The 55,664-nt window shown below is 55.5% G+C and carries 55 protein-coding genes, 6 tRNA genes and 2 pseudogenes (2 of these 63 cut by a window edge); 33 read left to right on the top strand and 30 right to left on the bottom strand.

Going from position 1 to position 55,664, the window contains the following annotated elements; genetic code table 11:
• The 5 genes from parC to ACSMDR_RS08880 all read left to right on the top strand — a co-directional run.
• Positions 1-1,562, top strand: the 3' portion of a protein-coding gene (parC, locus tag ACSMDR_RS08900; RefSeq protein ID WP_436467962.1) for a DNA topoisomerase IV subunit A. Its footprint begins 730 nt before the window's first position; only the last 1,562 of its 2,292 coding nucleotides appear in the window; its start codon lies off the left edge, out of view; the stop codon is at positions 1,560-1,562.
• Between the two features lie 172 nt (positions 1,563-1,734).
• Positions 1,735-2,466, top strand: a complete 732-nt coding sequence (locus ACSMDR_RS08895; RefSeq protein WP_436467961.1) for a ferritin-like domain-containing protein — start codon at positions 1,735-1,737, stop codon at positions 2,464-2,466.
• Between the two features lie 99 nt (positions 2,467-2,565).
• Positions 2,566-2,787, top strand: a complete 222-nt coding sequence (locus ACSMDR_RS08890) for a hypothetical protein (protein WP_436467960.1) — start codon at positions 2,566-2,568, stop codon at positions 2,785-2,787.
• Positions 2,784-3,509: an MFS transporter gene (locus tag ACSMDR_RS08885; protein ID WP_436467959.1), complete on the top strand. Its 726-nt coding sequence runs from the start codon at positions 2,784-2,786 to the stop codon at positions 3,507-3,509. The genes ACSMDR_RS08890 and ACSMDR_RS08885 overlap by 4 nt, the downstream gene beginning before the upstream one ends.
• A gap of 92 nt (positions 3,510-3,601) precedes the next feature.
• Positions 3,602-4,552: a transposase gene (locus tag ACSMDR_RS08880; RefSeq protein ID WP_436467958.1), complete on the top strand. Its 951-nt coding sequence runs from the start codon at positions 3,602-3,604 to the stop codon at positions 4,550-4,552.
• Between the two features lie 205 nt (positions 4,553-4,757).
• Here ACSMDR_RS08880 and ACSMDR_RS08875 read toward each other — a convergent pair whose 3' ends face one another.
• The 8 genes from ACSMDR_RS08875 to atcJ all read right to left on the bottom strand — a co-directional run bounded on the left by ACSMDR_RS08875 (position 4,758) and on the right by atcJ (position 9,909).
• On the bottom strand, positions 4,758-5,558 hold the full coding sequence (locus ACSMDR_RS08875; protein WP_436467957.1) for a CPBP family intramembrane glutamic endopeptidase: 801 nt from the start codon (positions 5,556-5,558) through the stop codon (positions 4,758-4,760).
• 239 nt (positions 5,559-5,797) lie between these two features.
• On the bottom strand, positions 5,798-6,172 hold the full coding sequence (locus ACSMDR_RS08870) for a hypothetical protein (RefSeq protein WP_436467956.1): 375 nt from the start codon (positions 6,170-6,172) through the stop codon (positions 5,798-5,800).
• A gap of 184 nt (positions 6,173-6,356) precedes the next feature.
• Entirely contained in the window at positions 6,357-6,608 is a 252-nt protein-coding gene (locus tag ACSMDR_RS08865) for a hypothetical protein (protein ID WP_436468234.1), read from the bottom strand.
• A 210-nt stretch (positions 6,609-6,818) separates the two neighbouring features.
• A complete protein-coding gene (locus tag ACSMDR_RS08860) occupies positions 6,819-7,034 on the bottom strand; it encodes a YMGG-like glycine zipper-containing protein (RefSeq protein WP_436467955.1) in 216 nt (71 codons plus the stop codon).
• Positions 7,035-7,376: 342 nt separating this feature from the next.
• Entirely contained in the window at positions 7,377-8,294 is a 918-nt protein-coding gene (atcC, locus tag ACSMDR_RS08855) for a cold adaptation protein AtcC (protein ID WP_005894234.1), read from the bottom strand.
• Between the two features lie 11 nt (positions 8,295-8,305).
• Entirely contained in the window at positions 8,306-9,067 is a 762-nt protein-coding gene (gene atcB / locus ACSMDR_RS08850) for a cold adaptation protein AtcB (RefSeq protein ID WP_436467954.1), read from the bottom strand.
• 23 nt (positions 9,068-9,090) lie between these two features.
• On the bottom strand, positions 9,091-9,618 hold the full coding sequence (gene atcA / locus ACSMDR_RS08845; RefSeq protein ID WP_436467953.1) for a cold adaptation protein AtcA: 528 nt from the start codon (positions 9,616-9,618) through the stop codon (positions 9,091-9,093).
• A 6-nt stretch (positions 9,619-9,624) separates the two neighbouring features.
• A complete protein-coding gene (gene atcJ / locus ACSMDR_RS08840) occupies positions 9,625-9,909 on the bottom strand; it encodes a cold adaptation protein ActJcold adaptation protein ActJ (protein ID WP_005894231.1) in 285 nt (94 codons plus the stop codon).
• A 367-nt stretch (positions 9,910-10,276) separates the two neighbouring features.
• On the opposite strand from atcJ, the gene ACSMDR_RS08835 reads away from it, so the two are divergent.
• Positions 10,277-10,696 (top strand): EF-hand domain-containing protein, encoded by a 420-nt coding sequence (locus tag ACSMDR_RS08835; protein WP_436467952.1) that lies wholly within the window; start codon positions 10,277-10,279, stop codon positions 10,694-10,696.
• 64 nt (positions 10,697-10,760) lie between these two features.
• On the opposite strand, the gene ACSMDR_RS08830 is transcribed toward ACSMDR_RS08835, so the two are convergent.
• From ACSMDR_RS08830 to ACSMDR_RS08815, 4 genes are all read right to left on the bottom strand, one after another.
• Complete coding sequence (locus ACSMDR_RS08830) at positions 10,761-11,282, bottom strand: protein disulfide oxidoreductase (protein ID WP_436467951.1); 522 nt, start codon at positions 11,280-11,282, stop codon at positions 10,761-10,763.
• A 158-nt stretch (positions 11,283-11,440) separates the two neighbouring features.
• Positions 11,441-12,175, bottom strand: a complete 735-nt coding sequence (locus tag ACSMDR_RS08825; protein ID WP_436467950.1) for a DsbA family protein — start codon at positions 12,173-12,175, stop codon at positions 11,441-11,443.
• 10 nt (positions 12,176-12,185) lie between these two features.
• Positions 12,186-14,243 (bottom strand): protein-disulfide reductase DsbD family protein, encoded by a 2,058-nt coding sequence (locus ACSMDR_RS08820; protein ID WP_436467949.1) that lies wholly within the window; start codon positions 14,241-14,243, stop codon positions 12,186-12,188.
• 51 nt (positions 14,244-14,294) lie between these two features.
• Entirely contained in the window at positions 14,295-14,660 is a 366-nt protein-coding gene (locus tag ACSMDR_RS08815) for a hypothetical protein (RefSeq protein ID WP_436467948.1), read from the bottom strand.
• A 237-nt stretch (positions 14,661-14,897) separates the two neighbouring features.
• On the opposite strand from ACSMDR_RS08815, the gene ACSMDR_RS08810 reads away from it, so the two are divergent.
• From ACSMDR_RS08810 to pspG, 4 genes are all read left to right on the top strand, one after another.
• Positions 14,898-15,626, top strand: a complete 729-nt coding sequence (locus tag ACSMDR_RS08810; RefSeq protein WP_436467947.1) for a 1-acylglycerol-3-phosphate O-acyltransferase — start codon at positions 14,898-14,900, stop codon at positions 15,624-15,626.
• A gap of 225 nt (positions 15,627-15,851) precedes the next feature.
• Positions 15,852-16,514 (top strand): phage shock protein PspA, encoded by a 663-nt coding sequence (gene pspA / locus ACSMDR_RS08805; RefSeq protein WP_005894222.1) that lies wholly within the window; start codon positions 15,852-15,854, stop codon positions 16,512-16,514.
• 2 nt (positions 16,515-16,516) lie between these two features.
• Positions 16,517-16,723, top strand: a complete 207-nt coding sequence (locus tag ACSMDR_RS08800; RefSeq protein WP_005894220.1) for a PspC domain-containing protein — start codon at positions 16,517-16,519, stop codon at positions 16,721-16,723.
• Between the two features lie 90 nt (positions 16,724-16,813).
• On the top strand, positions 16,814-17,038 hold the full coding sequence (gene pspG / locus ACSMDR_RS08795) for an envelope stress response protein PspG (protein ID WP_005894219.1): 225 nt from the start codon (positions 16,814-16,816) through the stop codon (positions 17,036-17,038).
• 223 nt (positions 17,039-17,261) lie between these two features.
• On the opposite strand, the gene ACSMDR_RS08790 is transcribed toward pspG, so the two are convergent.
• Both ACSMDR_RS08790 and rarD read right to left on the bottom strand, forming a co-directional pair.
• Positions 17,262-17,558 carry a GIY-YIG nuclease family protein gene (locus tag ACSMDR_RS08790; protein WP_436468233.1) on the bottom strand — a complete coding sequence of 99 codons (297 nt, stop codon included), beginning with the start codon at positions 17,556-17,558 and terminating at the stop codon, positions 17,262-17,264.
• Positions 17,559-17,759: 201 nt separating this feature from the next.
• The gene (gene rarD, locus ACSMDR_RS08785; protein ID WP_436467946.1) at positions 17,760-18,650 is read right to left on the bottom strand and encodes an EamA family transporter RarD; all 891 of its coding nucleotides are present in this window, start codon (positions 18,648-18,650) and stop codon (positions 17,760-17,762) included.
• A gap of 150 nt (positions 18,651-18,800) precedes the next feature.
• Here rarD and ACSMDR_RS08780 point away from each other — a divergent pair, with 150 nt between their 5' ends.
• On the top strand, positions 18,801-19,382 hold the full coding sequence (locus tag ACSMDR_RS08780; RefSeq protein WP_436468232.1) for a uracil-DNA glycosylase family protein: 582 nt from the start codon (positions 18,801-18,803) through the stop codon (positions 19,380-19,382).
• An 88-nt stretch (positions 19,383-19,470) separates the two neighbouring features.
• Here the strand turns inward: ACSMDR_RS08780 and ACSMDR_RS08775 are convergent, their stop codons facing one another.
• Positions 19,471-20,334 carry a DMT family transporter gene (locus ACSMDR_RS08775; protein WP_005894212.1) on the bottom strand — a complete coding sequence of 288 codons (864 nt, stop codon included), beginning with the start codon at positions 20,332-20,334 and terminating at the stop codon, positions 19,471-19,473.
• Positions 20,335-20,424: 90 nt separating this feature from the next.
• Here ACSMDR_RS08775 and ACSMDR_RS08770 point away from each other — a divergent pair, with 90 nt between their 5' ends.
• Complete coding sequence (locus ACSMDR_RS08770; protein WP_005894210.1) at positions 20,425-21,318, top strand: LysR substrate-binding domain-containing protein; 894 nt, start codon at positions 20,425-20,427, stop codon at positions 21,316-21,318.
• Positions 21,319-21,354: 36 nt separating this feature from the next.
• Here ACSMDR_RS08770 and znuB read toward each other — a convergent pair whose 3' ends face one another.
• Complete coding sequence (znuB, locus tag ACSMDR_RS08765) at positions 21,355-22,134, bottom strand: zinc ABC transporter permease subunit ZnuB (protein WP_436467945.1); 780 nt, start codon at positions 22,132-22,134, stop codon at positions 21,355-21,357.
• Positions 22,135-22,223: 89 nt separating this feature from the next.
• Positions 22,224-22,989, bottom strand: a pseudogene (gene znuC / locus ACSMDR_RS08760) (zinc ABC transporter ATP-binding protein ZnuC).
• A 93-nt stretch (positions 22,990-23,082) separates the two neighbouring features.
• Between znuC and znuA the strand changes: the two are divergent.
• Together znuA and ACSMDR_RS08750 are read left to right on the top strand one after the other, a co-directional pair.
• Positions 23,083-23,994 carry a zinc ABC transporter substrate-binding protein ZnuA gene (gene znuA, locus ACSMDR_RS08755; protein WP_436467944.1) on the top strand — a complete coding sequence of 304 codons (912 nt, stop codon included), beginning with the start codon at positions 23,083-23,085 and terminating at the stop codon, positions 23,992-23,994.
• A 48-nt stretch (positions 23,995-24,042) separates the two neighbouring features.
• Positions 24,043-24,717 (top strand): transglutaminase-like cysteine peptidase, encoded by a 675-nt coding sequence (locus tag ACSMDR_RS08750; protein ID WP_005908187.1) that lies wholly within the window; start codon positions 24,043-24,045, stop codon positions 24,715-24,717.
• On the opposite strand, the gene ACSMDR_RS08745 is transcribed toward ACSMDR_RS08750, so the two are convergent.
• On the bottom strand, positions 24,712-25,653 hold the full coding sequence (locus tag ACSMDR_RS08745) for a TAXI family TRAP transporter solute-binding subunit (RefSeq protein ID WP_436467943.1): 942 nt from the start codon (positions 25,651-25,653) through the stop codon (positions 24,712-24,714). The two genes, ACSMDR_RS08750 and ACSMDR_RS08745, sit on opposite strands and share 6 nt — an antisense overlap.
• The gene (locus ACSMDR_RS08740) at positions 25,650-26,951 is read right to left on the bottom strand and encodes a LapD/MoxY N-terminal periplasmic domain-containing protein (protein ID WP_436467942.1); all 1,302 of its coding nucleotides are present in this window, start codon (positions 26,949-26,951) and stop codon (positions 25,650-25,652) included. The genes ACSMDR_RS08745 and ACSMDR_RS08740 overlap by 4 nt, the downstream gene beginning before the upstream one ends.
• A gap of 259 nt (positions 26,952-27,210) precedes the next feature.
• Between ACSMDR_RS08740 and mepM the strand changes: the two genes are divergently transcribed.
• Positions 27,211-28,548 carry a murein DD-endopeptidase MepM gene (gene mepM / locus ACSMDR_RS08735; protein ID WP_436467941.1) on the top strand — a complete coding sequence of 446 codons (1,338 nt, stop codon included), beginning with the start codon at positions 27,211-27,213 and terminating at the stop codon, positions 28,546-28,548.
• 118 nt (positions 28,549-28,666) lie between these two features.
• On the opposite strand, the gene ACSMDR_RS08730 is transcribed toward mepM, so the two are convergent.
• Positions 28,667-29,611 carry a D-2-hydroxyacid dehydrogenase gene (locus ACSMDR_RS08730; RefSeq protein ID WP_436467940.1) on the bottom strand — a complete coding sequence of 315 codons (945 nt, stop codon included), beginning with the start codon at positions 29,609-29,611 and terminating at the stop codon, positions 28,667-28,669.
• 161 nt (positions 29,612-29,772) lie between these two features.
• Between ACSMDR_RS08730 and ACSMDR_RS08725 the strand changes: the two genes are divergently transcribed.
• Positions 29,773-30,354, top strand: coding sequence for a YjaG family protein (locus ACSMDR_RS08725; protein ID WP_005898583.1), 582 nt, complete (start codon positions 29,773-29,775; stop codon positions 30,352-30,354).
• A gap of 60 nt (positions 30,355-30,414) precedes the next feature.
• On the opposite strand, the gene ACSMDR_RS08720 is transcribed toward ACSMDR_RS08725, so the two are convergent.
• Complete coding sequence (locus ACSMDR_RS08720) at positions 30,415-30,885, bottom strand: MarR family winged helix-turn-helix transcriptional regulator (protein ID WP_005898585.1); 471 nt, start codon at positions 30,883-30,885, stop codon at positions 30,415-30,417.
• Positions 30,886-31,046: 161 nt separating this feature from the next.
• Here ACSMDR_RS08720 and ACSMDR_RS08715 point away from each other — a divergent pair, with 161 nt between their 5' ends.
• Positions 31,047-31,574, top strand: a complete 528-nt coding sequence (locus ACSMDR_RS08715) for a hypothetical protein (RefSeq protein ID WP_005898586.1) — start codon at positions 31,047-31,049, stop codon at positions 31,572-31,574.
• A gap of 9 nt (positions 31,575-31,583) precedes the next feature.
• Complete coding sequence (locus ACSMDR_RS08710; RefSeq protein ID WP_436467939.1) at positions 31,584-33,185, top strand: BCCT family transporter; 1,602 nt, start codon at positions 31,584-31,586, stop codon at positions 33,183-33,185.
• A gap of 102 nt (positions 33,186-33,287) precedes the next feature.
• Here the strand turns inward: ACSMDR_RS08710 and mutS are convergent, their stop codons facing one another.
• Positions 33,288-35,849, bottom strand: a complete 2,562-nt coding sequence (gene mutS / locus ACSMDR_RS08705; protein ID WP_436467938.1) for a DNA mismatch repair protein MutS — start codon at positions 35,847-35,849, stop codon at positions 33,288-33,290.
• A gap of 211 nt (positions 35,850-36,060) precedes the next feature.
• Here mutS and ACSMDR_RS08700 point away from each other — a divergent pair, with 211 nt between their 5' ends.
• On the top strand, positions 36,061-37,329 hold the full coding sequence (locus ACSMDR_RS08700; RefSeq protein WP_436467937.1) for a tyrosine-type recombinase/integrase: 1,269 nt from the start codon (positions 36,061-36,063) through the stop codon (positions 37,327-37,329).
• 53 nt (positions 37,330-37,382) lie between these two features.
• On the opposite strand, the gene ACSMDR_RS08695 is transcribed toward ACSMDR_RS08700, so the two are convergent.
• Positions 37,383-38,150 carry a hypothetical protein gene (locus ACSMDR_RS08695; protein WP_436467936.1) on the bottom strand — a complete coding sequence of 256 codons (768 nt, stop codon included), beginning with the start codon at positions 38,148-38,150 and terminating at the stop codon, positions 37,383-37,385.
• Between the two features lie 14 nt (positions 38,151-38,164).
• Positions 38,165-38,335 carry a helix-turn-helix transcriptional regulator gene (locus tag ACSMDR_RS08690; protein ID WP_436468231.1) on the bottom strand — a complete coding sequence of 57 codons (171 nt, stop codon included), beginning with the start codon at positions 38,333-38,335 and terminating at the stop codon, positions 38,165-38,167.
• Between the two features lie 422 nt (positions 38,336-38,757).
• Here ACSMDR_RS08690 and ACSMDR_RS08685 point away from each other — a divergent pair, with 422 nt between their 5' ends.
• Together ACSMDR_RS08685 and ACSMDR_RS08680 are read left to right on the top strand one after the other, a co-directional pair.
• A complete protein-coding gene (locus ACSMDR_RS08685) occupies positions 38,758-39,378 on the top strand; it encodes a hypothetical protein (RefSeq protein ID WP_436467935.1) in 621 nt (206 codons plus the stop codon).
• A gap of 164 nt (positions 39,379-39,542) precedes the next feature.
• Entirely contained in the window at positions 39,543-41,228 is a 1,686-nt protein-coding gene (locus tag ACSMDR_RS08680; protein WP_436467934.1) for an Eco57I restriction-modification methylase domain-containing protein, read from the top strand.
• Here the strand turns inward: ACSMDR_RS08680 and ACSMDR_RS08675 are convergent.
• Both ACSMDR_RS08675 and ACSMDR_RS08670 read right to left on the bottom strand, forming a co-directional pair.
• A complete protein-coding gene (locus ACSMDR_RS08675; protein ID WP_436467933.1) occupies positions 41,225-42,262 on the bottom strand; it encodes a hypothetical protein in 1,038 nt (345 codons plus the stop codon). The two genes, ACSMDR_RS08680 and ACSMDR_RS08675, sit on opposite strands and share 4 nt — an antisense overlap.
• Positions 42,204-42,788 (bottom strand): annotated as a pseudogene (locus ACSMDR_RS08670) (IS5 family transposase); the annotation flags it as partial. The gene ACSMDR_RS08675 and the pseudogene ACSMDR_RS08670, both read right to left, overlap by 59 nt.
• Positions 42,789-43,013: 225 nt before the next feature.
• Here ACSMDR_RS08670 and ACSMDR_RS08665 point away from each other — a divergent pair.
• The 12 genes from ACSMDR_RS08665 to ACSMDR_RS08610 all read left to right on the top strand — a co-directional run bounded on the left by ACSMDR_RS08665 (position 43,014) and on the right by ACSMDR_RS08610 (position 50,725).
• Entirely contained in the window at positions 43,014-43,505 is a 492-nt protein-coding gene (locus ACSMDR_RS08665) for a CinA family protein (RefSeq protein WP_436467932.1), read from the top strand.
• Positions 43,506-43,581: 76 nt separating this feature from the next.
• On the top strand, positions 43,582-44,646 hold the full coding sequence (gene recA, locus ACSMDR_RS08660; protein ID WP_005903214.1) for a recombinase RecA: 1,065 nt from the start codon (positions 43,582-43,584) through the stop codon (positions 44,644-44,646).
• A 49-nt stretch (positions 44,647-44,695) separates the two neighbouring features.
• On the top strand, positions 44,696-45,193 hold the full coding sequence (locus ACSMDR_RS08655) for a regulatory protein RecX (protein WP_436467931.1): 498 nt from the start codon (positions 44,696-44,698) through the stop codon (positions 45,191-45,193).
• Between the two features lie 481 nt (positions 45,194-45,674).
• The gene (alaS, locus tag ACSMDR_RS08650; protein ID WP_436467930.1) at positions 45,675-48,299 is read left to right on the top strand and encodes an alanine--tRNA ligase; all 2,625 of its coding nucleotides are present in this window, start codon (positions 45,675-45,677) and stop codon (positions 48,297-48,299) included.
• Between the two features lie 16 nt (positions 48,300-48,315).
• Positions 48,316-49,572, top strand: a complete 1,257-nt coding sequence (locus ACSMDR_RS08645) for an aspartate kinase (RefSeq protein ID WP_005903222.1) — start codon at positions 48,316-48,318, stop codon at positions 49,570-49,572.
• Positions 49,573-49,656: 84 nt separating this feature from the next.
• Positions 49,657-49,845, top strand: coding sequence for a carbon storage regulator CsrA (gene csrA / locus ACSMDR_RS08640; RefSeq protein WP_005315760.1), 189 nt, complete (start codon positions 49,657-49,659; stop codon positions 49,843-49,845).
• Positions 49,846-50,059: 214 nt separating this feature from the next.
• Positions 50,060-50,152 (top strand) — tRNA-Ser (locus ACSMDR_RS08635).
• 3 nt (positions 50,153-50,155) lie between these two features.
• A tRNA-Arg gene (locus ACSMDR_RS08630) sits at positions 50,156-50,232 on the top strand.
• 101 nt (positions 50,233-50,333) lie between these two features.
• A tRNA-Arg gene (locus tag ACSMDR_RS08625) sits at positions 50,334-50,410 on the top strand.
• Positions 50,411-50,436: 26 nt separating this feature from the next.
• Positions 50,437-50,513 (top strand) — tRNA-Arg (locus tag ACSMDR_RS08620).
• Positions 50,514-50,542: 29 nt separating this feature from the next.
• Positions 50,543-50,619, top strand: a tRNA-Arg gene (locus ACSMDR_RS08615).
• A 29-nt stretch (positions 50,620-50,648) separates the two neighbouring features.
• Positions 50,649-50,725, top strand: a tRNA-Arg gene (locus ACSMDR_RS08610).
• Positions 50,726-51,219: 494 nt separating this feature from the next.
• Here ACSMDR_RS08610 and pbpG read toward each other — a convergent pair.
• The 4 genes from pbpG to ACSMDR_RS08590 all read right to left on the bottom strand — a co-directional run.
• Positions 51,220-52,035, bottom strand: coding sequence for a D-alanyl-D-alanine endopeptidase (gene pbpG, locus ACSMDR_RS08605; protein ID WP_407919106.1), 816 nt, complete (start codon positions 52,033-52,035; stop codon positions 51,220-51,222).
• Between the two features lie 143 nt (positions 52,036-52,178).
• Complete coding sequence (locus tag ACSMDR_RS08600) at positions 52,179-52,850, bottom strand: DedA family protein (protein ID WP_436468230.1); 672 nt, start codon at positions 52,848-52,850, stop codon at positions 52,179-52,181.
• An 8-nt stretch (positions 52,851-52,858) separates the two neighbouring features.
• The gene (locus ACSMDR_RS08595) at positions 52,859-54,160 is read right to left on the bottom strand and encodes a hemolysin family protein (RefSeq protein WP_040319300.1); all 1,302 of its coding nucleotides are present in this window, start codon (positions 54,158-54,160) and stop codon (positions 52,859-52,861) included.
• 161 nt (positions 54,161-54,321) lie between these two features.
• Positions 54,322-55,664, bottom strand: partial view of a valine--tRNA ligase gene (locus ACSMDR_RS08590; RefSeq protein WP_436467929.1) — the 3' portion only. 1,522 nt of this gene lie beyond the right edge of the window; only the last 1,343 of its 2,865 coding nucleotides appear in the window; the start codon falls outside the window, past its right edge; its stop codon occupies positions 54,322-54,324.

Here is a 55,664-nt window from a genome sequence, read left to right as displayed (position 1 = left end):
GCTCCATCAAGCAGCGGGCGGTGTGGAACGAGGAGGATGGCGACATCGTCATCACGGCGCTGCCCCATCAGGCCTCCGGCGCCAAGATCATGGAGCAGATCGCCGCCCAGATGGTGGCCAAGAAGCTGCCCATGGTCACCGACCTGCGGGACGAATCGGACCATGAGAATCCGACCCGTCTAGTGATCATTCCCCGCTCCAACCGGGTGGACATGGAGGCGCTGATGGCCCACCTGTTCGCCACCACGGATCTGGAGAAGAACTATCGCGTCAACCTCAACATCCTGGGGCTGGACAACCGCCCCCAGGTGAAGACCCTCAAGATGATCCTCTCCGAGTGGATCATTTTCCGCCGCGAGACTGTGCGCCGTCGCCTGCAGTATCGCCTCGACAAGGTGCTGGCCCGCCTGCACATCCTCGAAGGCTTGCTGGTGGCCTACCTCAACATCGACGAGGTGATCGAGATCATCCGCACCGAGGATGAGCCGGGCAAGGTGATGGTGGAGCGCTTCAACATCAGCGAGACCCAGGCCGAGGCGATCCTCGAGCTGAAACTGCGCCATCTGGCCAAGCTGGAAGAGTTCAAGCTGCGCGCCGAGCAGGACGAACTGGCCATAGAGCGTGACAAGCTCGAACTGCTGCTGGGCTCGGAGCGTCGCCTCAACACCCTGCTCAAGAAAGAGCTGCTGGCGGATGCCGAGAAGTACGGCGACGATCGTCGCACCCCGCTGGTGGAGCGGGCCACCGCGGTGGCGCTGACCGAGAAAGAGCTGGTGCCTAGCGAACCGGTCACCGTCATCCTCTCCGACAAGGGGTGGGTGCGCGCCGCCAAGGGCCACGATGTCGATGTGGCGGGGCTCTCCTACAAGGCGGGGGACAGCTATCTGGCCCACGCCTGTGGCCGCAGCAACCAGCAGGCGGTGTTCCTCTCCACCCTGGGGAGAACCTACGCCCTCGAATCCCACACCCTGCCATCCGCGCGCAGTCAGGGCGAGCCGCTCACCGGTCGCTTTGCGCTGGGGGCAGGGGAAGAGGTGCGCCATCTGGTGATGGGCAACGAGGGGGAACCCTACCTCATCTGTTCCGATGCTGGTTACGGCTTTGTCTGTACCTATGACGACCTCATCGGCAAGAACAAGAACGGCAAGGCACTGCTCACCGTGCCGGAAGGGGGTCAGGTGATGGCGCCCCAGAAGATTGGCTCGCCGGAGACCGATCTCTGCATGGCTATCTCCAACGAAGGGCGCATGCTGCTGTTCCCGCTCAACACCCTGCCGGTACTCGGCAAGGGCAAGGGCAACAAGCTGATCAGCATTCCGTCGGCTCGCGTGAAGGCGCGGGAGGAGTTTGTTGTCATGGCCGCCGTCATCCCGCAGGGTCAGTCGGTCACCCTGTTTGCTGGCAAGCGCAAGCTCACTCTTAAGCCATCTGACCTTGACTACTACCGCGGCGAGCGCGGCCGCCGCGGCGCCAAGCTGCCCCGCGGTTTGCAGCGGGTGGATAGAATAGAGATAGAACCCGCCGCCGGCGAGACGGTAGTGGGGGACAATCAGGAAGGGTAATGGTAAAGAAGAGAGAATAAAGTGCTGAGTGCTATCTCTATCACCATCAAGGGTATTTCTTCTTTTAATCCTCCGCGTTTGGTTCGTGCTAACTCTGCCTTCCAAAAAAATTAATTTTGGTGTCATTTAAGTGGGCGGATTATACCGCCCATTTTTCAACGAGGAAACACATGTGATCAAATTAGCAGAGGATTTATTCTCTCTGTATGAGAGAAATGAAATTACTATTTGTGAAAAATATAGGGGGATTGTCCTAGATAATCTTATTGCAGATTTATCTTACACATCTCCAATCATGGAAGGGATTGTTAGAACCGTCTTCAATAGCAAAAAAATGATGGCTTTCAATCTTATTCAAAATGCGATAGATGAAGCTAAAGGTGCTGCGCGAGTAAGGATAATTGCAGAACGATATGCCGATAAAGAACTTCGTGATAAAATGCTAAAGCATGTCAATGATGAAATGAATCATTCGTCCATGTTTGCAGAGTTAGTGCAATACACAGGGTATGAAGTAGAAACAGAGGACTTTTCTGAACATGCTGAAGAAATAAATTCTGTTTTTGACTTTGATGATGATCTCAAACAGTTTATTTGTCGAGTGCATTCAATAGAGGTGCGTTCGTGGACTATGTTACGACACTATTTGAATGTTCTTAATGAACTTCAAGATGAAAAATTGTTAAAAATGAAGCCTGCAATTGAAAAAATAATGCGTGATGAAATCAATCATGTTTGCTATACCGGCCAGACTGTAAGTAATTGGCTTGAGGAAGATGAGTCCCTCTGTCAGATATTTGTAGAGTGCATTAATCACACGAATAAAGAGACTTGGCAGGATCTAACTAATATGAGTCAATTTATGTATGACAATATTGCTGAAATCATGAAAGAGGCAGCATAAATGTTATGGCTCAATGATGTTTTCAGGAAGTCCAATACGGGCTTCCTTATCTGGATCGGTGCTGCTGTAGCCATATCTAATACAGGATGGCGAGTGGTCATGAACAACTTTGCGGTTGATGTTGTTGGAATGGATGGAGATACACTTGGGGTCTTACAAAGCCTTAGGGAAATTCCTGGATTGCTTGCATTTACAGTTTTATTTTGGTTGATGTTTATTAAAGAGCAGAGAATGGCAATTATATCATTGGCCATTCTTGGTATTGGCGTATCTATAACTGGCATGTTTCCGAGTATTTACGGATTTTATTTTACGAAATGAATCATGTTTGCTATACCGGCCAGATAGGATTCCATTATCTAGAGTCATTGAGCTCTTCATTAACTACGCAGTTCTATACTCAATCAGAGTTTAATGAAAGAATGGGCCAGCTAAGGTCAGCTGATTCATTTTTTGGAATCATTGGTTTTGTTTTGATATTATCAATGCTGAACATATTTAATGTTACATTAAATATTGTATTTCTTGCCAGTGGAGTAAGTGCCGTATTAATAGCTCTGTATTTATCCACATTTCAACAAATAAAGACGACAACGCCACCTCAAAAAAACAAACCTGTGTTGAGAAAAAAATATAAGCTTTACTATCTACTTACTTTCCTCGCTGGTGCAAGGCGGCAAATATTTGTCGTGTTTGCAGGATTCCTGTTGGTTGAGAAATTTAATTTCAGTGCTTCAAATATGGCTGTGTTATTTTTCATCGCTCACATAGTAACTGTTTTTTTTGCACCAAAGATCGGTGTGTTGGTAACTAGGTTGGGTCCAAAAAGAACCCTCTCTTTAGAGTATATAATCATTACACTTATCTTCATTTTATACTCACAAGTAGAAAGCCAAGCAAGTGCGTCTATATTATATATACTGGATGCTTTGGCATTTTCATTGTCAATAGCATTGAGAAGTTATTTCAAGTCAATAGCGACGCCCGATGATATATCCGCTACGACAAGTGTATCTTTTACAATAAACCACATTGCTGATTAGCCCGTAGGTTAACAAAAAACTGGGACATCCACCTTTTTGACAAAGGTGTAGAGCTGTACTTGGCTTGAGGAGTCACTGTCGAGGGATGCGCCATGACCATTGCTCGTTCACGTCAAATCAGTTTGCAGGATACGCCTTACTACCACGTGGTCAGTCGCTGTGTGCGGCGGGCTTTTTTGTGTGGGGAAGACACCCATTCAGGTCAGAGCTACGAACATCGGCGCCAGTGGGTGGTCGACAAGCTGGGCCAGCTGTCGAGGCTGTTTGCCATCGGCATCTGCGCCTATGCAGTGATGAGCAATCATTACCACCTGGTGCTCAAGGTTGAGCCCGATACCGCCGCCAACTGGAGTGAGCGGGAGGTGGTCGAGCGTTGGGCTGCGTTGTTCCAATGGCCGCTGCTGGTGCGGCGCTGGTATCAGGGGGAATCCCTGATTGAACCTGAGATTGCAGTGGTTAAACAACTGATAGGGCAGTGGCGCGAACGGCTTTACTCCATCAGTTGGTTTGTGCGGCTGCTCAATGAAACTCTGGCTCGCCAGGCCAATCTGGAAGATGGCTGCAAGGGCCATTTCTGGGAAGGTCGCTTTAAAAGTCAGGCGCTGCTCACCGAATCAGCTTTGCTGGCTTGCATGACTTATGTAGATCTCAATCCGGTGCGGGCAGCCCTTGCCGACCGACCAGAGCAGAGCGACTACACAAGTATCAAGCAACGCCTTGATAATACGCCCCCAGCTGAAGCCTTGCCCCCGCTGTTGCTACCGTTTGCCGATAAGGAGAGGTCCGGCTGCTTGCCCTATGCCTTTATCGATTATCTGATGCTGGTCGATTGGACAGGGCGCGCCATCAGGGCAGACAAGCGCGGCCACATTCCGGTTCACCTTGCTGTCATTATGGAACGACTAGGACTTGATAAATCCGTCTGGCTTCGACAGGTGACCCTGTTCCGGCGGCGGGGTATCAGAGCGATAGGCGACCATCAGCATCGCCAACAGTTTGCACTGCATTGTGGTCAGCTGCGTTGTTACCAGCCTAGCGACTAGACAGCCTGATGCACCTCACCTTCCCCAACTGTTCTTGCTTCTCATAGCGTCGCTGAGCCTGTTTTTTACTCGTACTGCCTGAACCGGAGGCGGAGCAGAGATATTGTTGCTGCAGCCACGTCCACGAAGTGTCGAGTCATTGACCTAGTGATGCCTGTCCAAAAAGGTGGGTGTCCCAGTTGTCCTCCAATTGTCATGGCTTGCATTATATCCCTGCATGGCCGCCACCATGAAGGAGCACCATGAGAGTAAATAGCAGCCAATCATTGATGATGTGTGCGCCGGTTGATACCCAGATATTTTTGGTGATGATGTAGCCACTCAACAGAATAATGCGGGCCGTCCCGATCACCAGAAAACATTGCAGAAAATTCCAGTCATAAGTGGGCAGGTGCAATGCCCCAAAGATGAGAGCGGTGCAGAGCCAGGCGCTGATCAGTGCTTGTTTGCGAGTCATGGTGAGTTTTTCGTGACAAAACCAGAGGATGGCCAGAAAAGGCAAGATGGAGACCACTTCCTCGCCGAAGAGTTGAGGTAGCGTCTTTAAATAAAAGAGGATCCGGGCCGTATTGGAAGCCTCTACCAGCACGCTGTTGACAGGGTTTTCATTCATCTTGAACACATGCTGCAGGATTAATGCAACGGTCACGGACACCAGAATATTTGTGCCGGCAATCGTCACCATCAAGAGGAAATCCCGCCGTGTCGGCGTTCGAAACAGCGCTCGCCACCCTTTTCCCGCCACCATGGCGAGCACGGCCAGGGGGATGAGAGGAAACAGGATGGCGGGTACGAAGCCACCCGCCGTGGTTGTATAAAACCCAATGGGCGCCGTCATTACGGCGAAACCCAGCGCCACACCCAGCAGGATCAGCCCCCAGCTGCGGCCAGACAAGGCATGAGGATCTTGGCGATAGAAGGGGAAATCCCCGGCACTTTTGCGCTCTAAACCATAGTAATCACTGTCATTCAATCCCGGCATTGCTGGAAATTGGTGTTCACGCATGGTGACCCTCGATATTTCAATTTGTTGTCCTGGAAACAACCGCATACCAGATGACTAGGTTAATTAGCGGCTCTTGCATCTGTATTTAAATACCACCCATCAAGGTGTAAATCCCTTCTTGCGGGAGCACACGCCTTCCTGACTGGCGCTTCATTCTGCCCATGGCACCATGAGTGACACCCATCGATTTCATATATGCTGCCGGTGTAATAAACAAGCTGAATTGCACCGCTGAGCCGTCAGTTATTGAAATTCCACTTGATGGGCAGCTCAAGGTCGAAGACAAGCTCATCCCCTTCCAGGTGAAAGGGCACGCTGGTCTGGTGCTGGTCATATTCGTTGATGATGAGGCAGCTCTCGGAGAAATTGGATTCGTAGTTGAGGCGGGCGCTGCCACCGGTCAGAGCCCCATCGAGCTCCACCCCCAGTACCCGTAGCGGATTTTTCTGACTGAGCTTGACCCGACTGTCTCCCACGTCCACCAGCCGCTCCAGCAAGGGGAAGAAGTCCTGCTTGTGGTGTTCTATTGCCCGGGCGGTGGCCTGCTCCAACTCGGCCTGAGTGGCAAGGGGGCCATCGAGCCGGTATCGGGTCTGGATCCTTTCTTGGGTCATGATGTTTCCTCCTGAATTGTGATGTGGGGTCAGCTCGGTCAGCCTAAGAGAGCTGTCATCCTAGACCGGCGGCCAGCCTGTTTCATTGCAAACAATCAACGGCGCCTCAGCGAACAAGGTTATCCCTTGTTCTGGCAGATGAAGAGATCTGCAACATGCAAATTGTGCAGATTTTTATAAAGCATCAGGCGGGAATGCGGCCACTTTTCACCAGTGCTCGACGGATGTTTTTGCACATCTTGCCGAAGCGATAAATCTCGTCGAAGCTGGGCGCGATACCGCGACCTATCTGATATTGCCAATAGGATAAGTCAGTGTCGACCAGCTCCATCAGCTTCTTGGGGCAGCCGATGCAGCTATTGTCTGGCCCGCATTTGAAGGTATCTGGTTGATAGAGCGGAAATTCCGCCTTCACGGCGTCGATGATCTGCTGCATCGCGGTAATGCGGTCGGGTTTTCTGCTCACGACTTGCTTCCCTGCTGCGGGTATGGGGGATCATTGTATCCCTTATAAACAGTGGGCCAATGATGCTTAGGAGGTAGTCTGAGCAAGGGGACTTGATGAGGGCGAGAAGGGATTGCTGCCGTCTGCAGCGATGACAACGCCCGGCTAACCGGACGCTGGATGATATGTGAGCAGAGGAGGTTACTTTTTGATTTCGTGGCCAATGACGCCACCGACGACGGCACCGCCAATGGCGCCAGCCGCACTGCCGCCGGTCAGTACCGAGCCGCCGACGGCACCGATACCGGCCCCCACTGCGGTACTCTTGCCCTGTTGCGACATGCCGGAGCAAGCCGTCAGGCTAATCAGCAGGGCCGTTGCCACAGCCCCTAGTGCCAAACCATGGATCTTGTTCATGGGGTTACCTCTTGATGCTTTTCGTATGTCAGGTCTATTGGGCAAGCTGCCCTGAGGTGGTTGCCTATCCCCCAACGCATCAGCCCGGATAGTGGTTGCTTGATGGCGGCGTTGGCGGACATCGCGGATGCCCCTGACCTGGGGGCGGGTATCGGCCGGGCACTCGCCCTTCGGGTGATGACACCAGCTTCCCTCGCGTAAGCAGGGGCGTCTGTACGCTAGCGCTTATAGGGCGACCTTTTTATGGCCAAAACGTATCCCGGCCTTTTTCGGATGGCTTGATACAGATATGACAACGCCCGGCGGGCCGGGCGTTGGAGCAGGCTAAGGCACAACCAGTCACTAGAAGTCGTGGTAGAGGGGCCAGCCGAGCAGGGGATGCTTGAGACCGGCACGCATCTCCATGTTGTCGAGCTTCTCCGGCGAGGCCCCCTCTTGCTGCAACTGCTGGTATTGGCGCACAAAACCCAGTGTGTGTAGCAGGTTGCTGACAAAACCCCGGCTGAGCTCCTGGCGCAGGCCGGCGATCAGCTCGCCCGGCAGCTCGGTCAGCATCAGATCCAGCTGGGCGGCCAGATAGTCGGTATCATACCAGGCCTCTTGCAGCACGATGTCTCGCGCCAGACGGCGTTTGAGATCCTGCTTCACCTTCAATGGCGCCGTGCCGCTGCCCTGGCCACAGAGGATGCGGTAGAGCAGGGCTTCGGCCAGCTTGTCTTCCATGGTGGGGTGATCGTTCTCGCAGGCGAAGAAGTGTTGATCAATCAGGCTCATCAGGCGGGCCTTGTTATGCTCCACCAGCGCCTTCTCGTACTCCTGCCACCCTTGCCACTCTTCCACATCCGGCGGGCTGGATATTTTATCGAGCAGACGGGCATCCACGTCGCCAAAGAGGTTGTTGCTGCCCAGCGGCTTGGGACTGACCGAGATCAGCATGGACCAGCCCTTCTGGAACGGCTTGATGGGGCCTTCCGGTGCTTGTAGCAGGGCCAGTGCCTTGGCGGCGTCCCGCTGGGAGAGCTCCTGCAACCCCAGGCTGACCACGCCAATGACATCGTGGGCGGCTTGTTCCAGCAGATGCATCTTGTACTTGTTGTAGTACTTGTCGGCGAACTTCAGGCTCATCAGCACGGCCTTGCCTTTGATGGCGGCCAGCTGCTGGGTGCTCAAGCGTTCACTGTCAGTGCCAAAACGCAGCACTTGACTGAGGAAGGGGCCCTGATTGGACTCGCGTATGACTAGCTGCGTTACCTGTGACATCGAAGCGCCCCTTAATCCAGAAAGCTGAACATGTCGTCCACTTCGCTGTACTCGTCGCTGACCTGGTTCTTGTCTTTGGCCTGCATCACCAGCTCGGCGGCAAACTTGTTGATGATGCCATCCCAGCTGCTGTTCTCGTTGCGTAGCAGGGCTTTGATGGCCTGCTCCACCTCGGGAGCCTGCTGGCGGATCAGCATCAGCAAGCTGCGCGGATCGTCGAGGGAGTAGTCATGGGCATTCTCGCTCAGCTGACGATCGCTGTAGGAGAGCGCCTCTTCCAGATCTTCCTCTTCGGCGTGCAGCAGATCCGGCACCCCATCCTTGTCGTCAAGCTGCTCACCGCGATAGAACTCGATGAAGGGGATGGCGAGGTAGAAGAGGCCAGCCGGATCCTCGGCGATGCACTCCAGGATCTCGCGCTGCTTGGCCTCGCTCTCCTGGGTGCGGATCAGGTAGTTGAGGAAGTCGAAGGTGTGCTGTTGCAGCTCTTCGGCATTGTTCTTGATGGCCTCTTCCCAGTAGAGCGGCTGCTGGCAGACGATGTCGCGGATCCGCTCCGGAGTCATCAGCTCGGAGATGATGGACGGGAAGGAGATGTCATGCTGGCCGTTGATCTGGGTCAGGGTGACGATATCAATATTTTCAATGACTTCAGCCAACTGATCGTCGGACATTGTCATGGCGATCAGCTCGAATTTCTCGCTGGCCTGCTTGGGCTCGATCACGGCCAGTTCTTTGATCTCGATGGCGGCAATTTCAATCAGACTATTCATTCTTTACCCCAAGTTGCTTCAAATTAGAAACGCACTTCGTTGTACATATCCTGCTCGCCCTCTTCATCCTCGCCGCCGTCGTAGTCAGCGTCGGCGTTTTCTCCCTCGTCCTCGTCTTCATCGCGGGGCATGGCGTAGTCGTCATCACGGGCGCCGCGGGGCAGGGGATTGTCCAGCAGATAGAGCACGGCGCAGGCTTCGATAAGGGTATCTTCGCTCTGGGCTCGCACTGCCTTGACCAGGGGCAGGTCGGCGTTGTTGAAGGCCACGGACGTCTTGAATTCGTCCCAGCTGGGCTGCTCGCCTTGGCCGATCCAGTTGCGCCAAGCCGGCTTGGCATGGACAGAAAACTGCACCCGGCCATAGAGGGCCAGCGGCAGGTATTCGGGCATGAACTCCAGCATGCTCATGTCGGCCAGCAGCAGCGCTTTCATCTTGCCGGTGAACTGTTCCAGCGCCTTGGGCTGGTCCACATCACGGTAGGATTCGATGTTCTCGCTGGCGTCACTCATCAGCGCCTTGATACGCGCCAGATCCAATGTCTTTTTCATACAGCCTCAGGGATAGAATTGATCCCATAACTCCTGCATGGCAGAGGTCGGGTCGGTCACAATAACGTTGTTAAAGTCCTTGATGAAGGCGGCCTTTTTCTTGGGGTCCGAAAGAACCTCGTAGGCCTGTTTCACCTGTTGCAGCAAGACGGCTGCGCGCGCTTGTTCTTCTTCGGTGGCCCCGAGCAGCTTGTCGGGGTGATACTGGTTCGACAGTCGTCGATAGGCTTTTTTGATGTCGTTTTCGTTGGCGTTGGATTTTACACCCAGCACCCGAAAGTAGTTGTTCATGGCAGATCCTGCCTCACTGGCAACAGAGAAGTCACAATGCTGGCCCTGGTTGGGCGGAGAAAACCAGGTACGGCGAAAAACCCGTCATTTTAACGGAAATAGCGCCGCTCTGCCATGAATAGGATGTGATCCGCCAAATGAGTTTGCCGTGACCTGGTATCGGTCCTCTATATTCCGGTCCGGCAAGCACCCGGGAGGGACATCCCGCCATGGGGACTACCCAGACAGAGGGTACCTGTGGCGGGTGGATAGTGCATTCGCCCCGGTGCCACATCGCTGGACCGGGTGTGCATGTGACAAGGGGCCTGCCCTGGCGATCCTCATCAGGACTCGGCAAGAGCGAGGCCATCAAAAGGAATAAACAGCCATGTTAAAACTTTATCTTCTGCCTCTGGCTTTGCTGGGCGGCCTCGTCGTCGCCGCCGATGAGTTCTTCGATGAACCCCTGGTGCTTATCAAGGGGGATCTCACCAAGGCCCAGTTCATGGAGAGAGCCGGGCAGCGTTTCACCCGCCAGGACAGCAATGGTGATGGCATCTTGTCGGTTGCCGAAAGGGAGGCTGCTATGGCCAGGATGCAAGATAGGATGAAGCAATCAGGCAAGGTCATGCCGGGGCGCGTGGGCAAGAGACAACCCATGCAAGACATCACCAGGGAGCAGTTCATGGCGCGTCATGAAACCCTCTTTACCCGTCTGGATCAGAACGGTGATGGCGTGAGCGATGAAACTGAACGGGCCAACGCCAAAGCCAGGCTAGGCGCTGGGGCCATGCCAGCGGCGCAATAACGGAGACGGTGCCGATGCCAATTTAAAAAGAGCCCGGCTCATCACCGGGCTCCTTCTTATTGGATTACCAGCTTGCCCACAGCAGCCGGAGCTTCAATCCCCAGCGACTGCTCCAGCCGGTGGTGGTGCCGACCACCTTGCCATCCTTGAGGATCAGGAAGCTGGGGGTGACGCCGACCTGCCAACGGGCGGCGAGTGTGCCCTGCTCGTCGTTATGGGTCGGGAAGCTCAGTCCCTTCTTGGTCATACCGCGGCGCAGTTGCTCATCGTTGCCCGAGCGCAGTGCCACCGTCAGCACATTGTCACCCTCTTGCCACATCTGCTCCACCGTCGGGGTGGTGAAGCGACACACGCCGCACCAGCTTGCCCAGTAGTAGACCAGCAGCGGTTTGTCCCGGCTAAGGGCCAGCAGATCGGCGCGGCTGCCATCGCTCAATATCAGCGTTGGCAGTGGGCTCCCTTCTGGCAGGGCCGGGCCACGCCAGAAGTCCAGCGCGGTGGAGATGATAACGGCAAACAACAGCAGCCAGAGCACCTCTTTGCCCCAACGCCGCCAGCGTGCCCTCTTTTTCACAGCGTCTGTCATGGTGTCTCTTCTTCCTGTTTGGTCAGCGCGGCAACAAGGGGCGCTGCAGCGCTTTCTGGGAGATGCGCTCTCCTCAACCTTGGTCGTTTTGTATAGAGAGCGCCTTGCATGCCGAGCCAAGTGCCGGATGCCGTGCTCTCCGAGCGCAGCATCCGCGATCAGCTCTGTTTGGCCAACTCGGCCTTCACCAGGCGCTCGAGTTCGTCATAGGAGATGGCTCCCGGCACCAGCTGGCTGCCAATCAGGGTGGCCGGTGTGCCCTGCACGCCGAGCAAGGTGCCCAGGCGCAGGCTGGTGCGCAGCTCCTCGGTCGCCTTGTCTGCTGGTTTGAGAGCCACATTGCCGGTGGCGGCCAGCGCCTTGTTGATGTCCGCCTCGGTCAACATCCCCTGCTTGCTCATCAACTTTTCATGGAGTGGGAGGAAGCGAGCCGGATCCTGTTGCCACAGGGTCAGGCTGTACTGGGCCGCTTTGGCGGACGTTTGCCCCTTGAAGGGCAGCAGCTTGATCACCAGACCGAGATCCGGATGCTCCTTGAGCAGACGGGTCAGGTGCGGATCGAACTGTTTGCAGTAAGGGCAGTTGTAATCGGTGAAGGAGACCAGGGTCAGCTTGGGATGCTTGGCCCCCAGGCGCGGGCTGGTGGGGCTCATGAACAGCGCTTGCTGGTTGCTTTTTATGATGTTGCCAAGCTGGGCGGCTTGATCCGCCGTGTTCTGCTTCTCCCAGGCGTCGGCCGCCTCATCGAGGATCTTCGGGTTGGCCACCAGCGTCTCGCGGATCAGCTCCTTGATACGGGCCTCCTGCTCCGGGGTGAAGGGGGCGGCATGCAGGCTGGGGGCCAGGGTGGACAGGGCGCCGAGCAGGGTCAGAGTGATCAGGGTCGGTTTCATCAAGTTTTCCTTAGAAGCGAGTAGTGCCAGCCTTGAGCAGGCCAGCCTTGTGCAAGGTGGTGAGCAGATCGGCTTTGTCGAGCAAGGGGGAGAGCACCTCTCCCTTGGGCAGGCCGGGGCCGTAAATCTGGTTGAAGGGCACGGCCACGGCGCCCCGGGCGCGCAGGAAGGCGGCCAGGCTGTCGTTGGGCCGGGTCCAGTCACCCCGCAGGGCAACCACATCCGGTGCCGAGAGGGCGCTTTGCACCTCATCTCGTAGCAACACATTGTATTTATTGGCCTTACAGGTCACACACCAGTCGGCGGTGACATCAATGAAGACCCGCTTGTTATCGGTCAGAGCCTGTTGCAGCGCCGATTCCGACAGGGGTAACCACTGCACCGTCTCCCTCTGGGGGGTATTTGGCGCCGTGAGGGCGCCGCCTAGCAGCAGGGCGCCACCAATCAGGGCAGAGAGCGCCAGGGTCAGGGTGAAGCCACGCACGCCATGGCGCCAGCCGATGGCGACCAGCAGTGCCAGCAGTACAGCGGCCATCAGCCAGCCGGTGGTCAGGCTGCCGAGGTGGGCAGAGAGCAGGCTCAGCAGCCAGAGGCTGGAACCCAGCATCATCAGGCCGAGCAGCATGCGCAGTCGTCCCATCCAGGGGCCGGGTTTTGGCAGCCAGAGTGCGAGGCTGGGCCAGGCGGCGATGGCGAGCCAGGGCAGGCTCATGCCGATACCCAGGGCGGTGAAGATGAGCCAGAGCTGACCCAGGGGCGCTCCGAGAGCAAAGGCGACCGCGGTGCCGAGGAAGGGAGCCGAACAAGGGGTTGCCAGCAGGGTGGCAAAGCTGCCCTGCAGGAAGTGGCCGCCGAGGCTGTTGTCACCCGTGGTGGCGAGTCGGGTACTGAGGCGGCTTGGCAGGCGAAACTCGAACAATCCCAGCAAGTTGGCGCAAAACAGCAGGGTGACCATCACCATGAAGCCGATAAACCAGACACTCTGGAACTGGATACCCCAGCCGACGGCACCTTGGGTGGCGCGCAGCAAGGTGCTCATGAGGGCCAATGCCCAGAAGGAGACCAGGATCCCGGCACTGGCGGCCAGAAATTGCAGACGGATGGGACGACGTGCTCGCGTCTCCAGTTGCAGGATGGAACCCAACTTGAGGGCCAGTACCGGCAGTACGCAGGGCATCAGATTAAGAATGAGGCCACCGAGCAGCGCGGTGCCGATCAGCCAGAGTAGCGAGTGGCCACTGTCAGACCCGGCCGCTGGCAGCGCCAGGGGGGCATTGATGGACGTCTCTCCCTGCCAGGCTTGTTCGCCATCGACCAGCAGTAAGCCCTGTAGTCTCCCTGTGAGATCCGGGGCATCCCCTTGCCAGCCATCGCTGACCGGAATGCGGGCCACCAGACGCTGGCCTTCGACCTGTAGCTTGGGCTCGCCAAACTCGGCCTCTGCCTGACCGTCGAGGAAGATGGCCGGCTGCTGCCAGCCCTGAGGGCGCTCGGCAACCAGTTGCAGCTCATTGGCGCCATACCCGGCCGTTAGCTGGATGTCGCTCGCCATCGCCTGGGGCAGGGTGCTCATGGCTTGGGCATAGGCAAAGTCAAAGCCCGCAGGGGCTGCGTCAGCGAGTACCAGCTGGAAGGGGAAGTCGGTCAGTATGCAGACGTTGCTGCAGGTGGAGAGGCGCAGTATGCCGCTCAAGGTGCTGCCTTTGGACGCATTCAGGGTCATGGGGAAGCGGACGTCCCCCTGGTAACCCTGGGTGCTGAGTCCGGCGACCTCGAAACGCTTCGGGGTCGGCCAGTGCCATTGGACTTGGGTTGGTGCTTCGTGCTGCCAGAGGATCTGGGGTGCTATGCCCCCCTGCCCCGGGCTGCGCCAATAACTCTTCCAGCCGGATTCGAGTTCGACCTCGAGCAACAGGCGGCTCTGGGCCGGGTTGCTGAAATCCCCTTGCAGCCGTACACGGGCATGGTCGTTTTGCGCGCTGGTCAGCCAGCCGCTATCAGTGGCGATAGCCATCGCCTGCCAGCCAAGGCAGACCAGCAGCAGCGCCGTTTTGATCAATCTAGTCATTGATGTGTCTCGCAATAAATAAGTTGGGATCCGTCTAAAGTGGCGGATAACTCATTCGCGCAGCACGCACAGCTGGAGGTGTAATCGGAGTTTGGGTGCTCTGCCTTCCCGGGGCGGGGGCAGGGGGGGGCTATAGCGCCACAGTGGCGCCAGCACGGCAATAAGAAGGGCGACGACGAAGAACACAAGCTCGGACGCGGCGAGCTGGGCGGCGATGAGCCACTTGCCCTTGAGTTCGCAACTGCTCGGCTGAGGGCTCTCCTGGCTCTGACCCGTTTCGTCGGTGGATGCCAAGATTTGACAGCTGAGTGCCTGGTCGAGCTGGGCCAGTTTGAGCAGAGGCTGGGCGGCGCAGTTGAGCAGCAGTATGCACACCAGTAGCAGGAGTCGTGTTGCTGTGCGCTGTGGTTGTGTCATACCGGGCCCATCGTCTAAAGAGGGTCACATCCTAACGGGCCGCTCTTATCTATACAAGTCGCCCGGATTATTATGGCCTCGTAAGAGGCTTTTTTGGTGTCAAACAGACAAGTGGAGCGCGGTAGGGAGCAGGGCGGCAGGGCCATGCCGTCATCCCGGCCCGGTTTTGTTTGGCTAACACTTGTTCACCCAAAGCGGCCTCAGTATACTGCGCCGAATCTTGTCTAGAGGTGTTCGATGCTCAAATTTGCCCGTATTCTGCTGCTTGGCCTGCTGCTTGTCGTCTGGTTCATCCTGGCTTTGCTGCTCTGTCTGGTGCGTCCCGGCCATGCCAACAATGTCTACGTCTTCGCTCGCATGTACCATGCCGTTTGCCCGCTGATCGGCGTCAAGGTGACCTTAACCATCCCGGATGAAGTGAAGCATGTCGGCCCCGCCGTCTACATCTGCAACCATCAGAGCAACTTCGACATCTTCACCGTGACCGGCGCCGTGCGCCCCGGCGTGGTGGCGGTGGGCAAGAAGAGCCTGCTGTGGCTGCCCTTCTTCGGCCTCATCTTCTGGCTGTCGGGCAATGTGCTGATAGACCGCTCCAACAGCTCCCGTGCCATCGGCACCATAGGCCAGGTGGTGGATCGCATCAAACGTCGCGGCACCTCCATCTGGATGTTCCCAGAGGGGACCCGTTCCCAGGGCCGTGGCCTGCTGCCGTTCAAGGCGGGCGCCTTCCATACCGCGGTGCAGGCGGAGGTGCCAGTGGTGCCCATCGTCTGTTCCAGTTATTTCGGCCAGATAGATCTCAATCGCTGGGACAATGGCGAGGTGCGTCTCGAGATGTTGCCTCCCCTGTGCAGCAAGGAGCATGGCGCTGCCGGGATCCGCGAGCTGGCCGAGCACTGCCGCGAGCAGATGAGCGCCAAACTGGTCGAGCTGGATGCGGCCATCGAGCGGGATCGCGCCGCCTGATCGGGTGCCATCATGTAAAAAAGGGAGCCGCTGGCTCCCTTTTTTATTGGTTATTTTCGCCATTCAGATTGGTTAAAAATGCTAACTTTTGCGGCGGGTTTGGAGGTGGATTTTATATCTAACTGTAAATAAAAGAAAAAATATTCTGGCACGGCTCTTGTAGTAGTTATGGCACTAGAGACTGAAACCAGGGCCCAGGCCCATCCCATGACAAGGAGCCAGACCATGAGTGTATTTAGCCGCCTCAGCGATATCATCAATGCCAACTTGCACAACTTGCTCGACAAGAGTGAGGAGCCCGAGAAGATGGTGCGGCTCATGATCGAAGAGATGGAGCAGGTGCAGATCGAGATGCGCACCCAGGCCGCCCGCCTCATTGCCGAACAAAAGCAGCTGGAACGCCAGCAAAGTGCCCTGAGTCAACAGATGCAGGGTTGGGCTGCCAAGGCCGAATTGGCCATTGGCAAGGGCCGTGAGGATTTGGCCCGCGCCGCTCTTGGCGAGAAACTGGCCGAGGCCAAGCGCCTCGCACAGCTGGAGCAGGACAGGGATCGGCTGGCCGAGGTATTGGCCCAGCTTAGTGCCGACAGCGAGCGGCTTGGCGCCAAGTTGACCGAGGCGCGGGAGAGGCAGAAGTTGCTGGCCTTGCGTGAGCAGACGGCTCACAGCCGGATCCGCGCCAGGGCCCAGATGGACAGCAGTCGCATGCATGAGCTGATGGCCCGCTTCGACGGGGTGCAGGGCAGGGTTGATCAGTTGGAGGCTCAACTTGAAGCCGCGACTCTGGGTCAGAATCCGTCTCTGGAAGCACAATTTCGCGAGCTGGAACTCAATGACGAGATAGAGCGTGAGCTGGCTCGTCTGAAAGGCCAAAAGGTGGAGGTGTAATCATGACGCCCTGGCCGAAAGACCTGGCACATCGCAAGTTGACGGGCGTCTGCGCCGGCATTGCCAATCGGTTGGGGCTCTCCAGAGTGACGGTGCGGATAGTGGCGCTGATTGCCCTGATCCTGCTACCACCCTTCACCCTGGCTGCCTATCTGCTGGCGGTGCTGCTGATGCCACCGCGCCATGAATTGAAACGCTGGCTGGATTGAGCAAGGCGGGGCCGTCAGCCCCGCCTGCCATCACCCGCTGGCGGTATTGACCCCGGACAACCATGAGCAGCCCGGCTGCGAGGAGTATATATGTTGGAATTTCTGGTCTTGCTGGCGGTGCTGATCGTCATGGCCATGGCCGGATTCACCGTCCTGGCCATGGTGGTGGTGAGTGGGGTCTTCATGTTGTTCGGTGCCCTGGCAGGCATGATAGGCCTGGTGTTCAAGCTGGCTCCCTGGATTTTGCTGGGTCTGGTGGTTTATTGGTTGCTGGGCAACCGGCGCCGCACCGGCCGCCCCAATAGTTACCGTTGAGCCATGGTGCCAGCGTTGTTGATTGCGATGGGCTAAAGCCTGTCTGGATGACACTCCTTTGCCCAAAGCCTCTGGATAAGGGGATGTGAATAAGAGTATCTGGATAAGAGTGCCCCGATAAAGCTCCCGCCAGCGACACCTATCCTGCCTTGGCCGCCCCTTGCGGTGGCCTTTTTTATGACACCACCTGCTGCGCACTGCCCCCATCACCGGATTCAGACTCTCACTGGCAGCTGGCTCGGGTCTTACGGGTTGAGGTGAGCAACCACTGCTGCGCCAAGGCTTGCCAGTCATCGGGGTTGAGCACAAGGCGCTCCTTGCTGGCCTTGCTCTGCTGCTTGAGTCGATATTCGAGGCGCAGGGCCACGGCGCGCTCCCCAACCTCCTGTCGCCAGGCCAGGATGAGGGGCCCCTTGCCGCGCAGCGCCCGTGCCCCAGTGCCGCTCTGGTGCTGGGTCAGACGGCGTTCAGGATCCGTGCTGATCCCGGTATACAGGCTGCCACTACGGGTTCGCACCATATAGATGGACCAGACGGGCGGGGCATCTCCGACGGGGCAGATCGGCGCGCCCTGTTGCTCGGTGGTCCTGAGCTGAGGGGGGCGGGAAAGGGATTTACTCATCTTGTGCTCTCGTCTTTGACACCCGATCTGTCTCGGGTTGGCCTGGGCTCATTATCGCCCCGGCCAGGCACAGGGCAAGGAGTAAGGGCATATGGCACATCATTCAGATGCGTAACGTTTGCCGCGCCGCAGCTTGTGCAGGGGCAGCAGACTGACCAGCAGGCCCGCCCAGACGAAGACGAAGCCCACCATTTTGACGGGATCCGGCAGCTCCTTGAACCAGAAGATGGCGAGCAGGAAGGCCAGGGTTGGTTCTATGTATTGCAGCAGGCCCACAGTGCTCATTCGGGTGCGCAGCACCGCATAGCAGAACAGGCCAACCGGTAGCAGAGTGGCGGGCGCGCTGCCCATCAGCAGCAGGCGATCCCCCCAGTCCCCCTGCATGAAGGTGCCCTGGCCCTGCCATGTGATCCATCCTATGAACAGCAGGGCCAGGGGCAGTTGCACCAGGGATTCGAGATAGAGGCTGGTGCTCGCCTCATAATGCACCTTCTTCTTGAGCAGGCCGTACAGGGCAAAGTTGGCCCCCATGATGAGGGAGAACCAGGGCAGCTGCCCGTAGGAGAACAGCATGTAGGCCAACCCTGCCAGCGCCAGGGCAACCGCCAGGTGTTTCTGGGGCGTGAGCCGCTCACCGAGGAAGAGCACGGCAAAGGCGATGTTGAACAGGGGAGTCATGAAGAAGGCGAGGCTGGTGGCCAGCACCTGGCCCGTGGTCAGGCACCAGGTGAACATGCACCAACTGACGGACATGATGGGGCCGGCCAGCAGGATCAGGCATAGCTGGCGGGGCTCCTGGCGCAATCTTTCCCAGGGCAGCCGCTGGCCGAACAGGGCAAACAGCAGGGCGAGCAGCACCACGGACCAGAGCACTCTGTGGGAGAGCAGCTCCCACATGTTGACCTCGGGCATGAACTGGTAATAGAGGGGCAGCAGGCCCCAGAGCGCGAACGACAGGGCTGCACCGCCCGTTCCCATCCAGCTTTTCATTCTTTCTCGTTTATTAAATTAAACAATTTGGGCCGCATCATAGGCCGCGATGCCGGAGCCGACAAGCGGCCTGGGCGACAAAATCCATGAACCTGGATGGCACGCTGGCGGGCGCTGTGCTCAGGACCTTCAACTGTTATCATGCTCGCCATGAACCGACTCGACTCGCTATTTGAACAGATCCGCGCCTGCCGCCTGTGTGAGGCTCATCTGCCGCTGGGGCCCAATCCCGTGATCCGGGGCAGTGAGCAAGCCCGGCTGCTCATCATAGGGCAGGCCCCAGGCACTCGGGTGCATGCCAGCGGCATCCCTTGGGACGACCCCTCCGGCGAGCGGCTGCGCGACTGGCTAGGGCTGGCTCCGGCCGATTTCTATGATGAAAAGAAAGTTGCCATCATGCCCATGGGCTTCTGTTATCCGGGGCGAGGCAAGTCGGGGGATCTGCCCCCTCGTCCCGAGTGCGCCCCCGCCTGGCATGACAAGGTGCTGATGCTGATGCCTCATATCGAGCTGACCCTGCTTATCGGCCAATATGCCCAGCAGCGCTACCTCGGCAAGGCACGTCGCGCCAGCCTGACCGAGACGGTGCAGCATTGGCGTGATTATGGCGATGCCTGGCTGCCGCTGCCCCATCCCTCTCCGCGCAACACCCTCTGGCTGCGCAAGAATCCCTGGTTCGAGACCGACGTCGTCCCCGAGTTGCGCACCCGAGTCGCTACCCTGTTTCCCTGACAACTGGACCGGCGATGCTGGCCTCACGGCTCGATCCTGCCCTTTCGTTAGCGGACTCCGAGGCCGTTATTACTCCCTCGATTCTTGTTTAGGCCGCAGGCTCAGTCAGAGGCTTGGCTCTGCCTTTTCCCCGCGCCATGGCGGCCAGGGGAATGATGATGCACAGGCAGCCAACCAGCAGGGGCAGACCGGGTTGCTCATCGAACAACCAGGCGCCAATGGCAACCGCCGCCAGCAGGCCGGTGTATTCGGCCGAGGCAATCTTGCTCGCCTCCGCCTTGCGATAGGCCAGCACGCACAGGCCCGCATAGACCATGATCAGCGCCGAGGAGCCGAACGCGGGCCAGAGCAGCTGCCACTGCCAGGGCGTCGGATCCCAGCAGGCCAGGGCGAAGATGATGGGCATGCTCAGCACGTTGGTGAAGAAGAGGGTCTGGACTATCGGCTGCTGCAGGGGGAGGCGCTTTATCAACAGGTTGTTGAGGGCCAGGGAGAGTGCGACGCCGAGCGCCGCCAGTGCGGCCCAGTTCACCTCGGTGGGGCGCAGCACGATCAACACGCCGATGAACCCCATCAGCGCGGTCAGTACTTTTTGCCGGGACATGGCTTCCCCCGCGATCCAGACCGCGAGCGGCACCATCAACAAGGGAGCCGCGTAGAAGAGAGCATTGGCTGTGGCCAGCGGTAACTGGGTCAGGGCTATCACCATGAGGCAGACGCCCCCCGCCCAGATGTGGGCGCGCAGCAGATGCCATTTGAGGGCGACCGGTGGGTGGCGACGCCAGGACCAGAGCAGCCAGGGGGCGAGCAGCAGCGCCGCCGAGACCTGGCGAAAGAAGACGAATTGGAAGATGGGCTGATCGGGATCCAGCACCTTGACCAGGACGTCCGAGAAGACGGCTATCACATTGCCAAAGACCAGATAGAGAATGCCTGCCGATACTGAATTCATACCACCTCCTGACTTGATGGGATCAGGGTAGCGGTGGGCTTACTATTGGGTAAAATGATAAATAAAGACCATCTATGAGATTTATAGATAATGAAACTGCCCCCACTGCGTGCCGTGCAATATTTCGAAGTAGTTGCCCGCCTGTTGAGCTTCTCCCGCGCCGCCATCGAGCTCCATGTCAGCCAGAGTGCCGTCAGCCATCAGATCCGCTTGCTCGAAGATTTCCTCGGTGAGCGATTGCTGCTGCGTCAGGGGCGGCTCTTGTCCTTGACGCTGCAGGGGGAGATCTATTTTGAGGGGATCGCAGCCGGGCTTGGTCAGATAGCCCAGAGCAGCGCCCAGCTCAGAGGAGGGGGGCAAATGCAGCTGCGACTCGCCGTCTACAGCTCATTTGCGGTCAAGTGGCTGATCCCGCGTCTGGCCAGTTTGCGCCAGCAGTGCCCCGAGCTCGACCTCAGCCTGGAGATGGTGGCCGAGGATCCGGAACTCTCCGATCGGGTGGCCGATTGCTTCATCACTGTCTGCCCCAATGGGCGTGGTTATAGCCATGATCTTATCTATCAGGAGCGGCTCTTCCCGGTGTGCAGCCGTCGGTTGTTGCAGCAGGTGGAAGGGGAGTGGCCGGATGCCATCTGGCAACTCCCCCTGCTGTCGGTGCAGTCCATCTACAAGTCGCGGGGGGAGGATTGGCTGCGCTGGGCCGAGGCGGGCGGGCTGACGGTGCCGGAGGGCGTGCGCATGCATCATTTCAGCCATGTCTTGCTGGCCATGGAGGCGGCGGCCTGGGATCAGGGAGTGACTTTCGTCAATGATTACATGGTGCGACCCGATGATCCCCAACTGGTACGTCTGCCGGTGCATCAGCTGGAGACAGGGGATGCCTTCTACTTCACCTGCAAGCGCGGGCGGGCCCATGAGCCCGCCATCAACCGCCTGCGTCAATGGCTGTTGCTGGAAACCTGCCAGAGCCTGCCACCACCCTAGATGGCAGCCTAATGATGAGATGCGCAGGTCAGCGCATCAGGCTCTCTTGAACTGGCTGAGGACAAACAGGCTGGCAGCGCAGACCACCACGGATGGACCCGCCGGGGTATCCTGGAACCAGGAGAGGCTCAGGCCACCCAACACGGCAAGGCAACCAATCAGCGCCGCAAACCCGGCCATCTGCTCCGGCGTCTGGCTGAAACGGCGCGCCGTCGCAGCCGGGATGATCAGCAAGGAGGTGATGATCAGCGCCCCGACGAACTTCATGGCCACGGCGATCACCAGGCCAATCAGCAGCATCAGCACGCAGCGCAGCACATCGACCCGCACCCCTTCCACCCGCGCCAGCTCTTCCGAGATGGTCATGGAGAGCAGGGGATCCCAGAGTTGCCTCAGGGTGAGCAGCACCAGTGCGCCACCACCGTAGATCCAGAGCAGATCCACCGGCTGGACCGAGAGCAGATCACCAAACAGATAGGCCATCAGATCGACCCGCACATTGTCCATGAAGCTCAAGGTCACCAGGCCCAGGGAGAGTGCGGTGTGGGCCAGGATGCCGAGCAGGGTATCGGTGGCGACCTGCTGGTTGCGGCTCATGACGACGAGCAGCATGGCCATGGCGAGGCAACAGACCACCACTGCCAGGGTGAGATCCACTTGCAGCAAGATGCCGAGTGCGATGCCAAACAGGCAGGCGTGGGAGAGGGTGTCGCCAAAATAGGCCATCTTGCGCCATACCACGAAGCTGCCCAGCGGCCCGGCCAAGAGGGCGATGCCGAGACCGGCGGCGAGGGCGTATAACAAAAAGCTGTCCACGTTAAGATCCTTACTTGCAATCGGTTGGCGAAAGGAGGTTCAGGCCGGGTTTGACTCAAGATTTATCCGGGCTTTGCACTGTCGTCGGCTTATTTGCGCGACGGCAGGCGGATGAGCGGAGCGGGCTCCACATGTTCATGCTGGCCATCGCAGTGGTGGTGATGGGTATAGACGGCCAGCACCTCCTGCTCGCTGCTCGGGTCGGCCGAACAGGCGCGCAAATTCCGGATGGCGGGCCACACTTTCCGGTTCTCCATGGCAGCAGACGTGGCCGTTCAGACAAATCACCTCATGGGTGCTTGCCATCACCAGATGCAAGTCGTGGGAGACCATGAGCACGGCGCAGTCGAACTCGGCCGCCAGTTTGCCTATCAGGGCATAGAGCTCGATCTGACCATTGATGTCGACCCCTTGCACCGGTTCATCCAGTACCAGGAGCTCCGGCTTGACCAGCAAGGCGCGGGCCAGCAGCACTCGTTGCATTTCACCGCCGGAGAGCTTTTGCATCCGGTTATCGAGCAGGCTCTGGCCACTGACCCGGGCAAGGGCTTCCTCAATGGAGAGGCGACCATTCTTGCCGAGCTGCAGGAAGCGGCGCACGGTGAGCGGCAGTGTCGGATCCAGATAAAGTCGTTGTGGCACATAACCGACCCGCAGGCCGCCCCTGCGCACTATCTGCCCCGAGTCTGGCTTGAGCAGTCCCAGCACCAGCTTGCTGAGGGTGCTCTTGCCTGCGCCATTAGGGCCCACAAGCGTGGTGATTTTGCCTTTATTGAGGGTAAAGGAGACCTTGTCGAGCACGAGTCGTCCATCGAATGAGAGACAGATCTCTTTGAGCTCCACCAATTGGGTCATGACAGCTCCGGGGTTTACAGCCAGTGAGAGTTATAATATAACAGTCGCGTTTTCTGTTATATTATCACATTCATCTGTCCTGACGAGATCCCTATGCGAATTCTTGCCCTGCTCACTGCGCTGCTTATGGTCAGCCTGCCGGTGCGTGCTACCACTGTCTTGACCACCATCAAACCCTTGGGTTTCATCGCCGCCGCCATCACGGATGGGGTCAGTGAACCTCAGGTGCTGTTGCCGACCGGCGCCTCGCCCCATGACTTTTCTCTGCGTCCTTCGGACATTCGTGCCATCAAGCAGGCGGGTCTGGTGGTGTGGGTCGGCCCGGAATTGGAAGGTTTCATGAGCAAACCCCTGACGGGTCTTCCCCATGTATTGACCCTGACCCGGGTCAAGGGGATGCCCCTGTTCGATTATGCCAACCAGGCCGGTGAGTCTCATGAGGGAGATGCTCATGACGAGCACGGTCATAATGGCCACGAGGGCCATCATCATGAGGGGGTGGATCCCCACATCTGGCTGGGGCCGGATCAGGCGAGGGTCATAGCCCAGGCGCTGGCGGACTCCTTGAGTGTCCAGGATCCGGCCAATGAGCCTCGCTATAAAGCCAATCTGCTCACCTTCAACCGCAAGCTGACCGAGAAAGAGCAAGCCATAGCCCCGCAGATGAAGGCGGTGAGCCAGCAAGGCTATTTCGTGTTCCACGAGGCTTATGGTTACTGGGAGCGCCACTATGGCATGAGCTCGCGAGGACATTTCACCGTGAGTCCTGAGCGCCGTCCCGGTGCCCGCACCCTGGTCGATATTCGTCATGCACTGGAGGAGAAGAAAGCCAGCTGCATCTTCGCCGAACCCCAGTTCTCGCCGGCGGTCATCGAGTCGGTGGCCCGCAACACTGGCGCCAAGGTACTGCTGCTGGATGAAGTGGGCGAAGAGATTAAGGTCGGGCCGGATGCCTATCCCCAGTTCATGCAACAGTTAGCTGACTCCTTTGCTCAGTGCCGTTAGGCGCAGCCGTCTATACTGACCTCCAGCGAAATGTAAGGAGCGTCGAATATGAGAAGGATCTCTCTGATAGTCTGCAGCGGCTTGCTGGCCTGCTGGTCGCTGCAGGCTTCCCAGCTGTCCACTTACCTGGCGGAGCCTCAGCTGAAAGCCAAGATGGCGGATGTCTATGGCAAGGCCGCTGTGAAGCGGGCTGAGGCCTATGCCCGCTTGCTGAGGCCTCGGGCTGGCACCACGGATCAGCAGAAAATAGTCTTGGTAAACAATTACTTCAATAATCTTACGTACAGCGAAGATCCCAAGCTGTGGGGCATGGATGATTATTGGGCTAACCCGCTGGAGTTCATTGGTGCCCGGGGGGGGGATTGTGAGGATTACAGCATTGCCAAGTACTACACATTGATGGAGTTGGGGGTCGAAGAGAAGAAGTTGCGGCTTGCCTATGTCAAGGCGGTCAGATACAACGCCTTTCATATGGTGACCCTCTATTTCCCCACGCCAAAAGCAGACCCGCTGGTACTGGATAACATCAATGGCCGCATACTGCCGGGCAGCAAACGCACCGATCTCATTCCCGTTTACAGTTTTGATGCCAAGAGTATCTGGGTAATGAAGTCACGTCGGGAAGGTACCCTGGCGGGCAGCGCAGACCGACTGGCACAATGGACATCGATGAAGAGTCGTTTCTCCAGCGAACACCTGCGCTCCCCCCGTCGTCAGCTATAGCTTGCCTGCGGCTTTGAGCTCCGCAAAGTAACGGGCAGCCCCAGGATGCTGGGGCACCATCAACACCGGCCCTATCTTGTTGCGCGCCCTGTGAAACAGATTGGCGTAGCCATAGGTTTGCTCGTTGAACTGTATCTGCTGGCTCAACATGGCCTTGGTGAGGCGGTAAACTTGCTCTTCCGGCACATCAACCCGGCTGACCAGGGTTGCCGCGATCGCGAAGGTGGGTATGGGTTTGGGATTGGCCGGGTAGATACGGGCAGGGATCTGGCTGCGCTGGTAATAAGGGCGACCTTTGATCAACTTGTCACGTACCTCGCCATCAATGGGCAGGAAGGTGATGCGGCACTGCTTGGACGCATCAAGCACCATGCGGTTGGGGTGGCCCATGACCAGTGCGAAGGCATCGATCTGCTTGCTGCACAATGCCTGTGGCAAGTTGGCCATGCTCTTCAAGTCGAGATCCTGTTCCTTGACGCCAAGCTGTGCCATGAGCGCCAGCGCAGTCTTGCGGGTGCCCGACCCTTTGAGCCCAAGATCAATGGGGGCCAGCTTGAGTTGCTCCAGGGACGTGATGTCTCCATCGGCGCGCACCACCAGGGTGAAGGGCTCTGCATGGGTGGCAAACAGGCTTCTCAAACGGGGTTGGGGGGCCCCCTCGAAAGCCCCTATCCCCTTGTTGGCCTGATACAGCCAGTCGGACTGGACTATGGCGTAGTCACTCGCATCCTCCTTCAATCGCTTCAAGTTTTCCAAGGAGCCGGAGGTCGCCAGGGGCCGGCAACTGGTACTGTCGTCCTGATCGTGGGCCAGGCGACAGAACTCCTTGGCCATCTGGTAATAGATCCCCTGTTCGGAGCCCGTGCCGATATAGAGGGTAGGGGCAGCCTGGAGGGACGGTATCATGAGCAGCGGCAGTAGCGGCAAGAGTTTCATTGGGTGGCTCCGTTGGCATGGCCGTCGATACCCCAGGCCCTGAGTGTGTCTATGTCGTCGATGGAACTTGCTTCTGCCAGCAGTATGTAACCCGAGCCATGCAAGCTTTGACTGACCAGATTCCAGTAGAGAGGAGCATTGGTCACCGCTAGGCTGATAAAGGTAGGATAGATGGGGTCAAGCTGGCTGAGCACCTCATTGTTGATGGGGATGGCGCTGAAAGCCAACTCCAGTCCGGCGCCTTCCAGTGCCATGAAACTCGCCATGGCATCGGCAGGCAGGATCGCCAGATCCCAGCGCCAATCGATGATCCGCCCTTTTGGCGCCTTGATAAGGGTGTTTTGCAGTGCAGGCCAGTGCGGATTGGCGAGCAGGCTGAGCGGGAGGGCAAGGCCTTCACACTCCTGATTGAGCCAGTAGGCAATGGCTTGTTCCAGCTCGATGAGCGAGGTTTCGCCCGAGAAGGATCGCCGTGGCAGCAAGCGCCGATAGAGCAGTATGTTTCCTTGGGTGGAGTAAAAATGCTGTTGTTGCCACCCCTCATCCACCGACTGAAGGTTAACCAGGGGAAGGTGACTGCTTGCCTCTTGCTGCTTGCCCAGCTGGGTGATCTTGAGACGCTGCTGCAGCATGTCCCGCTTGCGTTCAGAGACCAGCTGGTTGACCGAGCTGGCCACCTCCTTGAGTTCTTTGATCCAGGGAATAGGCAGCTCTGCACCATACTGGCGCTTGCGGATCAGGCTCAGCTGTTGATTGATCTCGGCGAGTGGACGTAGCAGACGCTTGCAGATCCAGGGAATGAGCAGGCTGAAGACGATCAGGCCACCAAGCAGGGCCAAACCGGTGCGACTGATGGCATTCCACAGATGCTGATAGGCGTAGCCACTATGGCCTTCCAGCGTCAGGGTGCCGAGCATGCGCCAGCCATCGGTCAGCTCCTGTTCGACTTTGACCGGCGGCATGGCGATAAGGTTTGGCAGCCAGGCAGGGATATTTTGCTGAGTGCTGGTAAACACCTTATGGAACAACATCTGTCCATCCGGATCGACCAGGGTGATGGCGCTGACGAAACCGCCATCGAACATGGCGTTGACTATGGTTTCAGCCAAGACCTTGTCTTCATTGAGCAGAGTACCTTGCAGCACCAGACCCAGGGCTGTGATGGCCGTTTCAAGATTGGCCGACATCTGGTCGAGGATAGACTGGCGGACAGTGGTGATTTCGAGCATGAACAGCAAAATGGCGCCAATCAGGAACAGGACGAGGATGATCCTGTTTAACAATTTTGCTAACGACATATCCACTCCATGGAAAAAGTTGCGCAACATGCGCCTGTCAGGGCCGATCGGGATCGGATCCAGTTCTTAAAAATAGGAAAAAATGAGCGGAAAGTGAGGATATTTTCTGCCAAAAACGGCAGCCTATGAATAAAATGTGATTTTGGTGCGAATTGCAGTGAACTTTTTTCGAAACGATGGGTCGAATGTGCAGCTTTATGCAAATTTATAACAATGAAATGACCCTATAACACTCCCAGAACTAATGACAGGAAAGCGGATGAAACGTCTTCGTCCCTTGGTAGCCAGTGCTGCCAACTGGGAACCACCGGTTCCCCGCAAACATTTTTACGCCATGTTACTGCTGACCGGGTTGACCCTGTCGGCGGTGGCGATATTGCCTGCGCCAGGGGATATTCTGGAGCGCCCGTTGCGCTTGGAACTGCCCCTCTCGGCTCATGGCACCGCCACCAATGAAGACAACACAGAATTTAACGCCATCCCGGATCATGAGCTGATCGACCCGGTCGCTCCCGAGGATGACATTCCCGCCGATACCGGTCCCGAGTGGCAAGACTACCGGGTGCGCAATGGTGAGAACCTCACCACTATCTTCAATACACTTGGCCTGTCGACTACCACCCTTTACAAGGTGCTCGATGCAGACAGCAAGAACAACCTGGCCCGTCTCAAGCCGGGGCAGACCATAGAGTTGCTGATCGATCAGGACAACATACTGCAGGAGATGAAGATCCGGTTGAACATCAAGGAGTCCCTTGAGCTCAAGCGGGTCGATGACAGCTACAGCGCCAACATGGTCAAAGAGGCGGTGGAGTGGCAGAAGAAAAACTTCGACGGCACCATCAGTGGCAGTTTCTACGTCAGTGCCCGCAATGCCGGTATCCCGGCCAGCCACATCAAGAAGATTGCCAACCTGTTTCAGTGGCGGCTCAACTTTGCCAGCGATCTGAAGAAGGGTGACAAGTTCAAGGTGCTGATGCAGCAGGAGACGGTACAGGGCAAGAACACCGGCAACAGCCAGTTGCTCGGGGTTGAAGTGATTAGCCAGGGTAAGAGCTTCTCGGCCTGGCTGGCAGAAGATGGTAACTACTATGATGCCCAGGGCCAGAGCCTGGAGCGCGGTTTCCGCCGCTATCCAACTCATAGTCGCTATCGCATCAGTTCGACCTTCAACCCGGCTCGCCGCCACCCCATCACCGGCATGGTACGCCCCCATGAAGGCACGGATTTCGCGGTTCCGGTCGGTACGGCCGTGCTGGCTACCGGTGATGGGGTGGTTGTCAAGGCGACTCGCCATCCTCTGGCTGGTACCTATGTGGTGATCAAGCATGGCCGTACCCTGAGTACCCGTTACCTGCACCTGAGCAAGCTGCTGGTCAAACCGGGTCAGAGAGTGAAGATGGGTGACAAGATAGCCCTGTCCGGTAACACGGGCCGATCCACGGGTGCGCATCTGCACTATGAGGTTCGACTCAACAACCGTCCTGTCAACCCCATGACGGTCAAATTGCCGATGTCCGAAGCCCTGAGCGGCAAGGCCAAGCGCCAGTTCCTGGCCAAGGTACAGTCTTACAAGAAAGAGCTGTTGGTGGGCTGAGTCGTGTTGACGCCAAGGCTCGAGCCTTGCAATAAAAAAGTCTCACAATAAAAAAGAGCCCGGTGGGCTCTTTTTTATTGCGGCTGACACGCCAGGTCAGCCGGTCTGGGCTTGGGGCTTAGTAGCCTCTGTCGAAGTCGATACGCCCATCCAGAGGCTGACCGTCGATGAAATGGATGTAGTTGCGCACGAAGATCTGGGCCACGTCTTCGGGAAAGCTGTAGGCGCTGTTGTGGGGCGTGATGATGAGGTTGGGGGTTGACCAGAGCTGACTGTCGACGGGCAAGGGCTCTTGCTCGAACACATCCAACACGGCATGGGCCAGCTTGCCGGCAGCCAGGGCATCGAGCAAATCCTGGGTGTGGATGGCCGTGCCGCGACCGACATTAAACAGGATGGCGTTCGGCTTGCAGTGTTCGAAGCGTTCCCGGGTGAACAGATGACGGGTCTCGCGGGTTGCTGGCAACACGCTCACTATCACATCGCTCTGGCTCAGTAATCGATTCAGCGCGGCCAGCTGGTACACCTCATCAAAGCCAACACGCTCGTGGCCACTGCGACTGACCCCGAGCACCCGCATGCCGAAATGCCGACCGGTCTGGGCGATATGCTGGCCTATGCTGCCGGTGCCAAGCACCAGTAGTGTCTTGCCCTTGAGTCCCTGATAGGGATGGCTCTGCCAACGTTGCTGCGCCTGTTGCTCGCGGTAGCAGGCGAGTTGACGGGTCAGGCTGAGCAGGTGGCCGAACACATATTCACTCATCAGGGGGCCGAAGATGCCACGCACATTGGTGAGTTGATAATCGTGGCGGCAGTCGTTGCCCAGCAGTACATCCACCCCTGCGTAGCTCGATTGCAGCCAGCTCAGCTTGTTCGCTCGTGCCAGCAAGGGTTTGGCGCGTGCAGGCTCGGCGAGCAGAATATGAGCCTCGCCGATGAGGGACTCGGCTTCACTTGGGTTGTCGGCTCGCAGGATGCGAAGATGAGGCAGACGCGCGGCCTGCAACAGACGCTGGTAGTGGGCATTGTCCTGACTGAGCAGTAGCAGGGTTCGTTGGCTCATTGGCGAATTCCTCATAAGGCAGGCGGCGAGGGAGGGGGGGCCGCTCTTTTCATCTTACCCGACTTGTCAGGGCAACAAAGTCGACCAGCTCGCTTTTTCGTTTTCGCCGCGTCCCCCCGTGGGCTACAATCTGCCCCACATTTTATGAAGGATCTCCTGCCGTGTTTGGTGACAAGTTTTATAAGCGACTGGCCGAGTTACAACCTTGGCAGCAAACCGTCTATACCCTGGCTCTGGCCGAGCGTATGTATCCGAATTATGCCTTGTTCGCCCAGGCCTCGGGTTTTGGTGATGCCAAGGCCTATCGCCACGCTCTGGATCAGATGTGGAGCTACCTTACGGTCAAGGGGTCTCGCGTCAATCTGGGGGCTATCCTGGAGGCGTTTGAGGTCTATATTCCCGAGCCAGGCAAATTCGAATCCTACGGTGCCTATCCTGCACTGGATGCCTGCGTGGCCCTGGGCTGTGCCTATAACTCGGTGATCTGCCGGGTTGGCGAAGAGGCAATGGATGCCAGCCACGCTTCGGTCGGTACGGTAGCGGGTTTCATCGAACTGCTGGAAGAGCGCGATCTGACCGAAGAAGAGCTCTATGAGCACGAGTATATGGAGGCGGAATTGGAGTTCCAGGTCGAGCTGCTCAAGCGGGTCGCCCATGAGCGTGACAGCGACCGGATCCTCGCCATCAAAGCCTTCGCGGCTCAGGATGGTGTATCCAATATCGGTATCTCGCTGGAAGAGTAAGACGCTTGCGCGATGAGATTGCAAAAAGCCCCCGTCGGGGGCTTTTTGCATATATGTCACTCAGTCGGTGAGTGAATTCACGCTCAGCACGGGGGCGGCATCTATCCCGCTGGCATTCATCATGTGGGAGATGCGTTGCAGCGAAGAGAGCAGCAGGGTCTGTTCCCAGACTTCCAGCGACTGAAAGCGCTGAATAAAGTGCACCTGCAAGGGAGTCGGAGCCTGAGCCAGCAGCAGTTGACCCTGCTCGGTCACAGTGGCATGTACCTTGCGCTTATCGGTCTGACTGCGGATCCGTTGCACCAGACCACGACTCTCCAGCCTGTCCATGATGGTCGTGGCGGTGGCCTGACTCATATTGGTGTGGTTGGCCAGCTGGCGCATCGAGATCTGCCCCAGCTCATTTATTCCTTTGAGCAGCAACAATTGTGGTGCCGTTAGACCCGCCTCCTTGATCAAACGCTTCGAGTGCATATCGATGGCTCGAATGATTTGGCGCAGCGCGACCAAGACTTCATCATGTTTTTCCATGGTATCAGACCATTAAAGAGGCGTTGTAGGGTACAGATTCTCGGGCCAATCAACACTTGGGTCAAGAGGCCTATGCGTCATTTAGTTTCAGTTCAAAGCATTTTTGTGGTATTTTATGCGGCCTTTACCAAATTTAAACCTGATATTTGAGGAACAAGATGATGACAAACGATCTGGACATCAAGTCTCTGGTTACCGAGTTAACCGTGGTGCGCGTGCGCTACGAGTTGCCCGACACCTCTGCTTTCATTCGTTATCAGCCCCGTTACGATGAAGACCCCAACACCCTCAAAGTACACCACTATGATGGTGAAATCCCCCTCTCCTGTACCAACACCGGCCGTTTCACCCTCAAGGAGCTGGTCAACGAGATGCGTTATGCCTATGTGCTGGTGCATCTGTTCCCCAATGAGAGCGCCATGAATTTCTACCTCTCTGGTCTGGATAATGGTTTGGCCCAGCTCGAGTTCATTGGTGGTAGCTATGATTTCAACCGCCTCTGGATCAGTAGCGGTATCTCCAATGTAGGCATCCCCATGGCTATCTTCCTTGGCAAGCGCCATGCGGTTAATGGTCAGCCTTCAGTCAGCTTGGTCGACCATCGCGATGATAGCGCAGGCAAGCTGGTCTACCGTGCCATCGGCGGCGCCGGCGATCATGTCGGTGAAGACTTTTACAATCAAGACTAAGGAGGGTCAGTGAGAGCGACCAAAGGGATATTCAAAGGCCTTAATTCAACCATGGCGACCACGGCCCTGACCGTGATCACCCTCTTCCTGCTATTCGGGGTCTTCGATCCCGATACGGCGGCATCCTGGTTCAGCGGCGCCAAAGACACCATCATCGCCAGCTTCAAGTGGTATTACATCCTGGTGGTGGCACTCTTCCTGTTCTTTGCCATCTATCTGATGTTCAGCCGCTTTGGCAGCATTCGTCTGGGGGATGATGATCAGGAACCCGAGTACGGTTATTTTGCCTGGTTCTCCATGCTGTTCAGTGCAGGCATGGGCATAGGGTTGGTGTTCTGGAGTATTGCCGAGCCGATGTTCCATCTGCAGGCCAACCCCTTCATCGAGAAAGGCATGACCCCCGAAGCCGCCCAGGTCGCCATGCGGGTTACCTTCTATCACTGGGGCCTGCACCCCTGGGCCATCTATGCGATCGTTGGCCTCTCTCTGGCGTTTTTCAGCTACAGACGCAAGCTGCCACTGGCCATTCGTTCCGTGCTCTACCCCCTCCTGGGTGACAAGATCTATGGTTTCTGGGGCCATGCAGCCGATGTGCTGGCCGTGTTCGGTACTGTGTTCGGGGTTGCCACGTCCTTGGGGTTGGGGGTTGCCCAGATGAACACGGGCCTCAATCAAATGTTTGGCATGGCCGTTTCCCAGACCAATCAGCTGTGGCTCATCGGTGGTATCACCCTGGTTGCTACCCTGTCGGCAGTCTCTGGGGTAGGGCGTGGGGTCAAGATTTTATCCGAGCTCAACGTTTGGCTTAGCATTCTGATTTTGCTGGTGTTTGTGTCGATGGGGCCGACGATTTATATTCTTAATTCCTATGTCCAGAACATCGGCGACTACCTGCAAAACCTCGTCAAATTGAGCTTTTGGACCAATACCGAAGCCAATGGCACCTCCTCCTGGCAATCCTCCTGGACCGCCTTTTACTGGGGCTGGTGGATAGCCTGGGCACCTTTTGTTGGTATGTTTATCGCCCGTATCTCCAAGGGGCGCACCATACGTGAATTCGTCATGGGCGTGCTGTTGGTACCCTCCTTGCTCGGCATGTTCTGGCTGACGGTCTTTGGTGGCACCGCCATTCATCTGGAGTTGTTCGGTGCAGGTGGTGTGGCAGAGGCAGTCAATCAGGATGTGACCCAGGCGCTCTACAAGACGGTGGACATGCTGGATTGGGGCAGTGTGGGTCTGATTGCCAAGGGCATCCTGACCCTGCTGATCTGCACCTACTTCATCACTTCCTGTGACTCGGGCACCCTGGTGATTACGACGCTGCTCTCTATTGGTGAGAGTGAGCCGCCGATACGTCACCGCGCCGTCTGGGGCATAGGTCAGGGGTTGGTTGCTGCCATCTTGCTGATGTCAGGGGGATTGGCTGCCTTGCAGGCCGCCAGTATCATCGCCGCCTTGCCCTTCTCGGTGATCATGCTGGCCATGTGTTACTCGCTGATCCTCGGTCTCAAGCAGGAGAGCCAGCATCAGGTCGAGTACCGACAGAACCTGAAACGACATGATGGCTCTAGCTATATGAGCCTGAAAGAGCGTATAGGCCCGGGCACCTGATGATGCCCTGATGCCTGTGAATGCAGGCATCTCATCCAAAAAAGGGGAACCCGACGGGTTCCCCTTTTGTTTGCGCATGCGCCGCCCGGCGCAACGCGGCTGTCAGACCAGTTGTTTGAGGCGATAGAGCAGATCCAGTGCTTGGCGGGGGGATAACTCATCCGGGCGTATCTGTGCCAACTCCGTCACTGCCGGGTGAGGCAGTGGCAAGGGCTGTGGCGGAGGTGTGCTGCCGCCCTCCGTACCTGCCACCAACGGAGTGCCACGCTCCAGTTCGGCCAGCTTGTGGCGCGCCTGATGGATCACCGATTTGGGCACGCCAGCCAGGGCAGCGACTTGCAGGCCGTAAGAGCGGCTGGCCGCCCCTTCCTGCACCGCATGCATGAAGGCGATGGTATCGCCGTGCTCCACCGCATCCAGATGGACGTTGGCGAGATTGGGCAGCAGTTCCGGCAGCTTGGTCAGCTCGAAGTAGTGAGTGGCAAACAGGGTGTAGGCCCCTATCTGGCTGGCCAGCTGCTCGGCGCAGGCCCAGGCCAGTGACAGGCCATCATAGGTGCTGGTACCGCGACCTATCTCGTCCATCAACACCAGGCTCTGGGCGGTGGCATTGTTGAGGATATTGGCGGTTTCAGTCATCTCCACCATGAAGGTGGAGCGGCCCGAGGCGAGATCGTCCGAGGCGCCGATGCGGGTAAAGATGCGATCTATGGGGCCGATGCGGGCGCTGTCAGCCGGAACATAAGCACCAATGTGCGCCAGCAGCACGATGAGGGCCGTCTGGCGCATATAGGTAGATTTACCCCCCATGTTGGGACCCGTGATGATCAGCATCTGCCGATCCTGCTTCAGATTGACCGGGTTGGCGATGAAGGGATCCTTCATCACCTGCTCCACCACGGGATGGCGTCCCCCTTCGATCAGGATCTGATCCTCGTTGGTCAGGGTGGGGCATCGGTAGTTGAGGGTCTCGGCTCGCTCCGCCAGGTTGGCCAGTACGTCCAGCTCGGCCAGGGCGGCGGCAGACTCTTGCAGTTCGGCCAGATGGGGCAACAGAGTATCGAGCAACTCTTCATAGAGTCGCTTCTCCAGGGCCAGGGCACGACTCTGGGCGGTCAGTATTTTGTCTTCATACTGCTTGAGTTCATCGATGATGTATCGCTCATTATTTTTAAGGGTCTGGCGGCGGATGTAGTGGGCCGGCACCAGATGGCTGTTGGCCCGGCTCACCTCGATGAAGAAACCATGCACCCTGTTGTAACCCACCTTGAGGGTGTTGATGCCGGTCTCCTGTTTCTCCCGCTCCTCGATGCGGCCCAGGACGGCGGTGGCGCCATCGGCCAGATCGCGGATCTCATCGAGTTCGCCATTGAAGCCCTCGCGAATGACCCCGCCATCGCGAATAAGTACCGGAGGGGTCTCCATGATGGCCCGCTCCAGCAGATCCAGCAGCTCCGGGAAACTGGCTGCGCGATCGCGCAGTCGCTGCACTGCTTCGTGCTGGCTGTCCGCCAGTAAGGCTTGCAGATGCGGAAGTTGGGAAAACGCCTGACGTAACCGAGTCAGATCCCGAGGACGGGCGGAGCGCAGGGCGAGCCGGGCCAACACCCGCTCCATGTCGCCAACCTGACGCAGCAGGGCACCCAGCTCATCATAGAGGTTTGCCTCGATCAGTTCAGATATGGTGCTCTGGCGACCGCGCAGCAGCACCCGATCGCGGATGGGCTGATGCAACCAGCGTTTGAGCAACCGGCTGCCCATGGGGGTCTGAGCGCGGTCCAGCACCTCGGCCAGGGTATTTTCGTAGCCACCGGCCAGATTCTGGGTCAATTCCAGGTTGCGACGGGTCGCGGCATCCATGATGACGGCATGATCAGGTTGCTCTAGCCTTACCCCGCGAATGTGGGGCAGGGCGGTGCGCTGGGTATCCTTGACGTACTGCATCAGACAGCCGGCGGCGCACAGGGCTATCTCGCTCTTGTCGACACCAAAGCCGACCAGATCCTGGGTACCAAATTGCTGGCAGAGCAGTTTGCGGGCCGTGCCCAGTTCAAACTCCCACTCGGGGCGGCGGCGCAGGCCGCGGCGGCCGGTGATGTGGTGCATGAATTCGAAAGATTCCGGATGGAGCAACTCGGCCGGGTTGGTGCGTTGCAACTCGGCCAGCAGCGTCTCTTCCTTGTCGAACTGGTTGATGAAGAAACGGCCCGAGCTGATATCCAGGGTGCCAAAACCGAACTGGCGACCATCGTGATAGACGGCGGCGATCAGGTTGTCCTGGCGTTCATTGAGCAGCGCCTCGTCGGAGACGGTGCCCGGGGTAACGATACGGATCACCTTGCGCTCGACCGGCCCCTTGCTGGTGGCCGGATCCCCCACCTGTTCACAGATGGCGGCCGACTCGCCGAGTTGCACCAGCTTGGCCAAATAGCCTTCGATGGCGTGATAGGGCACCCCTGCCATGGGAATGGCGGTGCCGGCGGACTGACCACGCTTGGTCAGGGAGATGTCGAGCAGCTGCGCCGCCCGACGGGCATCGTCATAGAAGAGTTCGTAGAAGTCGCCCATCCGGTAGAACAGCAGTATCTCAGGGTTCTCGGCCTTGAGGCCCAGGTACTGCTGCATCATAGGTGTGTGATTGTGGAGATTCTCTATTGCTGACATGTAGTTATCTCTCTTTACATGCTTATATTACAATGGCTTATGGTGTTTTCGTGGTATCTTGTTTGCTCTGAGAGTCTCACTCATCTCACCCAATCGCAGGCGAAAATGTAGGTTGAAGTGTAGGTTTTGATTTTGTAGCCTACAGTGACATTAAGCCCTATGCATGCGGCCAAGCTAGGAGAGCGTATGCATCAGCCATAGGAGGTCGGTTATGCCAGCGGACAAGGGTAACAAAGCACTGTCCTTTAGAGCAATTGAAGTCATGAAGCCAACGGATAGCGATAAGGCTGACAATGGGGTCAACAGAGGGCTTCGTGTTACTTGTGGGAAGACAGGTAAAAAGACATTTTTCTATCGTTATACGAGCCCAGTAACAAATAAGTTAATTCAGATCTCACTTGGCGTATTTCCAGCCGTATCCTTAGAGCAGGCCCGTATAAAGCTAAGGGAGCTTAAGCTCATCAGGCAACAAGGCCGATGTCCGGCTACCGAGGCGAGAGCTGCCGCGCTTGAGCTTAAACAGCAAATCAAGAATGAAAGCGAACTCGGGATGTTCACCCTTCAAGCGATGATCGAGCTTTATCTACAAAACCATATAGAAGATCAACGTTTACCTAATGGTACGATAAAGAGTGGGGCAAGGAAAAAGAAAGGTCAGGCTGAGGCTAGGCGCACTCTGTATGGCGATGCGGTTCCAATGCTTGGTGAGCGATTGGCTCGTGATGTGAGTAGACAAGATATTATTGATCTTGTTATGTCCATCGTGAATCGAGGCGCTAATGTTCAGGCTGGAAATGTATTGCGCGAAATTCTAGCCGCTTACGATTATTCAATGGGGATGGGAAAGTTTGACGATCAATTTATCAACCCTGCGCTTCAAGCAAAAGTGAGTTTGGTTCGAACAAAGGTGAAGCTGACATCAAAAAAAGGTAGTCGCTTTTTGAATGACGATGAAATTAGGCTGTTTCTCGCTTGGTTGCCTAGCTCAAAATTCACTGAAGTGCAAAAGAACATATTTCGAATGACGTTATGGACAGGATGCCGGACAGGTGAGATATGTGAGGCTACTTGGCGAAACATAGACCTTAATGAGGGAGTGTTCCATATCAGAGAGTCAAAGACTGGTGTCGCAAGAGAGATTCAACTCCCTCGTCAATGCATCCATTTTCTCAGAATAAATAAGATAGGAAATGAAGTTTACTTGTTCCCATCCCAGAGGACGGGAAAGCCAATTAAACAGAAGCAGTTAACTGAAAGTGCTTGGGTAATGAGAGAAGCAGACTTGATGTTAGATATTCCTCGATGGACTCCCCACGATCTCCGTCGAACGGTTAGAACAGGACTGTCTCGTTTGCAATGTCCTTCTGAAGTAGCAGAAGCCATTCTCGGGCATACCAAGAAAGGTTTGATCGGCACATATGATCTTCATAGATATCCAATTACCCAGTGTTATTACTTAATATCCATAGATAGAGCTTAATAGTAAGCTAAGGGTATGGAGTACCACATGCTCATAGCTAATAGTGTTTAATTCTAAGGAATTTTAGTTAAGCCATCTTTGTTTCTTCGTACTCTAAAACGAAACTCTAAATCGCGCATAGTCAACCTATCTATAAAGACTAAATGATCTATAAACAAATCATATGAAAGTCTATTCTTCTTTACCTTATAGTTTCTGTTGCTTTTCTTTGGCTTGTTTTGCCACATGAATTTATAAATGTAGTTGCACAGCCCTTTCAAACAATATATACCTTTAATATTTAAAGGTATAGCTTTTGCTTCCAATCTAGCTGATAGGTGCTTGGTGTTAATTTTTTTACGCATATCTTTTAGGTTTGATATTGGGATGTCTTCGCTGATAACATGAATATGAGGAACCCACCTTTTTGTTTCAAAATCATAATCAATCTCTACGCAACCGACAACACAGGAGGTTATATTGGAATTCTTTAGGTAGCATCGAAATTTATCCTTGACATATTTGATGTTTATGTCGTATATCCTTATATCAGATGATAAAATTGGATAGGGCACATAAGTTATAAATGACTTATTTGGAGATTTCGATAATAGTTCCATAACGCTTTTGGTAAACTTCTTTCTATCAATTGATATGCATATAGGGCATGCGAGGCTACCACAACGTTCATCAGGTGAGCAGTTTAGAAGCCTATGCATGAGATGCGTTGCCTCAATATTTTTGCTGTGCCGCAAGACATTTATTCTAAGCATAAGCTCTCTCCAGCTTATTTTATGGCTAAGCTCGTCCCAATTTTCGTTAAAATATCTGTCCTTTCTCATGACTATTCTCCTTTCTACATATCTGCTTTAGGTAGTGATTGCATCCATTCAGCGATCTCAGAAGAGAGCCATCCGGTGGTTTTACTACTGAGTCTTCGGCCAGAGGGGAATGTGCCCGCTTTTATCTTCCGATAAATAGTCGGGATGGATATGCCGCATACTTGGCTAACCTCTTTGATCCGCATGATTTTGTCTGAGAGCATGAACTTCCTCCTTTGCAGAGTTCATGTCCCCTTTACAGATGGAGTCTCTTAGTGATTGTGATGCTCACAAAAAGCAGGTTTTCTCTATAGCTAGAGCAGTGCGCAGATATGGGCGGTAGATGTAATTCTCATATAATTCAATGCATTATTGTGTTCGTTGCCATCTTTTTTGATGTGAGATTTTTTTGTGATGCTCACAAATTAATATGGCAGGGTGTTTTGATATGTACGTCACGGCAGATTACGAATCTGATTTGTGAGGCTCACAAATCACTGCCTCTTACAAGGAGGATGTCTTTTGTGATGCTCACATCACTGTTGCTACATCTTCTTGGATCTCATCAGTCCCGTGAGGTAAGGTGACATCTTTCTAGTTGTGCGCCTTGTCATATGGGGAATGGAGAATGAAAGGAATAAAATCGGAGGAAACTTTAGATGAGCTATTTGATGCGTTAGATGAGGCGTTTGGTGATGATTTTTCTGGTATCGAATCCCCTGAATCAATAGACCGCTATGCTGCTACCTTGAGAAAGCAGAATTCAGTGAATAAGATTGTCGAATCTGGGATGAAGACAATAAAGCTGAATGTTGACTCTGCACTTTATGAAAACTTGAGAGTCATTTATGAAAGGGCGGGGTTTGGATATGTAGATAGAGGGGCGGGAAATAGTTTCAAAATAGCTGAATTATCTGCAGCTTTGTCATATTTTTTATTCGTTAATTCAGATGACGCATGTTTCGGAACTTTATTTGGATATAAAGCTTATCTATATAGCATGTATTCAATTATACAGTATAGAAAAAGAGAAGTTGGTGATGGAGAAGAGTCAGTTTGTGATTTTTTAAACAATAGAAAATATAAGTTCTTTAATAAGCTAACATACAATGAAAAAGATGGTGAAAAATGGAACAAAGAAAACATAGAGATCTTTTTCGAAAGTCGCGATGTTTCCAAAGTTATATCCACTCTTGTAGAAAGGAAGCAGTTGAAATTTCGTAAAAGAAAGTCGGTTAAAAAGGGGTGAGAGTTTATTCTGGATCAATTTTATATAAATTGACTGTCAATACGTCATCATGGGTAGGTTGTGAACATTACTTAATGATAGAGAGTTTTCATTATTCAATAAAGACTGTATTCATGTTAGAATCATAACAACAGATACTAAAAGTAGAGGTGTATGTGTCAAACATGGCAGATAGATACGGACACGTTGAGTGTAGAAAGAGTGAAGGGGCTCATTATACGCCAGCAAAACTAAGCGAATTTGTGAGTCAAAACATAATAAGTAAACTTAAAGATAAAAAAAATATAGTGATCGCCGATCCTGCAATAGGAGATGGCGAGCTGATTATTAGCATTCTTTCTTCACTTGATTCTACAGAACAGGTCAAGGTAGTGGGCTTTGACATAAATGAAGAATCTATTAATCTGAGTAAAAGTCGTATATCTCGATACTATCCAAACGTTAAGCTAGAGTTGATACATGGAGATTTCTTAGATTATTGTATAAATTGTGATCTAAAGAAGAGTGAAATAAAGTTTGATGTTATCATAGCAAACCCTCCTTACGTGAGGACACAGGTCTTAGGTGCTGAGCAGTCTCAATTTCTATCTAAAAATTTCGGATTGAAAGGGCGTGTTGATATCTATCAAGCATTTCTTATTGGTATGAGCAAGTGCCTATCAAATGATGGAGTTGCTGGCGTAATAGTATCGAATAGATTCTTAACAACTAAGGGCTCAGGAGCGCTTAGGCAGTCACTGTATGATTTATATCACATACATAGTATTTGGGATTTTGGTGATACCAAGTTATTTGAGGCTGCGGTATTGCCTGCCGTTCTTTTATTTTCTTTAAAGAAAGGGAATGAAAATATTACGACTGAATTCCGCTCTATCTATGAGGTTAGCGATAAGGCTGAGATATTTGCAGAGACACCTGTGGATGCTATAAAATCTGATAGCCCATTGGTTAGGTGTGCAAGTGGTAAATCTTATTTAATTAAATCAGGAACTTTAGACTATGATTCGTCTCCAAAAGATATTTGGAGGATTAATGACTCGGAATCTGATCAGTGGCTATCTGATGTAGAGAGTAAAACATGGGCCACTTTTGGTGAGGTTGGTAAAATCAGAGTTGGAGTAAAAACTACAGCTGATAACGTTTTTATAAAAGAATCTTGGTTAGATGTAGATGTAGATGTAGATGGTTTGGAGCCTGAACTAATAAAACCCCTGCTCACTCACCATGTTGCTGGTAGATTCAAACAATCTGAAATTGAAACAAAATATATACTTTACACCCATGAGTCATTGAACGGTAAGAAAAAAGCCGTTGATATTGAGAAGTATCCAAAAAGTAAGTCTTATTTGGAGTCTCATCGGGAGCAACTTGAAGGGCGTTCATATGTAATAAAGGCAAAAAGAAACTGGTTTGAAATTTGGGTCCCGCAGAATCCAGATTTGTGGTCTGAAGATAAAGTTGTGTTTAGAGATATTTGTGAAGAGCCGACATTTTGGCTGGATGATAAAGGTGCAATCGTAAATGGTGATTGTTACTGGATGATAAATGACTTTAAAAAAGATGAAAAGAATATACTTTGGTTAATTTTGGCTGTAGCAAACTCTAAGTTTATTGAAGCTTTTTATGATGCAAAGTTCAATAACAAGCTATATTCAAATAAGAGAAGATTTATCTCACAGTATGTTGAAAAATTTCCGTTGCCAGATCCAGAATCTGAAATTTCCATAAAAATGGTCCAATTGGCGAAGTCAATTTTTAACGAAAGCAATATAAGCAAGCGGAAAGAAAAAGAAATGATACTTAATGAGTTGGTGTGGGAGGCCTTTGACCTCCCACAGCCTAACAGTTAATCAAAAAAATTACGAGGCAAAGGGATCTGGATTTTTTTATTCAATACTTTGCCTCCAAATTTATCAAATCGGTCAAAGAAATCTTTTCCTGTAGTGAGATATAGGTTTGTGATGTGAACAAAGCCGTTCTCAATGTGTCCATAAAATAATGCATATCTTACATCACAATGTCTAACTTTCTGATAGTTGATTTGTTCGATATCTAGACATGCTTGACTATCAGGGCACACTAAACCCAGATCAATGGTTGGTGATGTTTGTAACTTCACTTCAAGTAACTGGTGTTTAATGTCAGGAAATTTCCCATTGTCTTGATATGTCGAATAACCTAAAGCTTGACATACTAAAGCATGTAGCAGAGCGCCCCTGTTTCTCTCTTGTAAACTACCTACATTATGAAAAGAACGCCCTATAAGTGTTGAAAGCCTGGTGAAACATTCTGCAATAGGTAAAATTTTTCCCATTTCAGGTTCTTCTATAGGGCTATTCAGTGATAGGTCAACTTGAGTTGTGGCTAAAACATTTTGAATATTAAGCGTGTCGTATTGAGATATTAATTCCATCACTTGATTGGATGGCGTTAGTCGAGCCTGAAATTTCTGTGTCAATGTTCCTGTCGTATCTAGAAAGGCTAAATCGCTTCCTGAAATGACTTTTATAATTGTAATGACATCATTTTCGTCTGTACGAATTATTACATAGCGCCTTTCAATATCCAGCTCTTCATTCCATACTTGCAAATTGTTAGATTTTTGCACATATGTGTCAAACATCTGACCTGTAAATCTAGGTTGGCATTTTTGGAAGGAGGTTGGAGTCTGGTAGCCAAGAGCTTGGCATACTTGCTGTTTAGCAACTTTTGAACGAGTTCTGAGAGGTAAGCCTTGAAATGAAAGGCCAATTAAACGGTGATTTAATACGGCAGAGAGTTCTTCACTTGTAAGCCAATATCTTGTATCGCCAGTTTGAATTTGATCATAGATGGTCAATCCTGACTGAGACGGCGTTGTTTCCCAAATCAGCCAGCAAGTCATGACTTCCCCAGCCCCGGGTGACCGCTACACTCGGGCTTTCTGACAGACCAAGGGTGTTCAGTTTGTTTATCGCGCCCACATACGCCATCACTTCTCCCACTTGACCATTGTATTTTCGCAGGGTGATTTGGCCTGCCATTAACTGCTTGAACCGGAACATAGCTGTCTCTGCCAGCGAACGACAGTGATACCCCGATATCTTCTTCCAGTGCGCCAGCCCTTCCTTGCGCATCACCTGCACCGCCTCATTTCTCGGATGTCCCTTTTTCCATAGCCCTGCGTTCTTGCGAGGCGGGATACACGCCGTCGCTCCCTTACGCGCAATCAACCGATGGCTGGCTTTGCTGTCATAGGCGCCATCCGCGTAAACACGCCCCAGCTTGCGACGCAGAGGATTGAGCAAGGTCGGTAACACCTCTGTGTCATGCACATTCTCCAGCGACACTTCTGCCGCCACGATATCGTGAGTCACCGGATCTACCGCCAGATGCAACTTGCGCCAGACTCGACGTTTCTCAGCGCCATGCATCATGGGCGTGTGTTGGCTAAGGGCTGCCTTGGGAGCCCCTGTCTGGGCGGATAATGCGTTCATGTGTGGCCGAATGGCCTGTGCAGATGCGTCTGTTATGAGGGGCCATTCTACACAGAAGCCGGGGATGGGGGGAACCCAACCTGATGATGACCAAGGCGGGCCCGGTTGCGAGAGCCAGAGCCGGGATAGCATAATGAGGGCTAGATAACGGGAGGTACCATGACCCTTGATAGAGAGATTGTTTGCCTTGCCGAAGAGCTGGGCCCCGCCCTCATCGGCCGGGGCTGGCTGGCGGCCACCGCAGAATCTTGCACCGGGGGCGGGGTTGCCTACGCCATCACTGAGGTGGCAGGCAGCTCGGCCTGGTTCGATCGCAGCTTCGTCACCTATACCAATGAGGCCAAGCAGCAGATGCTGGGGGTGAGCATCGACAGTCTGGTGCGTCACGGTGCCGTCAGCGAAGCCGTGGTACTGGAAATGGCCAGGGGCGCCCTGGCGCGTTCCGATGCCCGCATCAGTGTTGCCATCAGCGGGGTCGCGGGGCCGGGCGGCGGCAGTGAGGAGAAGCCGGTCGGCACCGTCTGGTTTGCCTGGGCCGAGCAGGGAGGGCGTCAGCGCTCGCTGCTTGCCCGTTTTGAAGGGGATCGCCATCAGGTGCGACAACAGGCGATCAGACAAGCCCTGTCCGGTCTCTTGGCCCTGCTCAAGTAAAAGGGGTTGATACTGTATGAATAGACAGTATACTTAGCCCAACTTCACCTTATCACGATTTCCAGCGGAGATTGGCATGGATCAGAACAAGCAGAAGGCACTGGCGGCAGCGCTGGGTCAGATTGAGAAACAGTTTGGTAAAGGCTCCATCATGCGTCTGGGCGACAGCAAGACCATGGACATCGAAGCCATCTCCACCGGCTCCCTCTCCCTGGACGTGGCGCTCGGTATCGGCGGTTTGCCCTGCGGTCGTGTGGTCGAGATCTATGGCCCGGAATCATCGGGCAAGACGACCCTGACTCTGCAAGTCATTGCCGAGGCCCAGAAGAAGGGCAAGACCTGTGCCTTCGTCGACGCTGAACATGCACTGGATCCTATCTATGCCGCCAAGCTGGGCGTCAACGTTGATGATCTGCTGATCTCCCAGCCTGATACCGGTGAACAGGCGCTGGAAATTTGCGACATGCTGGTACGATCCAACGCGGTCGACGTCATCATTGTCGACTCCGTTGCCGCGTTGACTCCCAAGGCTGAGATCGAAGGCGAGATGGGCGATTCCCACGTAGGTCTGCAGGCTCGTTTGATGTCCCAGGCGCTGCGCAAGCTGACCGCCAACATCAAGAATGCCAACTGCCTGTGCATCTTCATCAACCAGATCCGCATGAAGATCGGTGTCATGTTTGGTAGCCCCGAGACCACCACGGGTGGTAACGCCCTCAAATTCTACGCCTCAGTGCGCCTTGATATCCGCCGTATCGGCGCCATCAAGGAAGGGGACGAGGTGGTCGGCAACGAGACCCGCGTCAAGGTCGTCAAGAACAAGGTAGCCCCGCCTTTCAAGCAGGCAGAGTTCCAGATCTTCTACGGTGTCGGCATCTCGAAAGAGGGCGAGCTGGTGGATCTTGGCGTCAAGCACAAACTGATCGACAAGGCGGGTGCCTGGTATAGCTACAATGGCGAGAAGATAGGCCAGGGCAAGGCCAACGTCATGAAGCTGTTTGCCGAGAACAAGACGATGGCCGCCGAAATCGAAGCCAGATTGCGTGAGCTGCTGCTGGCCAAGGATGGTTCCCCGAACGAGAAAGCCCCAGTGGCGCCTCTCGACGCGCTCGAGCCTGAAGACGAACAAGAATTTGAGTAACAGACAGGCCGGGCTAACCCCCGGCCTTGTTTTTATGGACGAGGGAGCCATGACGGAGCAGCCAGAGTTGTCATTTGAAGAAGCCTTTGCCGCCGCCCGCGCCTACGCAATGCGCAGTTTGGGCAGACGGGAAAGTGCCGAGTCAGAGCTGCTGATGCGCCTGCGAAAGCGGGGTTATGATGAGGCCGTGAGTCAGGCTGTTCTTGATTATTGCCGTGATCACCAGTGGGTATCCGATGAGCGTTATGGGGCCATGGCGGTGCGGGCCGGAGCGGCCAAGGGTCATGGTCCAACCAAGATCCGCTTCGATCTGCGCCGCAAGGGGCTGAGTGATGCCGAGTTGGAGCTGGCGTTTGATCAGCCCGAGCTGGACTGGTTCAAGCTGGCCCTTACCCTGTTGCAGCGCCGCACCGATGGTGCCGTTCTCAAGGAGTTCAAGGTGCGCATGAAGTGGCTCAAGTATCTGCTGGGGCGAGGTTTCAATCAGGATCAGGCTCGTTATGCCCTGGATACTCTGCTGGCCGAGAGCGAGGCTGGCGACGACTGAATGGCAAGCATGATGGCTTGCTCAGCCAGGGAGTTGCGCCTTCCCTCGTCACGTTAAGTCAATCCCTTCTTGGTATGAGGCTCATGCCTCTTGTTCCCTGCCGTCATGCGTCTTTTCTGTGGTGTATCGCCGCCCCCCCTGCTTCCCTTTCTTTGGTGTTTTGTCGTTGACGTTTGGCCGTGGCATCTTGGTCACGGCTTCCTGCCATCCTTTTTGGCTAGGGTGTCGGGGCGTCGACTATTGGCGATCGTCATGGGGCTGCCGCTACTTTTGGGTGCGTTGCGCGGCATGTTCAGGTCTCTCGTCAGCCAGGATCTGAGCCCGGCCGCCGCTTTTTGCGGGCGTCATGCCCTGCATGTCGCGCGGGGTCTCTTTTCATCGGCTTTTTAAGGGAGGAGCGGCCAGTGGGTTTTACTTTACCCCGCAGAAAACTTACATTAAGGCGATTAAAAGTCCGTATCTGAATCAAGCAGGATTTTCCATGTATATGTCCACATCAGAGATCCGCAACGCGTTTCTCGAGTACTTCCGCTCCCAGGGGCATCAGGTAGTGTCGTCCAGCTCACTGGTACCGCACAACGATCCGACCTTGCTGTTCACCAATGCCGGAATGAATCAGTTCAAGGATGTCTTCCTTGGTGCCGACAAGCGCGCCTATAACCGGGCGACCAGCTCCCAGCGCTGCGTACGTGCGGGCGGCAAGCACAATGATCTGGAAAACGTGGGCTATACCGCCCGTCATCACACCTTCTTCGAGATGCTGGGTAACTTCAGCTTCGGCGATTACTTCAAGCAGGATGCTATCCGCTTCGCTTGGGAGTTCCTGACTGGAACCCTGAAGCTGCCCAAAGAGCGCCTGCTGGTCACCGTCTATGAAACCGATGATGAAGCCTTCGACATCTGGGCCAACGAGATTGGCGTGCCAACCGACCGCATAGTGCGTATCGGTGACAACAAGGGTGCCGCCTTTGCCTCCGATAACTTCTGGCAGATGGGTGATACCGGTCCTTGCGGTCCCTGCACCGAGATCTTCTACGACCATGGCGATCATATTTGGGGTGGCCCTCCCGGTTCACCGGAAGAGGATGGCGACCGCTTCATCGAGATCTGGAACGTGGTGTTCATGCAGTTCAACCGCCAGGCCGATGGCACCATGGAACCGCTGCCGCGTCCATCCGTGGACACCGGCATGGGGCTGGAGCGCATCTCCGCCATCATGCAGGGCGTGCACTCCAACTATGAGATCGACATCTTCCAGGCACTGATCAAGAAGGCGGCCGAGATAGTGGGCACCGAGGATCTGAGCAATCAATCCCTGCGCGTTATCGCCGACCACATCCGCTCCTGCGCCTTCCTGATCGGCGACGGTATCATGCCCTCCAACGAGGGGCGTGGCTATGTACTGCGCCGCATCATCCGTCGCGCCGTGCGTCATGGTCGCAAGCTGGGTGCCACCGATGTCTTCTTCTACAAGCTGGCCGCCGAGCTGGCCGTGCAGATGAAAGATGTGGCCACCGAGTTGAGCGCCCAGCTCTCTCTGGTCGAGCGGGTTCTGCGCATCGAAGAGGAGCAGTTCGTCCGTACGCTGGATCGTGGCCTGTTGCTGCTCGAAGATGTGCTGGCCAATCTGGGCGATGTCAAAGTCATCCCGGGGGACGTGGTGTTCAAGCTGTATGACACCTATGGCTTCCCGGCGGATTTGACCGCCGATGTGGTGCGCGAGCGCGAGATAGCTATCGACGAAGAGGGCTTCCACAGCGAGATGGCGAAGCAGCGTGCCCGCGCCAAGGAAGCTTCCAGCTTCGGTGTCAATTACAACGATGTGCTCAAGCTCGACTTCGAGACCCCCTTCACCGGTTATCAGGCCCTGACCGAGCAGACCTGTGTGCTGGCCATCTATAAGGATGGTGTTCAGGTGAGTGGCCTCATCGCTGGCGAAGAGGCGGTCGTGGTACTAGAGAAGACGCCTTTCTACGCCGAGTCAGGCGGTCAGGTGGGCGATACAGGCATCATCAAGGTAGATGACGGTATCTTCGCCGTGACCGACACCCGCAAGGCGGGTAAAGCCATTATCCATACCGGTTATCTGGAGCTGGGCACCCTGGAAGAGGGGGATGCCGTGGTGGCCGAAGTCGATGACGAGCGCCGTCAGGCCGTGGCCCTGAACCACTCTGTCACCCACTTGCTTCATGCCGCCTTGCGTCAGGCGCTGGGGGATCATGTGACCCAGAAGGGATCCTTGGTCGGTGCTGAGCGGATGCGCTTTGACTTCTCCCATTTCGAAGGCTTGACCATGGCGACCATTCGTCGCATCGAGGAGTTGGTCAACGCCCAGATCCGTGCCAACCATGACATCGCTACCCAGGTCATGGATCTGGAGGCGGCCAAAGCCGCCGGCGCCATGGCGCTGTTTGGCGAGAAATATGAAGAAGATGTGCGGGTGGTGCGCATGGGGGATTACTCCACTGAGCTGTGTGGTGGTACCCATGCCAAACGCACCGGCGACATCGGCTTCTTCAAGATCATCGCCGAGAGCGGGATCGCCGCGGGTATCCGTCGTATCGAAGCCGTGACCGGCAAAGGTGCCATCGACTTCCTCCACCAGTTGGCCGAACAGATTGAAGAAGCCGCTGCGCTGGTCAAGGGCGATCAGTTCTCCCTTGGCAGCAAGGTGCGTCAGTTGCTGGACAAGTCCAAGCTGATGGAGCGTGAGCTGGAGCAGCTCAAGGCCAAGCTGGCTGCCCAGGCAGGCAGCGACTTGCTGAGTCATGTCGTCGAGATTAACGGTCAAAAAGTGCTGATCGCGGCCCTGGATGACGTGGATCCCAAGTCCCTGCGCGGCATGTTGGACGAGCTGAAGAACCGCATGAAGTCCGGTGTCGTGCTGCTCGCCACCAGTGGCGAAGGCAAGGTCAACCTGATCGCCGGCGTGACCCAGGATCTGATCGGCAAGGTCAAGGCGGGTGAGCTGGTCAATCTGGTGGCTCAGCAAGTTGGCGGCAAGGGCGGTGGTCGTCCTGACATGGCGCAGGCTGGTGGTACTCAACCGGAAGCCGTGCCGGCGGCACTGCAGTCTGTCCACTCCTGGCTGGAAGAGCGCCTTTAATAGGGCGAGGTGATCTGTGGCACTCTATGTACAGAAATTCGGTGGCACCTCGGTTGGCACCCTGGATCGAATCGAAGCGGTCGCTGAACGGGTCGCTCAGACCCGCAGCCAAGGACACGATGTGGTGGTGGTCGTCTCCGCCATGTCGGGGGAGACCAACCGCTTGCTGGGCATGGCCCAGCAACTGGATCCGGACGCCAAGCGGCGTGAGATGGATGTGCTGGTCTCCACCGGCGAGCAGGTCACTATTGCTCTGCTCGCCATTGCGTTGAATCGGCGTGGCTGCCCGGCCGTCTCCATGACCGGGGATCAGGTGCGCATTCATACCGATTCGGCTTATGGCAAGGCGAGGATCACTCACATAGATACCGACTCGCTGCAGAGTGAGTTGGCGAGTGGCAAGGTGGTGGTGGTGGCTGGCTTCCAAGGTCGTGATGAACACAATGCCATCACTACCCTGGGCCGGGGCGGTTCCGACACCACTGCGGTGGCGATTGCGGCAGCCCTCAAGGCCGATGAGTGCCATATCTTCACCGATGTGGACGGTGTCTATACCACGGATCCGCGTATTGAACCCAAGGCGCGCCGTCTCTCTACCATCACCTTCGAGGAGATGCTGGAGATGGCTAGCCTGGGGGCCAAGGTACTGCAGATCCGCTCGGTGGAGTTTGCCGGAAAGTACCGGGTACCACTGCGGGTGCTGTCGAGCTTTATCGATGGCGAGGGAACCTTAATCACATATGGAGGTGAGAGGATGGAAGCTCCCCTGGTATCGGGCATTGCGTTCAATCGCAATGAGGCCAGTCTGACCATTTTGGGTGTGCCGGACAGGCCTACCGTTGCGGCTCAGATCCTCGGCCCTATCAGCGATGCCAACATCGACGTGGACATGATTGTTCAGAATACGTTGGGGGACGGCACCGCAGACTTTACCTTCACGGTGAATCGCGATGACTATCGCCGTGCCCGTGCTCTGCTCGAGCTGACGGCCAGTGAGCTCGGCGCCGCCTGTGTTCAGGGCAATGGTGAGATAGCCAAGGTCTCCATTGTCGGGGTGGGAATGTGGAATCATCCCGGCGTGGCCCGCACCATGTTCAAGGTGCTGGGTGAGGAGGGGATCAACATGCAGTTGATTTCAACTTCAGAGATCAAGATTTCCGTAGTGATTGACGAGAAGTATCTGGAGCTGGCAGTACGCTCACTGCATGCGGCCTTCGGGTTGGATCAGGAGCCGAGTGAACAGCCTCTGGGCAACAATCCCGGATTGATTTAGTTTCAACCATTTACCATATCGGTATCTTTGTAAGATAATGTCGATTATCGATACAAAAACAAAACAGAATACAGGAGCAAGCGAATGCTTATTTTGACTCGTCGTGTAGGGGAAACCCTGATGATAGGTGATGAAGTGACAGTGACCGTATTGGGCGTGAAAGGCAATCAGGTCCGTATCGGCGTCAATGCACCGAAAGAAGTCTCTGTACACCGCGAAGAGATCTACATGCGGATACAGGCCGAGAAAGTACCAGGCCAGCCCAACTTCTAAGCCGCTTTTCATGGCAGCGTTAAGGCGACACACAACAGTGTCGCCTTTTGTTTTTCTGGGGTGGCAACAAGTCCGTCAAGGGCATAAACAGTGGGATAAGTATCGATTTTGTTTGAATATTCCACTCTTTGGCCAAATGCTGAGCGAACGGTCTTTTTTCTCCAAAAAAGTGTTTGACTAAAAATCCCTGTGAAGTATTATCAGCCCCGCAAACGGAGAGGTGGCCGAGAGGCTGAAGGCGCTCCCCTGCTAAGGGAGTATGCGGCTTATACCCGCATCGGGGGTTCGAATCCCCCCTTCTCCGCCATTTGCGCCCGTAGCTCAGCTGGATAGAGTACCTGGCTACGAACCAGGTGGTCGGAGGTTCGAATCCTCCCGGGCGCACCATATTACGACTCAAGCAAGAGTCATGTGTTGACCATCAGCAAGTTGACACTTTAGAAAAGGCTTACTGATAAGTAAGCTTTTTTTATCGCTTTAAAAACAGGGCGCCCGTAGCTCAGCTGGATAGAGTACCTGGCTACGAACCAGGTGGTCGGAGGTTCGAATCCTCCCGGGCGCACCATTTAAAGCAACACCAAAAGTTTATGAGCGCCCGTAGCTCAGCTGGATAGAGTACCTGGCTACGAACCAGGTGGTCGGAGGTTCGAATCCTCCCGGGCGCACCATATTGAAAGCAGTACACAAAAGTTTGTGAGCGCCCGTAGCTCAGCTGGATAGAGTACCTGGCTACGAACCAGGTGGTCGGAGGTTCGAATCCTCCCGGGCGCACCATATTAAGAAGCAATGTCAAAAGTTAATGAGCGCCCGTAGCTCAGCTGGATAGAGTACCTGGCTACGAACCAGGTGGTCGGAGGTTCGAATCCTCCCGGGCGCACCATATAGACAGCCTCGACTCAGGTCGAGGCTGTTTTTTTATGGGCCAAACTGAGGCTGTTGATTTCCCCCGCGCCTATCGAAGCGCGAGGCAGGATGTGTGACAGCCCGGCCTCCCGCCAGCCTATCTTGATACCCAGCCTCCTCATCGCGCCTTGCCGCCCACCTTGCAGGTGAACCACACCAAGCCACCGGTAGCCTCATGTCGGCGCTTCCTGGTCGGCTCGAGGCTCACTCGCCATCTTATCCACGACGCGACCGCGTCGCTCTTTTGAGCCGGGCTCAGAGAGTGCAGAGACACGCTGTATCTGTGTTGGCACCAATGCTGATACACCTAGTGCAAGAATGTGCTCTGAGGATGTTAGGGGCGCGAGACAGAGGGACAAGGGGGCAGGCAAGCGGCCTGCAAAGCTCTCAAGGCCCTGGCTGAGGCAGAAAAGCAAAGAGGGATGCCATGGCATCCCTCTTTGGGTCAGATCGAGCCAAACGAGCTTCTACTCAGGTTTTGAGCCACTTGCGGATACGGTTGGCATCGCCAATGGGAGTGCGTTTGCCAAAGGAGTTGAGCAGGACAATCGCCAACTCCTTGTTATCCGGTTTGGCACGCATCAGCAGGCAGCGCCCCGCTTCATTGGTGAAGCCGGTCTTGGAGAGGCGCACATCCCAGTCAGGGTTCTTGACCAGGGGGTTGGTGTTATTGAAGTGCAGGCTGTAACCCGGTACCGCGAAGCGCATCTCTTCATCGCTGTCCTGAGTAAACTGGCGGATCAGTGGTTGGCGATAGGCGGCTGCGATCAGCTTGGCGAGATCCTGGGCGGTGGAGACATTGCTGCTGGAGAGGCCGGTGGCATCATGGAAGCGGCTGTTGCGCATCCCCAGCTGTTTGGCCTTGGCGTTCATGGCACGCACGAAGGCGGCACGTCCCCCGGGGTAATGACGAGACAGCGCCGAGGCCATGCGGTTTTCCGAAGACATCAACGCCAGGTGCAGGGCATCACGGCGACTGATCTTGGTCCCCATGCGCACGCGAGAATAGGTGTGCTTGATGGCGTCGCGATCGTTGCTGTCCACGGTGAGGGTCTGGTTGAGATCTTGCCTGGCATCAAGCACCACCAGAGCCGTCATCAGCTTGGTGAGAGAGGCGATGGGGCGGCGACTGGTTGCATTCTTCTGATAGAGCGTCTTGCCGGTGCCGACCTCCATCACCAGGGCGCTGCTCGACTGCAATTGCAGTTTTGCAGGATTGGGCGCGGCCATGACCAGGGCGGGCAGCATGAGGCCAGCCAATGTACTCAACAACGTCAAGGTGCGCATCTGACCCCTCATACGACAACTCCATCCAACTCCAGAAAAAGGCGGTAGATTCACGCATTTTTGTCGTGGCTTTACAAGGTCGGCGGCGGCTATTTTATTAATAATCGTGATTAAAAAAGGCCATGTTGCCATGGCCTTTTCATTCAGGGTTTATTTTGTTCCGGCGTGGGCTTGCGCCTCACCAGCCAACGCCAGATCAGCGCTACCAGACCGGCCGCGAGCAGCACCAGCGGCAGGTAGAGGATGATGCTGAGGAATTGGGTCTCATATTGGGCAGCCAGCTTGGTGTGACTCAGGTAATAACCCAGACTCACCAACGGGCTGACCCAGAGGATGGAGCTGACCAGATTGACGATCAGGAAACGCCCCTGCGGGATCTCGGTAGCACCGACTATGTAGGGATAGACGGTTCGCACGAAAGCGATATAGCGCGCGGTGATCAGGGTCAGGATGCCGTATTTGTTGAGCAGGTAGAACACCTTCTGCTTGTGCTTCTCCTCCATGTGGGACATTAGGCGATGGTAGGTCTGGGTGTGGCCGAGGAAGCGGCCCTGCATGTAACCGAGCCAGGTTCCGACGAAGGTCGCGACTACCAACAGGGGCACCACCCAGGGGGAGATCACCTCCTGATAGATGAGTACCCCGGTCAGGATAAGCAAGCTGTCCCCGGGCAGGAAAGCGGTAGGAATGAAGCCATTCTCCAGCACCAGAAAGGTCAGCAGCACGCAGCAGACCATGAAGGCCATCCTGGGATCTGACAGGGTGGCGAGATCCTGGGTCATGAAGGCGTGCGCCAACTGGGAAAACTGCTCCATCATAATGCCTACTCCACGGCCTCGGCCGACTGCTTGGTTGAGGTCGCCAACACTTTATCGATACGCAGACCATCCATGTCGACGATCTCCAGATGCCACTGATCCAGGGAGACCAGATCCCCGGTCTGAGGCACTCGTCCCAGCAGCAGCATGATGAGACCGCCCAGGGTGTGATAGTGATGATCCTCTTCTTCTGGCAGGCGGCTTATCCCCAGACAATCCTTGAGTTCTGGCAGGGGGATGAGCCCATCGAGCAGCAGGCTGCCGTCGGCACGCTGAAAAATCCAGTTGTCCTGATCTTCACCCTGCTGGAAATCACCCGCCAGCGCTTCGAGCAGATCCTGCTGGGTCACCAGACCCTGCAACTCACCATACTCGTCAACTACCAGCACCATGTGTTCGGCGTGGCTGCGGAAATGGTTGAGCAGCTCCAGGCCGTTGAGGGTCTCCGGCAGCAGGCTGCCATCCTGGGTGAGGGCCGCCAGATCGATGGCTTCGCCACGCACATAGGCGTGGAGCACCTTGTTGACGTTGAGGATGCCGACCAGATTGGAGAGACTGCCGTCACACACCGGGAAGAAGCTGTGACCATACTCCACCATCCGCATCAGGTTGACCTCGGAGGGAAGTGCAAGATCCAGATAGCAGATGTCGCTGCGGGGCACCATGATGGACTCGAGCCGGCGCTCATCTAGGCGAAACACATTGCGCAGCATGGTGCGCTCATGAGCCTCTATGACCCCGGTTTCGGAGCCCTCCTCCAGCATGGCGTGGATCTCTTCCTGGGTGAGTTGGCTGTTGTTCTCCTGGCTGACCCGCAATAGCCGCAAACTGGCATGGGTCGAGGCGGAGAGCAGCCAGACGAAGGGGCGGGTCAGGGTTGCCAACCAAAGCATGGGACGTGCCATCAGGCAGGCGATGCGCTCCGGGCTTATCTGGCCGAGTCGCTTGGGCACCAGCTCCCCGATGACAATGGAGAGATAGGTAACGCTGACGACCACCAGCACGGTGGCAAGCAGGCTGCTGGTGCTTGGGGTCAACCCCCACTCTTGCAACCAGAGGGCGAAGGGTTTGGCCAGCACTGACTCACCATAGATGCCGTTGAGCAGGCCTATGCTGGTGATGCCAATTTGCACAGCAGAGAGAAACTGGGTGGGATCCTCGGCCAGGCGCAATGCAATGGCCGCAGAGTGGCGCCCCTCGGCGGCAAGCTTGCTGAGCCGCGCCTTGCGGGCCGTGACGATGGCGATTTCAGACATGGCGAAGAGGCCATTGAGCACAATCAATCCAATCAGGATCAACATTTCCATACAGTAAGCTAACTCCACATAGTGAACACTGCGGCAGTGTAATAAATTTGGCGGGGATCCGCTTGTAAAAACGCATCACGACGCGCTCTGTGAGACGGCCACAAAAAAGCCCCCTGCTGGCAGGGGGCTCGATATGGCGATGCTTGTGGCAGGGTTGCTGCTTACAGGGCGGCGATTTCCACCTGCTGGGCTTCCAGCTTGGTGAGTTGGAGACGGTAATCTTCCAGCTTCTCGCGCTCCTTGGCGATGACGGCATCCGGCGCCTTGGCCACGAAGGCCTCGTTGCCGAGTTTGCCTTCGATGCGACCACACTCGCCAACCAGCTTGGCCACCTCTTTGGCCAGACGGGCCAGTTCGGCTTCCTTGTCGATGAGGCCCGCCATGGGGATCATCAGCTCGGTGTTACCGATCAGCTTCTTCACCGACAGCGGGGCGGTTTCACCTTCGCTAAGCACGCAGATGGACTCCAGACGGGCCAGGGACTTGAGGGAGGCCTCGTTGCCCCGGGCGCGCTGACCATCTTTGGCATCGCACTTGAGCAGCACATTGAGCGGCACGCTCGGTGCCACGTTCATCTCGGCGCGGATGTTGCGGATGCTGACGATAAACTCCTTCACCCACTCCTGATCTGCCATGGCGGCTTCGTCCACCTTGGTCGCGTCGAACTGTGGGAAGGCTTGCAGCATGATGGTATCGGCGTGCACACCGGTCAGCGGCGCCACCGACTTCCAGATGGTCTCGGTGATGAACGGGATGATGGGGTGAGCCAGACGCAGCAAGGTCTCCAGTACAGTGACCAGCGTGTGACGGGTGGCACGCTGTTCGGCCTCGGAACCCTTACCCAGTATCGGCTTGGTCAGCTCCAAATACCAGTCGCAGAACTGGTTCCAGATAAACTCGTACAAGATGCCGGCGGCCATGTCGAAGCGATAGGTATCCAGCGCGGTGCGAAAATCACGGATGGCCACTTGCAGCTGGGACTGGATCCAGCGATCCGCCAGGCTGAACTGCATCTCGCCGCCATTACCTTGCGAAGAGAAGCCGCAATCCTGCTCTTCGGTGTTCATCAGCACGTAGCGCGATGCGTTCCACAGCTTGTTGCAGAAGTTGTTGTAACCATCCAGGCGCTTCATGTCCCAGTTGATGTCGCGGCCGGTGGAAGCCAGCGCCGCCAGGGTGAAGCGCAGGGCGTCGGTGCCGTGCGCATCAATCCCTTCCGGGAACTGCTTGGCGGTACGCTTGCCGATCTTCTCGGCCATCTGCGGCTGCATCATGTTGCCGGTGCGCTTCTCCAGCAGATCTTCCAGGCTGATGCCGTCAATCATGTCGAGGGGATCCAGCACGTTGCCCTTGGACTTGGACATCTTCTGGCCCTCTTCATCCCGGATGAGGCCGGTGATGTAGACGGTTTTGAAGGGAACCTGCGGGGTGCCATCCTCGTTCTTGATGAAATGCATGGTCATCATGATCATCCGGGCTATCCAGAAGAAGATGATGTCGAAGC

Source organism: Aeromonas molluscorum (genome assembly GCF_051376105.1).
Classification (GTDB): domain Bacteria; phylum Pseudomonadota; class Gammaproteobacteria; order Enterobacterales; family Aeromonadaceae; genus Aeromonas; species Aeromonas molluscorum.
Note: the sequence above shows the minus strand (reverse complement) of the source record. Positions and strands in the feature narration are given on the sequence as shown.

Bases quoted from the DNA above. Each gene is read 5' to 3' on its own strand.
- atcA (WP_436467953.1), bottom strand. From the start codon at position 9,618: ATGAAAAAGACATTGGATCTGGCGCGTATCAAGGCGCTGATGAGTGAC.
- mepM (WP_436467941.1), top strand. From the start codon at position 27,211: ATGAAACGTCTTCGTCCCTTGGTAGCCAGTGCTGCCAACTGGGAACCA.
- alaS (WP_436467930.1), top strand. From the start codon at position 45,675: ATGTATATGTCCACATCAGAGATCCGCAACGCGTTTCTCGAGTACTTC.
- ACSMDR_RS08885 (WP_436467959.1), top strand. From the start codon at position 2,784: ATGAATCATGTTTGCTATACCGGCCAGATAGGATTCCATTATCTAGAG.
- atcC (WP_005894234.1), bottom strand. From the start codon at position 8,294: ATGTCACAGGTAACGCAGCTAGTCATACGCGAGTCCAATCAGGGCCCC.
- pspA (WP_005894222.1), top strand. From the start codon at position 15,852: ATGAGTGTATTTAGCCGCCTCAGCGATATCATCAATGCCAACTTGCAC.
- ACSMDR_RS08775 (WP_005894212.1), bottom strand. From the start codon at position 20,334: ATGAATTCAGTATCGGCAGGCATTCTCTATCTGGTCTTTGGCAATGTG.
- ACSMDR_RS08680 (WP_436467934.1), top strand. From the start codon at position 39,543: ATGGCAGATAGATACGGACACGTTGAGTGTAGAAAGAGTGAAGGGGCT.
- ACSMDR_RS08820 (WP_436467949.1), bottom strand. From the start codon at position 14,243: ATGACTAGATTGATCAAAACGGCGCTGCTGCTGGTCTGCCTTGGCTGG.
- recA (WP_005903214.1), top strand. From the start codon at position 43,582: ATGGATCAGAACAAGCAGAAGGCACTGGCGGCAGCGCTGGGTCAGATT.
- ACSMDR_RS08720 (WP_005898585.1), bottom strand. From the start codon at position 30,885: ATGGAAAAACATGATGAAGTCTTGGTCGCGCTGCGCCAAATCATTCGA.
- znuA (WP_436467944.1), top strand. From the start codon at position 23,083: ATGCGAATTCTTGCCCTGCTCACTGCGCTGCTTATGGTCAGCCTGCCG.
- ACSMDR_RS08750 (WP_005908187.1), top strand. From the start codon at position 24,043: ATGAGAAGGATCTCTCTGATAGTCTGCAGCGGCTTGCTGGCCTGCTGG.
- ACSMDR_RS08595 (WP_040319300.1), bottom strand. From the start codon at position 54,160: ATGGAAATGTTGATCCTGATTGGATTGATTGTGCTCAATGGCCTCTTC.
- ACSMDR_RS08835 (WP_436467952.1), top strand. From the start codon at position 10,277: ATGTTAAAACTTTATCTTCTGCCTCTGGCTTTGCTGGGCGGCCTCGTC.
- atcJ (WP_005894231.1), bottom strand. From the start codon at position 9,909: ATGAACAACTACTTTCGGGTGCTGGGTGTAAAATCCAACGCCAACGAA.
- ACSMDR_RS08600 (WP_436468230.1), bottom strand. From the start codon at position 52,850: ATGGAGCAGTTTTCCCAGTTGGCGCACGCCTTCATGACCCAGGATCTC.
- ACSMDR_RS08745 (WP_436467943.1), bottom strand. From the start codon at position 25,653: ATGAAACTCTTGCCGCTACTGCCGCTGCTCATGATACCGTCCCTCCAG.
- ACSMDR_RS08740 (WP_436467942.1), bottom strand. From the start codon at position 26,951: ATGTCGTTAGCAAAATTGTTAAACAGGATCATCCTCGTCCTGTTCCTG.
- ACSMDR_RS08890 (WP_436467960.1), top strand. From the start codon at position 2,566: ATGAACAACTTTGCGGTTGATGTTGTTGGAATGGATGGAGATACACTT.
- ACSMDR_RS08870 (WP_436467956.1), bottom strand. From the start codon at position 6,172: ATGACCCAAGAAAGGATCCAGACCCGATACCGGCTCGATGGCCCCCTT.
- ACSMDR_RS08780 (WP_436468232.1), top strand. From the start codon at position 18,801: ATGAACCGACTCGACTCGCTATTTGAACAGATCCGCGCCTGCCGCCTG.
- ACSMDR_RS08770 (WP_005894210.1), top strand. From the start codon at position 20,425: ATGAAACTGCCCCCACTGCGTGCCGTGCAATATTTCGAAGTAGTTGCC.
- ACSMDR_RS08860 (WP_436467955.1), bottom strand. From the start codon at position 7,034: ATGAACAAGATCCATGGTTTGGCACTAGGGGCTGTGGCAACGGCCCTG.
- atcB (WP_436467954.1), bottom strand. From the start codon at position 9,067: ATGAATAGTCTGATTGAAATTGCCGCCATCGAGATCAAAGAACTGGCC.
- ACSMDR_RS08700 (WP_436467937.1), top strand. From the start codon at position 36,061: ATGCCAGCGGACAAGGGTAACAAAGCACTGTCCTTTAGAGCAATTGAA.
- ACSMDR_RS08800 (WP_005894220.1), top strand. From the start codon at position 16,517: ATGACGCCCTGGCCGAAAGACCTGGCACATCGCAAGTTGACGGGCGTC.
- csrA (WP_005315760.1), top strand. From the start codon at position 49,657: ATGCTTATTTTGACTCGTCGTGTAGGGGAAACCCTGATGATAGGTGAT.
- ACSMDR_RS08685 (WP_436467935.1), top strand. From the start codon at position 38,758: ATGAAAGGAATAAAATCGGAGGAAACTTTAGATGAGCTATTTGATGCG.
- ACSMDR_RS08715 (WP_005898586.1), top strand. From the start codon at position 31,047: ATGACAAACGATCTGGACATCAAGTCTCTGGTTACCGAGTTAACCGTG.
- ACSMDR_RS08875 (WP_436467957.1), bottom strand. From the start codon at position 5,558: ATGCGTGAACACCAATTTCCAGCAATGCCGGGATTGAATGACAGTGAT.
- ACSMDR_RS08695 (WP_436467936.1), bottom strand. From the start codon at position 38,150: ATGAGAAAGGACAGATATTTTAACGAAAATTGGGACGAGCTTAGCCAT.
- pbpG (WP_407919106.1), bottom strand. From the start codon at position 52,035: ATGCGCACCTTGACGTTGTTGAGTACATTGGCTGGCCTCATGCTGCCC.
- ACSMDR_RS08655 (WP_436467931.1), top strand. From the start codon at position 44,696: ATGACGGAGCAGCCAGAGTTGTCATTTGAAGAAGCCTTTGCCGCCGCC.
- ACSMDR_RS08880 (WP_436467958.1), top strand. From the start codon at position 3,602: ATGACCATTGCTCGTTCACGTCAAATCAGTTTGCAGGATACGCCTTAC.
- ACSMDR_RS08675 (WP_436467933.1), bottom strand. From the start codon at position 42,262: ATGACTTGCTGGCTGATTTGGGAAACAACGCCGTCTCAGTCAGGATTG.
- ACSMDR_RS08665 (WP_436467932.1), top strand. From the start codon at position 43,014: ATGACCCTTGATAGAGAGATTGTTTGCCTTGCCGAAGAGCTGGGCCCC.
- rarD (WP_436467946.1), bottom strand. From the start codon at position 18,650: ATGAAAAGCTGGATGGGAACGGGCGGTGCAGCCCTGTCGTTCGCGCTC.
- ACSMDR_RS08810 (WP_436467947.1), top strand. From the start codon at position 14,898: ATGCTCAAATTTGCCCGTATTCTGCTGCTTGGCCTGCTGCTTGTCGTC.
- mutS (WP_436467938.1), bottom strand. From the start codon at position 35,849: ATGTCAGCAATAGAGAATCTCCACAATCACACACCTATGATGCAGCAG.
- ACSMDR_RS08730 (WP_436467940.1), bottom strand. From the start codon at position 29,611: ATGAGCCAACGAACCCTGCTACTGCTCAGTCAGGACAATGCCCACTAC.
- ACSMDR_RS08790 (WP_436468233.1), bottom strand. From the start codon at position 17,558: ATGGTGCGAACCCGTAGTGGCAGCCTGTATACCGGGATCAGCACGGAT.
- ACSMDR_RS08690 (WP_436468231.1), bottom strand. From the start codon at position 38,335: ATGCGGATCAAAGAGGTTAGCCAAGTATGCGGCATATCCATCCCGACT.
- pspG (WP_005894219.1), top strand. From the start codon at position 16,814: ATGTTGGAATTTCTGGTCTTGCTGGCGGTGCTGATCGTCATGGCCATG.
- ACSMDR_RS08815 (WP_436467948.1), bottom strand. From the start codon at position 14,660: ATGACACAACCACAGCGCACAGCAACACGACTCCTGCTACTGGTGTGC.
- ACSMDR_RS08865 (WP_436468234.1), bottom strand. From the start codon at position 6,608: ATGCAGCAGATCATCGACGCCGTGAAGGCGGAATTTCCGCTCTATCAA.
- ACSMDR_RS08825 (WP_436467950.1), bottom strand. From the start codon at position 12,175: ATGAAACCGACCCTGATCACTCTGACCCTGCTCGGCGCCCTGTCCACC.
- ACSMDR_RS08830 (WP_436467951.1), bottom strand. From the start codon at position 11,282: ATGACAGACGCTGTGAAAAAGAGGGCACGCTGGCGGCGTTGGGGCAAA.